General features: G+C 63.1%; 52 protein-coding genes (2 of these 52 only partly in view). 31 read left to right on the plus strand and 21 right to left on the minus strand.

Features of this window, described 5'->3' with window-relative positions; genetic code table 11:
• The 14 genes from murG to ACFWAD_RS20680 all read left to right on the plus strand — a co-directional run.
• Positions 1–409 carry the 3' portion of an undecaprenyldiphospho-muramoylpentapeptide beta-N-acetylglucosaminyltransferase gene (gene murG, locus ACFWAD_RS20615; protein WP_378547147.1) on the plus strand. The gene continues 761 nt to the left of window position 1, outside the view, so the window shows 409 of its 1170 coding nt (coding positions 762–1170); its start codon lies off the left edge, out of view; the stop codon is at positions 407–409.
• Positions 406–1914, plus strand: coding sequence for a UDP-N-acetylmuramate--L-alanine ligase (murC, locus tag ACFWAD_RS20620; protein ID WP_283304396.1), 1509 nt, complete (start codon positions 406–408; stop codon positions 1912–1914). Before murG ends, murC begins: the two co-directional genes overlap by 4 nt.
• A 164-nt stretch (positions 1915–2078) precedes the next feature.
• Positions 2079–2717, plus strand: coding sequence for a cell division protein FtsQ/DivIB (locus ACFWAD_RS20625; protein WP_378547280.1), 639 nt, complete (start codon positions 2079–2081; stop codon positions 2715–2717).
• A gap of 242 nt (positions 2718–2959) precedes the next feature.
• Positions 2960–4147 carry a cell division protein FtsZ gene (gene ftsZ / locus ACFWAD_RS20630; protein ID WP_230813510.1) on the plus strand — a complete coding sequence of 396 codons (1188 nt, stop codon included), beginning with the start codon at positions 2960–2962 and terminating at the stop codon, positions 4145–4147.
• A 108-nt stretch (positions 4148–4255) separates the two neighbouring features.
• Entirely contained in the window at positions 4256–5023 is a 768-nt protein-coding gene (pgeF, locus tag ACFWAD_RS20635; protein ID WP_378448031.1) for a peptidoglycan editing factor PgeF, read from the plus strand.
• Between the two features lie 7 nt (positions 5024–5030).
• Positions 5031–5780 (plus strand): YggS family pyridoxal phosphate-dependent enzyme, encoded by a 750-nt coding sequence (locus ACFWAD_RS20640; RefSeq protein ID WP_378547150.1) that lies wholly within the window; start codon positions 5031–5033, stop codon positions 5778–5780.
• Between the two features lie 85 nt (positions 5781–5865).
• On the plus strand, positions 5866–6516 hold the full coding sequence (locus ACFWAD_RS20645; protein WP_003941752.1) for a cell division protein SepF: 651 nt from the start codon (positions 5866–5868) through the stop codon (positions 6514–6516).
• A 189-nt stretch (positions 6517–6705) separates the two neighbouring features.
• The gene (locus tag ACFWAD_RS20650) at positions 6706–6984 is read left to right on the plus strand and encodes a YggT family protein (protein ID WP_003941780.1); all 279 of its coding nucleotides are present in this window, start codon (positions 6706–6708) and stop codon (positions 6982–6984) included.
• Between the two features lie 126 nt (positions 6985–7110).
• Positions 7111–7938 carry a DivIVA domain-containing protein gene (locus tag ACFWAD_RS20655; protein ID WP_003941722.1) on the plus strand — a complete coding sequence of 276 codons (828 nt, stop codon included), beginning with the start codon at positions 7111–7113 and terminating at the stop codon, positions 7936–7938.
• 49 nt (positions 7939–7987) lie between these two features.
• Complete coding sequence (locus tag ACFWAD_RS20660; protein ID WP_317826362.1) at positions 7988–8296, plus strand: hypothetical protein; 309 nt, start codon at positions 7988–7990, stop codon at positions 8294–8296.
• A 282-nt stretch (positions 8297–8578) separates the two neighbouring features.
• Positions 8579–11692, plus strand: a complete 3114-nt coding sequence (gene ileS / locus ACFWAD_RS20665; protein ID WP_378547153.1) for an isoleucine--tRNA ligase — start codon at positions 8579–8581, stop codon at positions 11690–11692.
• Between the two features lie 68 nt (positions 11693–11760).
• A complete protein-coding gene (locus ACFWAD_RS20670; RefSeq protein ID WP_378547156.1) occupies positions 11761–12099 on the plus strand; it encodes a TfoX/Sxy family protein in 339 nt (112 codons plus the stop codon).
• A 36-nt stretch (positions 12100–12135) separates the two neighbouring features.
• The gene (locus ACFWAD_RS20675) at positions 12136–13500 is read left to right on the plus strand and encodes a DNA polymerase IV (RefSeq protein ID WP_378547159.1); all 1365 of its coding nucleotides are present in this window, start codon (positions 12136–12138) and stop codon (positions 13498–13500) included.
• A gap of 131 nt (positions 13501–13631) precedes the next feature.
• Positions 13632–14123: a hypothetical protein gene (locus tag ACFWAD_RS20680; RefSeq protein WP_228117853.1), complete on the plus strand. Its 492-nt coding sequence runs from the start codon at positions 13632–13634 to the stop codon at positions 14121–14123.
• Positions 14124–14207: 84 nt separating this feature from the next.
• Here the strand turns inward: ACFWAD_RS20680 and ACFWAD_RS20685 are convergent, their stop codons facing one another.
• From ACFWAD_RS20685 to ACFWAD_RS20695, 3 genes are all read right to left on the minus strand, one after another.
• Entirely contained in the window at positions 14208–15599 is a 1392-nt protein-coding gene (locus tag ACFWAD_RS20685; RefSeq protein WP_378547163.1) for a glutamate decarboxylase, read from the minus strand.
• 143 nt (positions 15600–15742) lie between these two features.
• On the minus strand, positions 15743–16510 hold the full coding sequence (locus ACFWAD_RS20690; protein ID WP_378547166.1) for a sensor domain-containing protein: 768 nt from the start codon (positions 16508–16510) through the stop codon (positions 15743–15745).
• Entirely contained in the window at positions 16507–17433 is a 927-nt protein-coding gene (locus tag ACFWAD_RS20695) for a hypothetical protein (RefSeq protein WP_378538804.1), read from the minus strand. The genes ACFWAD_RS20690 and ACFWAD_RS20695 overlap by 4 nt, the downstream gene beginning before the upstream one ends.
• 68 nt (positions 17434–17501) lie before the next feature.
• Between ACFWAD_RS20695 and lspA the strand changes: the two genes are divergently transcribed.
• From lspA to dnaE, 5 genes are all read left to right on the plus strand, one after another.
• On the plus strand, positions 17502–18188 hold the full coding sequence (gene lspA / locus ACFWAD_RS20700; RefSeq protein ID WP_378547169.1) for a signal peptidase II: 687 nt from the start codon (positions 17502–17504) through the stop codon (positions 18186–18188).
• Entirely contained in the window at positions 18185–19111 is a 927-nt protein-coding gene (locus ACFWAD_RS20705; RefSeq protein ID WP_007733161.1) for an RluA family pseudouridine synthase, read from the plus strand. The genes lspA and ACFWAD_RS20705 overlap by 4 nt, the downstream gene beginning before the upstream one ends.
• Positions 19108–19779: a hypothetical protein gene (locus tag ACFWAD_RS20710; RefSeq protein WP_378547172.1), complete on the plus strand. Its 672-nt coding sequence runs from the start codon at positions 19108–19110 to the stop codon at positions 19777–19779. Before ACFWAD_RS20705 ends, ACFWAD_RS20710 begins: the two co-directional genes overlap by 4 nt.
• Positions 19776–20714: an EamA family transporter RarD gene (gene rarD / locus ACFWAD_RS20715; RefSeq protein WP_378547176.1), complete on the plus strand. Its 939-nt coding sequence runs from the start codon at positions 19776–19778 to the stop codon at positions 20712–20714. The genes ACFWAD_RS20710 and rarD overlap by 4 nt, the downstream gene beginning before the upstream one ends.
• Before the next feature lie 99 nt (positions 20715–20813).
• The gene (gene dnaE / locus ACFWAD_RS20720) at positions 20814–24350 is read left to right on the plus strand and encodes a DNA polymerase III subunit alpha (protein ID WP_378449653.1); all 3537 of its coding nucleotides are present in this window, start codon (positions 20814–20816) and stop codon (positions 24348–24350) included.
• A gap of 95 nt (positions 24351–24445) precedes the next feature.
• Here the strand turns inward: dnaE and ACFWAD_RS20725 are convergent, their stop codons facing one another.
• Entirely contained in the window at positions 24446–24679 is a 234-nt protein-coding gene (locus tag ACFWAD_RS20725) for a hypothetical protein (RefSeq protein WP_378547179.1), read from the minus strand.
• A 222-nt stretch (positions 24680–24901) separates the two neighbouring features.
• Between ACFWAD_RS20725 and ACFWAD_RS20730 the strand changes: the two genes are divergently transcribed.
• The 3 genes from ACFWAD_RS20730 (at position 24902) to ilvA (ending at position 28663) form a co-directional block, all read left to right on the plus strand.
• Positions 24902–25336, plus strand: coding sequence for a nitroreductase family deazaflavin-dependent oxidoreductase (locus ACFWAD_RS20730; protein WP_378547182.1), 435 nt, complete (start codon positions 24902–24904; stop codon positions 25334–25336).
• A 117-nt stretch (positions 25337–25453) separates the two neighbouring features.
• Complete coding sequence (locus tag ACFWAD_RS20735) at positions 25454–27229, plus strand: pyruvate dehydrogenase (RefSeq protein WP_378547185.1); 1776 nt, start codon at positions 25454–25456, stop codon at positions 27227–27229.
• A 78-nt stretch (positions 27230–27307) separates the two neighbouring features.
• The gene (gene ilvA, locus ACFWAD_RS20740) at positions 27308–28663 is read left to right on the plus strand and encodes a threonine ammonia-lyase IlvA (RefSeq protein ID WP_378547188.1); all 1356 of its coding nucleotides are present in this window, start codon (positions 27308–27310) and stop codon (positions 28661–28663) included.
• Positions 28664–28676: 13 nt separating this feature from the next.
• On the opposite strand, the gene ACFWAD_RS20745 is transcribed toward ilvA, so the two are convergent.
• Positions 28677–29198 (minus strand): TetR/AcrR family transcriptional regulator, encoded by a 522-nt coding sequence (locus ACFWAD_RS20745; RefSeq protein ID WP_003941685.1) that lies wholly within the window; start codon positions 29196–29198, stop codon positions 28677–28679.
• Positions 29199–29327: 129 nt separating this feature from the next.
• On the opposite strand from ACFWAD_RS20745, the gene ACFWAD_RS20750 reads away from it, so the two are divergent.
• Positions 29328–30872, plus strand: coding sequence for an MFS transporter (locus ACFWAD_RS20750; RefSeq protein WP_007733146.1), 1545 nt, complete (start codon positions 29328–29330; stop codon positions 30870–30872).
• 51 nt (positions 30873–30923) lie between these two features.
• Here ACFWAD_RS20750 and treZ read toward each other — a convergent pair whose 3' ends face one another.
• From treZ to ACFWAD_RS20770, 4 genes are all read right to left on the minus strand, one after another.
• Positions 30924–32645 carry a malto-oligosyltrehalose trehalohydrolase gene (gene treZ, locus ACFWAD_RS20755; RefSeq protein WP_378547191.1) on the minus strand — a complete coding sequence of 574 codons (1722 nt, stop codon included), beginning with the start codon at positions 32643–32645 and terminating at the stop codon, positions 30924–30926.
• 171 nt (positions 32646–32816) lie between these two features.
• Positions 32817–32948, minus strand: coding sequence for a hypothetical protein (locus ACFWAD_RS20760; protein WP_378538795.1), 132 nt, complete (start codon positions 32946–32948; stop codon positions 32817–32819).
• A complete protein-coding gene (locus ACFWAD_RS20765; RefSeq protein WP_378547194.1) occupies positions 32945–33535 on the minus strand; it encodes a TetR family transcriptional regulator in 591 nt (196 codons plus the stop codon). The genes ACFWAD_RS20760 and ACFWAD_RS20765 overlap by 4 nt, the downstream gene beginning before the upstream one ends.
• Before the next feature lie 59 nt (positions 33536–33594).
• On the minus strand, positions 33595–35592 hold the full coding sequence (locus ACFWAD_RS20770; RefSeq protein ID WP_378547197.1) for an MFS transporter: 1998 nt from the start codon (positions 35590–35592) through the stop codon (positions 33595–33597).
• A 196-nt stretch (positions 35593–35788) separates the two neighbouring features.
• Between ACFWAD_RS20770 and ACFWAD_RS20775 the strand changes: the two genes are divergently transcribed.
• The 3 genes from ACFWAD_RS20775 to ACFWAD_RS20785 are packed head-to-tail and all read left to right on the plus strand — an operon-like array spanning position 35789 to position 37078.
• Complete coding sequence (locus ACFWAD_RS20775) at positions 35789–35983, plus strand: DUF1918 domain-containing protein (protein ID WP_230813481.1); 195 nt, start codon at positions 35789–35791, stop codon at positions 35981–35983.
• A gap of 57 nt (positions 35984–36040) precedes the next feature.
• A complete protein-coding gene (locus ACFWAD_RS20780; protein WP_378538791.1) occupies positions 36041–36664 on the plus strand; it encodes a TetR/AcrR family transcriptional regulator in 624 nt (207 codons plus the stop codon).
• Positions 36665–36721: 57 nt separating this feature from the next.
• Positions 36722–37078 carry a PLD nuclease N-terminal domain-containing protein gene (locus tag ACFWAD_RS20785; protein WP_003941757.1) on the plus strand — a complete coding sequence of 119 codons (357 nt, stop codon included), beginning with the start codon at positions 36722–36724 and terminating at the stop codon, positions 37076–37078.
• Between the two features lies 1 nt (position 37079).
• Here ACFWAD_RS20785 and ACFWAD_RS20790 read toward each other — a convergent pair whose 3' ends face one another.
• Positions 37080–37970, minus strand: a complete 891-nt coding sequence (locus ACFWAD_RS20790) for a LysR family transcriptional regulator (protein WP_378547201.1) — start codon at positions 37968–37970, stop codon at positions 37080–37082.
• An 83-nt stretch (positions 37971–38053) separates the two neighbouring features.
• On the opposite strand from ACFWAD_RS20790, the gene ACFWAD_RS20795 reads away from it, so the two are divergent.
• Positions 38054–38971: a DMT family transporter gene (locus tag ACFWAD_RS20795; RefSeq protein WP_378547204.1), complete on the plus strand. Its 918-nt coding sequence runs from the start codon at positions 38054–38056 to the stop codon at positions 38969–38971.
• A gap of 19 nt (positions 38972–38990) precedes the next feature.
• On the opposite strand, the gene ACFWAD_RS20800 is transcribed toward ACFWAD_RS20795, so the two are convergent.
• Positions 38991–39584 carry a TetR/AcrR family transcriptional regulator gene (locus tag ACFWAD_RS20800; protein WP_378547207.1) on the minus strand — a complete coding sequence of 198 codons (594 nt, stop codon included), beginning with the start codon at positions 39582–39584 and terminating at the stop codon, positions 38991–38993.
• A gap of 55 nt (positions 39585–39639) precedes the next feature.
• Here ACFWAD_RS20800 and ACFWAD_RS20805 point away from each other — a divergent pair, with 55 nt between their 5' ends.
• The gene (locus ACFWAD_RS20805) at positions 39640–40059 is read left to right on the plus strand and encodes a PaaI family thioesterase (RefSeq protein WP_378547210.1); all 420 of its coding nucleotides are present in this window, start codon (positions 39640–39642) and stop codon (positions 40057–40059) included.
• A gap of 18 nt (positions 40060–40077) precedes the next feature.
• On the opposite strand, the gene ACFWAD_RS20810 is transcribed toward ACFWAD_RS20805, so the two are convergent.
• The 5 genes from ACFWAD_RS20810 to ACFWAD_RS20830 form a co-directional block, all read right to left on the minus strand.
• Positions 40078–41007 carry an NADP-dependent oxidoreductase gene (locus tag ACFWAD_RS20810; RefSeq protein WP_378547212.1) on the minus strand — a complete coding sequence of 310 codons (930 nt, stop codon included), beginning with the start codon at positions 41005–41007 and terminating at the stop codon, positions 40078–40080.
• Between the two features lie 66 nt (positions 41008–41073).
• Complete coding sequence (locus ACFWAD_RS20815; protein ID WP_378547215.1) at positions 41074–41886, minus strand: mycofactocin-coupled SDR family oxidoreductase; 813 nt, start codon at positions 41884–41886, stop codon at positions 41074–41076.
• 94 nt (positions 41887–41980) lie between these two features.
• Complete coding sequence (treY, locus tag ACFWAD_RS20820) at positions 41981–44356, minus strand: malto-oligosyltrehalose synthase (protein ID WP_378547218.1); 2376 nt, start codon at positions 44354–44356, stop codon at positions 41981–41983.
• Between the two features lie 13 nt (positions 44357–44369).
• A complete protein-coding gene (gene glgX / locus ACFWAD_RS20825; protein ID WP_378547221.1) occupies positions 44370–46781 on the minus strand; it encodes a glycogen debranching protein GlgX in 2412 nt (803 codons plus the stop codon).
• 57 nt (positions 46782–46838) lie between these two features.
• Positions 46839–48131, minus strand: a complete 1293-nt coding sequence (locus tag ACFWAD_RS20830) for an adenosylmethionine--8-amino-7-oxononanoate transaminase (RefSeq protein ID WP_378547224.1) — start codon at positions 48129–48131, stop codon at positions 46839–46841.
• A gap of 38 nt (positions 48132–48169) precedes the next feature.
• On the opposite strand from ACFWAD_RS20830, the gene ACFWAD_RS20835 reads away from it, so the two are divergent.
• The 3 genes from ACFWAD_RS20835 to ACFWAD_RS20845 all read left to right on the plus strand — a co-directional run bounded on the left by ACFWAD_RS20835 (position 48170) and on the right by ACFWAD_RS20845 (position 51577).
• Positions 48170–49315 (plus strand): 8-amino-7-oxononanoate synthase, encoded by a 1146-nt coding sequence (locus ACFWAD_RS20835; RefSeq protein ID WP_378547228.1) that lies wholly within the window; start codon positions 48170–48172, stop codon positions 49313–49315.
• Positions 49312–49995, plus strand: a complete 684-nt coding sequence (bioD, locus tag ACFWAD_RS20840; RefSeq protein WP_378547230.1) for a dethiobiotin synthase — start codon at positions 49312–49314, stop codon at positions 49993–49995. Before ACFWAD_RS20835 ends, bioD begins: the two co-directional genes overlap by 4 nt.
• A 166-nt stretch (positions 49996–50161) precedes the next feature.
• Positions 50162–51577: a diguanylate cyclase gene (locus tag ACFWAD_RS20845; protein WP_378547233.1), complete on the plus strand. Its 1416-nt coding sequence runs from the start codon at positions 50162–50164 to the stop codon at positions 51575–51577.
• Positions 51578–51632: 55 nt separating this feature from the next.
• Here the strand turns inward: ACFWAD_RS20845 and ACFWAD_RS20850 are convergent, their stop codons facing one another.
• The 5 genes from ACFWAD_RS20850 to ACFWAD_RS20870 form a co-directional block, all read right to left on the minus strand.
• On the minus strand, positions 51633–53015 hold the full coding sequence (locus ACFWAD_RS20850) for a tripartite tricarboxylate transporter permease (RefSeq protein ID WP_378547236.1): 1383 nt from the start codon (positions 53013–53015) through the stop codon (positions 51633–51635).
• Entirely contained in the window at positions 53012–53503 is a 492-nt protein-coding gene (locus tag ACFWAD_RS20855) for a hypothetical protein (protein ID WP_378547239.1), read from the minus strand. The genes ACFWAD_RS20850 and ACFWAD_RS20855 overlap by 4 nt, the downstream gene beginning before the upstream one ends.
• Before the next feature lie 79 nt (positions 53504–53582).
• A complete protein-coding gene (locus ACFWAD_RS20860; RefSeq protein ID WP_378547242.1) occupies positions 53583–54551 on the minus strand; it encodes a hydroxymethylglutaryl-CoA lyase in 969 nt (322 codons plus the stop codon).
• A 5-nt stretch (positions 54552–54556) separates the two neighbouring features.
• Positions 54557–55849 (minus strand): hydroxymethylglutaryl-CoA reductase, degradative, encoded by a 1293-nt coding sequence (locus tag ACFWAD_RS20865; RefSeq protein WP_378547245.1) that lies wholly within the window; start codon positions 55847–55849, stop codon positions 54557–54559.
• 106 nt (positions 55850–55955) lie between these two features.
• Positions 55956–57671 carry the 3' portion of a helix-turn-helix domain-containing protein gene (locus ACFWAD_RS20870; protein WP_378547248.1) on the minus strand. 276 nt of this gene lie beyond the right edge of the window, so 1716 of the gene's 1992 nt are visible here — the last part of the coding sequence; its start codon lies off the right edge, out of view; the stop codon is at positions 55956–55958.

Below are 57671 nucleotides of genomic sequence, written 5' to 3' on the forward strand. Positions count from 1 at the left end.
GACGGCACCGTACGTGGCTGTTCCTTATCTTTCGCGGATGGATCTCGCGTATGCGGCAGCCGACGCGACCATCTGTCGTTCTGGTGCGATGACGGTCGCCGAGGTCTCGGCGGTCGGGCTTCCGGCCGTTTACGTTCCGCTGCCGCACGGCAACGGTGAGCAGGAGCTCAACGCGAAACCCGTTGTCGCAGCAGGCGGCGCGATCATCGTCTCCGACAACGACCTCACGCCGACGTTTGTCGCCGGTACCGTCGTCCCGATGCTCAGTGACAGCGCGCGCCTCGAAAAGATGAGCAGTGGCGCTGCCAACGTCGGACACCGTACGGCGGCAACCGAGATCGCACGGATCGTGCTCGACATCGCGGCAAAGGAAAACGCCGTCCAGGAAAACGCAAGGGGAAACCGATGACCGCGCTGCCCGCCCACCTCGAGCGAGTACACATGGTCGGAATCGGCGGTGCCGGCATGTCCGGCATCGCGCGAATCCTGCTTTCCCGCGGAGGCCTCGTCTCGGGTTCGGACGCGAAGGAGAGCCGTGGAGTCCTGGCGCTTCGTGCACGCGGGGCGCAGGTCCGGATCGGTCATGACGCCGATGCTCTCGACCTGCTACCAGGCGGACCGACCGTCGTCGTCACGACTCACGCGGCCATCCCGAAGGACAACCCGGAACTCGTCGAGGCCGCTCGCCGCGGAATCCCGGTGATCCTTCGGCCGGCCGTCCTTGCATCACTGATGCAGGGCAATCGCACCTTCCTGGTTTCGGGTACACACGGCAAGACGTCGACGACCTCGATGCTCGTGGTCGCCCTGCAGCACTGTGGTTTCGACCCCTCGTTTGCCGTTGGCGGAGAGCTCAACGAAGCGGGAACGAATGCCCATCACGGCAGCGGTGACGTCTTTGTCGCCGAGGCGGACGAAAGTGACGGGTCGCTCCTGCAGTACGACCCCAACGTCATCGTCGTGACCAACATCGAGGCCGATCACCTCGATTACTTCGGCAGCGTCGAAGCGTATGTGAAGGTGTTCGACGATTTTGTCGACAAGCTACGCCCGGGCGGGCTCCTGATTGTCTGCCTCGACGATCCGGGATCGGCGGATCTCGCGAAGCGAATCGTGGCCTCGGGTCGTTCGGACATCCGGGTGCTCGGTTACGGATCCGCGGATGCGCAGGAAGTGGAGGCGGGCACTGCCTTCGAGCCTGTCGACGGTGTCGAGGTCGGAGTCCGACTGCTGGGCTTCCACGCACACGACGTCGGCGGAGTCCTGCAGTTCCACCTGGCGGGGGAGAGCGCTGCGCGAACCGTGCGGATGGCAGTGCCGGGTCGGCACATGGCGCTCAACGCGCTGGCCGCTCTGCTGGCCGCCCGTGACGCCGGCGCCGAGACGGAGGAAATCGTCGAAGGGCTCGCAGGATTCGGTGGTGTCCACCGCCGGTTCCAGTTCACCGGTCGCGAGCGTGGTGTCCGGGTGTTCGACGACTACGCCCACCATCCGACCGAAGTTCGCGCGGTCCTCGGCGCGGCCGCGGATCTGGTTCGACCGGAAGACGATTCGTCGTCGACCAATTCGGCAGCCGGGCGTGTAATCGTGGTATTCCAACCTCACCTCTATTCGCGCACAGCCGCGTTCGCCGAGGAGTTCGCGCAGGCACTGGACTTGGCCGACGAGGTAGTTGTTCTCGACGTGTACGGCGCTCGCGAAGAGCCGATGCCGGGCGTCAGCGGTGCGCTGGTCGCTCAATCGGTCACCAAACCCGTTCACTATCAACCTGATCTGTCCCAGGCGCCGAAGCAGGTCGCGGCGTTGGCTCACCCCGGCGACATCGTCATCACGATGGGTGCCGGTGATGTGACCATGCTCGGCAAACAGATCCTCGATGCTTTGCGTTCGGCGCCGCATCCCGCGCCGCGATGACACCCGACGCACGAAGTCGGCGCGGGCGTCGAGATCCTCGAGCCAGACAAGCCACCAGTACGCGTCGGCGCAGTACTCGCACCGAATCGCGATACTCGACGCGGTCGACGGAGCCGGCTCCCGAACCCACACCGACTCGTAAGTGGTTCAAGCGACCGCTGATCATGGCACCGCTGGCAATCGTGCTGGTGGTGGGAATTGCGCTGACGGCCTGGTTGTCTCCGGTGCTCTCGGTCCGGGGCACCGAAGTTCTCGGTGCGACGACCGTCAGTGAGGAACAGATCCTTTCACTCCTGGCCGTACCGACCGGTCAGCCGTTGATGCGGGTCGATACCGGCGCAGCCGCCGCACGTGTCGCGACGATTCCGAAGGTCGCCTCGGCCCGGGTGCAGCGGATGTATCCGTCGACCATCCGCGTCACGGTCACCGAGCGGGTACCGGTTGTCTTCGTCGACTCACCCGAGGGCGCACACCTGCTGGACGCGAAGGGCGTCGACATCGAGATGGGCGTCCCACCGCCTGGGGTTCCGCGTCTGGTGACACCGACACCCGGGTGGAACGACGAGCCGACGCTCGCCGCACTCGAGGTGTTGTCGGTGTTGCCGCCGGATCTGAGGTTTCAGGTGGGAGAGGTTGCCGCTCGGTCGATTTCGAGTGTCTCGCTGACCCTGCTCGACGGTCGCGTCGTAAACTGGGGTGGTGTCGAGCACTCGGATCGTAAGGCTGCCGTGACGCTTCCGCTGTTGACCCAGCCGGGGCAGACGTACGACGTGTCCAGTCCCGATCTTCCGACGGTGCGATAGCGCACGGTGCGCTCGTGCGTCAGTGCGTGGCAAATACTTCGGTGTGTCTCGGCGCGCCTAATGGCGGAACGCGACGACGGTGCATAGCGTTTCGTTTCAGATCGAATACTTGACATAACTCTAACCCTGTGGTTGAGGTTTAGAGTTTATCTCGAACAACAGCAGCAGTAAAAACACAGCAGCAGTACAAAGACAGCAGCACTGACAAGCAGCGTGAAACACGACACGGAAGGCGAGAGCCGATGACGCCCCCGCACAACTACCTCGCCGTAATCAAGGTCGTCGGCATCGGCGGCGGCGGCGTGAACGCAGTCAACCGCATGATCGAACAAGGACTCAAGGGAGTCGAGTTCATCGCGGTCAACACGGACGCGCAAGCCCTTCTGATGAGTGACGCCGACGTCAAGCTCGACGTCGGTCGTGAATTGACCCGTGGCCTCGGCGCCGGTGCTGATCCCGAAGTGGGTCGCAAGGCAGCCGAAGATCACAAGGACGAGATCGAAGAGGTCATCAAGGGCGCCGACATGGTGTTCGTGACCGCAGGCGAGGGTGGTGGCACCGGAACCGGTGGTGCCCCTGTCGTGGCAAGCATCGCCCGGAAGCTGGGCGCACTCACCGTCGGTGTCGTGACACGGCCGTTCTCCTTCGAGGGCAAGCGTCGTGGGGGACAGGCGGATACCGGAATTCAGGCGCTCCGCGAGTCCTGCGACACGCTGATCGTCATTCCCAACGATCGCCTGCTTCAGTTGGGTGATGCCGCAGTCAGCCTGATGGACGCGTTCCGCAGCGCCGACGAGGTACTCCTCAACGGGGTCCAGGGCATCACCGACCTCATCACCACCCCGGGTCTGATCAACGTCGACTTCGCGGACGTCAAGGGTGTCATGTCCGGCGCCGGCAGTGCGTTGATGGGCATCGGTTCCTCACGTGGTGAGGGGCGCGCGATCAAGGCGGCGGAATCCGCGATCAATTCGCCTCTCCTCGAAGCATCGATGGAAGGCGCCCGCGGCGTTCTGCTCTCGATCGCCGGTGGCAGCGATCTCGGCCTCTTCGAGATCAACGAGGCGGCGTCGCTGGTGCAGGAAGCTGCCCACATCGACGCCAACATCATCTTCGGAACGGTCATCGACGATTCGCTCGGTGACGAGGTTCGTGTGACGGTCATCGCTGCGGGATTCGACGGTGGAGCTCCGGCTCGTCGTCCCGTGGAGTCGACCGCGCAGGGACGTGGAGCGATCGGCGCGGGGCGTGCAGGTGAGGTCGGCCGGTCACCGGTTGCCGCCGAACCTGCTGGCGAGCAGCCGATTTCCGCAGCGCGCGAGACCATCGGTTCGGGCAGCTTGCCTCCGATCGGTGGCCCACGCCATGCGCCGGTCCAGGAAGACGAGGGCGACGACGACGTCGACGTGCCCGTCTTCATGCGTCGCTGACGTAGGGCTACAAACAGTTTCGAGAACAGGGTGCCCGGAATTTCTGGGTACCCTGTTCTTGACTGGATGTCCGGTCACGTCTGAGCCGGACGACAACTTTCGACGTTTGTGAGCACACTTATCTTGAGTACCGAGAAGTCGACCACCCGCACCCGCATTCGCCGCGTCGTGACCAGCCGAGCCGGTGGTGTTTCCGCGTCGCCGTACGAGTCGTTCAATCTCGGCGATCACGTCGGAGACGATCCGGCAGCCGTCGATGCGAATCGCCGTCGTCTGGCACGCGAAATAGGCGTCGAGCCTGACCATCTCGTGTGGATGGAACAAATCCATTCGCGCAACGTCACTGTCGTGACGGAACCGACCGACGAGGTCGTTCCGGTGACGGATGCTCTCGTCACCACCGTTCCCGGCCTGGCGCTCGCCACTCTCAGCGCAGACTGTGTTCCTGTACTTCTGTCCGACGAGGAGGCCGGTGTCATCGCGGCTGTTCATGCCGGACGGATCGGTGCCCGCATCGGTATCGTCCCGCGCGTCCTCGCGGAGATGGTGCGACAGGGCGCGGACGTCTCGCGTATCGGCGCCTTCCTCGGTCCGGCGGCGAGCGGACGCCAGTACGAGGTTCCCGCCGCGATGCGTGCCGACGTGGAAAAGCACTTGCCGGGCAGCGCAACTCGCACCGAGAAGGGCACACCGGGACTCGATCTGCGTGCGGGACTGCGTAAGCAGTTGCTCGCCGCGGGTGTGTCCGGTGTCGCCGAGGACCCGCGATGCACGATCGAGGACCGCGCGCTGTTCAGTCATCGCCGAGAATCACTGACCGGACGTCAAGCTGCAGTGATCTGGATGGAAGCGCCCGCAGCGCAGGAAACCGTCTAGGCAGAAAATGCGACAGACGGAAATGCGGCTGACAGAAATATCGACGGCACTCGACTCGGTGAGGGCGCGACTGGCCGCCGCGTGCCTTGCCGCCGGTCGCGAAGTTTCCGACGTCGCACTGCTGCCAGTTACCAAGTTCTTTCCGGCGTCCGACGCCCGGATCCTGTACGAACTTGGCTGCCGTGAATTCGGTGAGTCTCGTGAGCAGGAAGCAGTGGAGAAGGTCGCGGATTTCGACGGCGCTGCTCGCAGCGGTGCGATCGACGATCCGGTTCGCTGGCACATGATCGGGCAGTTGCAGCGCAACAAAGCTCGGTCGGTAGCGAAGTGGGCCTACGCAATTCACTCGGTCGACAGTGCGCGGTTGGCTGATGCACTCGATCGGGCGGCGCTCGGCGCTTTGGCCGACGGCGAGCGCAAGGCGCCGCTGCGGGTGCTTATCCAGGTAAGTCTCGACGGAGACCCTGCGCGTGGCGGAGTTCCGACGGGGGAGTTAACCCCTCTTGCCGAGCGGATCGAATCAGCCGAAGGTCTCGAATTCGCGGGACTGATGGCCGTCCCGCCACTTGGATCAAATCCGGACGAGCAGTTCGAAATCCTCCGCAGGGCACATCTTTTGATTCTCGAATCGCATCCACGGGCAACCGAACTCTCCGCCGGTATGACCGGCGATCTGGAGGCTGCAGTGCGCCACGGTTCCACGTGCGTGCGTGTCGGAACCGCACTGCTCGGCTCACGACCAGTAATCTCGAGGTGATCGCTCAGGTGATCGCCCAACCCGTCCACACCGCTGCGACCGGTCGCAGTCGGATTGATTCCGCCGCGCCAAGGAAGGTCGATCAATGAGCAACCTGCATAAGTTCAAGGCTTACTTCGGCATGGTTCCCCTCGATGACTACGAGGACGAATACGTGGAGGAGCCCGATCAGGCTCGCCGCGCACCCCGTCGTAGTCACGACGGCTATGCCGAGCGCGACGACCGCGAGTTCGTCGAACCTGCCTTCTCGAAGGCGAGCTACGCGCCCAGTCGTCGTGACGAAGAGGACGCGGAGTTCGATCGTTACGATTCCCGGCCCCGCGTCGACACCGTTCCCAGTCGCAGTAGCCGCCCGGCGATGGCGCCGCGTCCGGCCAGCCGCGGCAACCTTGCGGTCGACGCGCGCGCCGAGCGACCCGAAGCGCGACGTGCGCCGGTTGTCGACGACGGCGGCCCGCTCGCCAAGATCACGACACTGCGTCCGCAGAGCTACGCAGAGGCCCGCACTATCGGTGAGCGTTTCCGCGACGGCACGCCCGTCATCATGGATCTGGTCGACATGAGCAACGCCGACGCGAAGCGTCTGGTCGATTTCGCGGCCGGCTTGGCGTTCGCATTGCGTGGTTCTTTCGACAAGGTAGCCACCAAAGTGTTTCTTCTCTCACCGGCTGACATCGACGTTTCCGCTGAGGAACGTCGTCGGATCGCCGAGACGGGTTTCTACAGCCAGAAATGATGGTCTCGACCGCAGTCCGGCCCCTGAGCAGGGGTGACGTGAGCACATTCGAACGGCGGCCCGTCTCGGCGGGCGCCGCATTCGGACCCATCGCCGGCCGTTACAAGACGGACTCGATGCGGACCGGTTCCGGAATTGCTGCGGTGTGTCTGTTTTGGACACAACGCAGAAGTCAGGCAGAGTGAGGGTGTGGACGCGCTTCTCTCTGTGATCTATCTGGTGCTGGTTGTCTTCTGGCTGTTGCTGATCGGCAGAGTGATCGTCGAGTTCGTTCGTTCGTTTGCCAGAGATTGGCGACCGACCGGATTGGTCGCAGTCATTCTCGAAACCATTTTTACGATCACCGATCCTCCGGTGAAACTGCTCCGCAGATTGATCCCCCCGATCAACCTCGGTGGAGTTCGCTTGGATCTATCCATCATGGTCTTGCTTTTCATCGTCATCATCCTGATGTCGGTTGTTCGCTGAGCGCAGTCCGAGTGTGTGGTGTGCCAGAATGGAACCCATAACTCATACGGTGGTTCGCCACTACGTAGACTGTGTTGCAACTGAATGCTTGCTAGACCGCCAAATGACGCGTGAAGGGATCCTTCCATGCCGCAACTGACTCCAGCTGACGTGCACAACGTTGCGTTCAGCAAGCCGCCTATCGGCAAGCGTGGCTACAACGAGGACGAGGTCGACGCATTCCTCGACCTCGTCGAACAGGCGCTGTCGCAGCTCATCGAAGAGAATGCGGACCTGCGCCAGCGCGTAGGTGAGCTGGATCAGGAGCTCGCGGCTGCCAAGAAGTCGCCGGCACCTGCTCAGCAGGCAGCACCCGTCGCAGCGCAGCCCAAGCCTGAGCCCGCTCGGGTCGTCGAACCGCCCAAGCCTGCACCCGTTGCAGCTCCGGTTCCCGCCGCCGCTGCCGTTGCAGCGCCGCAGAGTGGCGACACCCACATGCAGGCCGCAAAGGTCCTCGGACTGGCTCAGGAGATGGCGGATCGCCTCACCAACGATGCCAAGACCGAGTCCGAGCAGCTGCTCGGCAGTGCTCGCACCAACTCCGAGCAGCTCATGAGCGAGGCTCGCAGCAAGGCCGACGGCATGATCGCGGATGCGCGCAACAAGTCGGAGGCAATGCTCACCGACGCTCAGACTCGCTCCGAGACCCAGCTTCGCCAGGCTCAGGAGAAGGCAGACGCTCTCAAGGCGGACGCCGAGAAGAAGCACACCGAAATCATGGCGACCATCAACCAGCAGCGTTCGGTCCTCGAAGGCCGTATCGAGCAGCTCAAGACGTTCGAACGTGAGTACCGGGTGCGCCTGAAGTCCTACCTGGAATCGCAGCTCGAAGAGCTCGAACAGCGTGGCTCGGCCGTTCCGGTCGACGGTGGACAGGATTCCTACAGTCCGTCCTTCGCCAAGGGAAACAGCTGACCGAGAGCGCCCCGTCGGCTCAGCTATCGGACCGGACAAAGGTTGATACGTGCTGGTCGTGACGTTGGTTCTCGCGGGAGTTGGCTTCGCGCTCCTGATCGTTGCCCTGACCACAGGGTCGCTGATCTGGGCGTGGGCATGTATCGCGATTTGTGTAGCAGGTGCCGTCCTCCTGCTGGTCAGTGCGCTGACCAGCAGGAAGGCGGTTCCTTCGTTGGATGACCCGGTATCGGGTAGCGGGATGTCGTCGCCTTACGGCCGAGCCGAGAGTTCCTCGGATTCCTCTACCGGTGATGCAGCCGCTGCCAACGATGACAATCCGGGCAATCATGGCGAATCGTCGGGCGGCAAGTCCTAGGCAGTACCGACACGTCCCAGGGCAAGTATTAGACTGTCGATCACGAATACCTGGCTTTGATCCGGCAATCACCGGGGAGCTTTCGGAAGAACGGTTCTCTACGCTTTCACGCGTGCCGAGAACCCAGTAGAACCGAACGGGTGAGCCCGTCACAGCTCGATCGAGTGGCACCTCGAGATCCAAGCGCGGATCTGTGGGGTGCAAACGGGGTGGTACCGCGGTGTCGGCGCACAAGCGCCACGTCGTCCCCGTGCCGAGTCCGACTGGCACGAGGAGATCGCCATGGCGAGTAACGGGTATCCCAAAGTCGACTACGGTGTCCCCGCCGACACCGGAGTCAAGTTCCCCGATCTGGAACAGAAGGTCCTGAAACAGTGGGACGACGACGACACCTTCCGGGCATCGGTTTCCAATCGCGACGGTAGCGAAGAGTTCGTTTTCTACGACGGACCGCCATTCGCCAATGGTTTGCCGCATTACGGCCACCTGCTGACGGGGTACGTCAAGGATCTGGTGCCGCGCTTCCAGACCATGCGTGGACGCAAGGTCGAACGACGCTTCGGCTGGGATTGCCACGGCCTTCCCGCAGAACTCGAAGCGGAGAAGCAGCTCGGTATCAAGGACAAAGCCGAGATCGAAGTCATGGGTCTGGCCAAGTTCAACGAGTACTGCAAGGCCTCGGTGCTCAAGTACACCGACGAGTGGCGCGACTACGTCACCCGCCAGGCACGTTGGGTCGACTTCGACAACGACTACAAGACCCTGGACGTCGACTTCATGGAGTCCGTCATGTGGGCCTTCAAGGAGCTGCACGACAAGGGCCTGATCTATCAGGGCTTCCGCGTGCTGCCCTACAGCTGGTACGAGCAGACTCCGCTGTCCAATCAGGAGACTCGCCTCGACGACGCGTACAAGATGCGTCAGGATCCCGCCGTCACGGTCGACATGCCGCTGTTCGCTCCCGGTTCACCACTCGACGGCGCAAACGCGATCATCTGGACCACGACTCCGTGGACGCTGCCGTCCAACTTGGCCACTGCGGTGCACCCCGAGGTCGACTACGTCCAGGTGCTCGGCGAGGACGGAAAGCGGTACGTACTCGCCGAAGCGCGGTTGGGTCATTACGCTCGCGAGCTGGGGGAGGACCCCGAGGTCGTTTCCCGTCACAAGGGCGCCGAGTTGGTCGGACTGTCGTACACACCGCCGTTCGACTTCTTCCTCGGACATCCGAACGCGCACGTCGTGCTCTCGGCCGACTACGTGACAACCGATTCCGGAACCGGAATCGTCCACCTCGCACCGGCTTTCGGTGAAGAGGATATGGACGTGGCCACAGCCAACGGTATCGAGGTCGTGCAGCCACTCGATCCGGGTGGAAAGTTCACCTCGATGGTTCCGCCGTACGAAGGCCTGATGGTGTTCGACGCCAACCCGGTCATCATCAAGGACCTCAAGGCCGCTGGAAAGCTGCTGCGGCACGAGACGATCGAGCACTCCTACCCGCACAGTTGGCGCAGTGGGCAACCGCTCATCTACATGGCGGTTCCCTCGTGGTTCGTCGCGGTCACCAAGTTCCGCGATCGCATGGTCGAGCTGAACAAGGACATCACGTGGGTGCCCGAGCACATCCGTGACGGCCAGTTCGGCAAGTGGCTCGAAGGTGCACGCGATTGGAACATCAGCCGAAACCGCTACTGGGGCAGCCCGATCCCGGTGTGGGTGTCGGACGATCCGCAGTACCCGCGCACAGACGTGTACGGTTCGCTCGACCAGTTGGAGGCAGACTTCGGTGTGCGTCCGACCGATCTGCATCGCCCGATGATCGACGACCTGGTCCGCCCGAACCCGGACGACCCGACCGGGAAGTCGATGATGCGCCGCGTTCCCGAGGTGCTCGACTGCTGGTTCGAATCCGGTTCGATGCCGTATGCGCAGGTGCATTACCCATTCGAGAACCGTGAATGGTTCGAGGGTCATTTCCCGGGCGATTTCATCGTCGAGTACAACGGGCAGACTCGCGGCTGGTTCTACACGCTGCACGTACTGGCCACCGCCCTCTTCGATCGTCCGGCGTTCAAAACCGTTGCCGCACACGGAATCGTGCTCGGTGACGACGGACTGAAGATGAGCAAGTCCAAGGGCAACTACCCGGACGTGAAGGAGGTGTTCAACCGCGACGGTAGCGACGCGATGCGATGGTTCCTGATGTCCTCGCCGATCCTGCGTGGTGGAAACCTCATCGTGACCGAGCAGGGCATCCGTGAAGGCGTACGTCAGGCTTTGCTCCCGTTGTGGAACGCCTGGAGCTTCCTGCAGTTGTACGCGCCGGAATCCGGTGTGTGGCGTACCGATTCGGAGAACATCCTCGATCAGTACATCCTGGCCAAGCTCGCCACCACCCGCGACGTGATCACCGAGGCACTCGAGGTCAACGACATCGCCGGCGCGTGCGACGAGCTTCGGTTGTTCTGTGACGCGCTCACCAACTGGTATGTGCGACGGTCTCGTTCGCGGTTCTGGGACGAGGATCGCGACGCGATCGACACCCTGCACACCGTGCTCGAAGTCGTGACGCGACTCGCTGCGCCGCTGTTGCCGCTGGTGTCCGAGGTGATCTGGCGCGGACTGACCGGGGAACGCTCGGTTCACCTGGCTGATTGGCCGGAGGAGTCGGAGCTACCCGCGAACCCCGAGTTGGTAGCGGCGATGGACGACGTACGGACCGTGTGCTCGACGGTGCTGAGCCTGCGCAAGGCGCAGAATCTGCGTGTTCGTCTTCCGTTGCCCGAGGTCACGGTTGCGGCGCCCGACGCCGAGCGTCTGCGTCCGTTCCTCGGACTGATCGCCGACGAGGTCAATGTCAAGAAGGTCGATCTGACCGATGACGTCGACGTGCACGGGCGCTTCGAAATAGCGGTGAACGCGCGTGCTGCCGGCCCGCGTCTGGGTAAGTCCGTTCAGACCGTCATCAAGGCGGTCAAGGTGGGCGACTGGACCGAGAACGCGGACGGCGTCGTGGTTGCAGCCGGCATCGAACTGCTGCCCGAGGAGTACACGCAGAAACTGGTTGCGGCCGAGCCGGATTCGACAGCTGCACTGCCGGACGGTGCGGGACTCGTCGTACTCGATTCCGTCGTGACGGAAGAACTCGAAGCCGAGGGCTGGGCGAAGGACCGTATCCGTCAACTGCAGGACGCGCGCCGCGCCGCCGGTTTGGACGTCTCGGACCGGATCAAGGTCGTGCTCGAGGTTCCGCAGGACTGCAAGGAGTGGGCCGAGCGTCATCGGGAATTGATCGCCGGTGAGGTTCTGGCCACCTCGTTCTCGGTGGGCGAAGCGGGAGATGACGCCGTCGATCTCGGCGACGGTATCCGCGCTGCGATCACGAAGGTCTAGTACCGACGCAACTACTCCGGCTCCCCGATGAATATCTACATGTCGGGGTGCCGGAGTAGTTTGCTCTCATGGGTACGAGCAAGGAAACCGTGGCGCGCATTCTCGAGCAGTTGGAACCGCTCGACGTGCGGGCAAGGGCGATGTTCGGCGAATACGGATTGTATTGCGACGAGAAGATCGTGGGCTTGATCTGCGCAGACGTACTGTTCGTCAAACCCACCGAGGTCAGCCCTGAGTTCGGATCAGCCGCTGATCTGGCTCCGCCGTATCCGGGGGCAAAGGATTATTACCGGGTTCCGGAAGAAAAGCTGCAGGACATCGATCATCTGCACGCCTTCATCCAACGGACAGCCGACGTATTACCCCTGCCGAAGAAGAAGACGCCCAAGAAAAAGGCACGGACTTAAATTCGGCGCCCACTTCTGAGAGAACCGTAACTCCCGATGAATCAAGATGACCCCACACGAAGTCGCAGGTGGGTGCTGCATCTCGACATGGACGCGTTTTTCGCTTCCGCCGAGCAGCTGACCCGTCCCACGCTGCGAGGTCGCCCCGTGCTGGTCGGCGGCTTGGGCGGGCGCGGGGTGGTGGCCGGGGCAAGTTACGAAGCGAGAGTTTTCGGTGCGCGATCGGCAATGCCGATGCATCAAGCGCGCCGCATGGTCGGCGGCGGAGCGGTGGTATTGCCGCCACGGATGTCCTTGTATTCGGTTCTGAGCAAGCGAACGTTCGAAGCGTTGCGCCTTCGCATGCCGATCCTCGAGCAACTGTCGGTGGACGAGGCTTTCGGTGAACCGGTGGAGTTGGCCGGTGTCGGCGCCGACGAGGTCCGCGCGTTTTGCGAGGATTTGCGGGCGTTGATCAAAGCCGAGACCGGGTTGGTCGCCTCGATCGGCGCTGGGTCAGGTAAGCAGGTGGCCAAGATTGCGTCGGGACTGGCCAAACCCGACGGGGTCGCAGTGATTCCTCCCGGGATGCAGCACGAGTTGCTCGATCCGCTTCCCGTGCGAAAGCTGTGGGGGATCGGCCCCGTCGCCGAGGAAAAACTCAAGCGTCTCGGCATCGAAACCATCGGTGGGTTTGCCCGCACACCCATAGCGGAGGTGGCGTCGATACTCGGAACCACTGTCGGTCCGGGGTTGCATCGGCTTGCGCAGGGGATCGACGACCGGCCGGTCGCCGAGCGTGCCGAATCAAAGCAGATCAGCGCGGAATCCACGTTCGCCGCCGACATCGTCACGATGGCGCAACTGCGCGCGGCCGTCGAAAGTAGTGGTCGTGCAGCATTTTCCAGGCTGGAGAAGGACGGAAGAGCCGCCCGTACCGTCGTACTGAAGCTCAAGAAGTCCGACATGAGCATCCTGACTCGGTCCGTGACGTTGCCGTTTGCCACCATCGACCGCCAAATCCTTGTCGCCACCGCGCAGAAGCAGGTCATCGACCCGCAGGAGTTGGGGCCGATTCGCCTGGTCGGTGTGGGATTCGCCGGTTTGTCCACGGTTCGCCAAGGATCACTTTTTCCCGAGTTGGATCAGGACGTTCCCGGCTATCCGGTCGAGACTCTCACCGGCGCTCTCGATGAGGCCGAACTCGACGCTCCAGTGGCTGCACGTGTCCCTCAGCGCTACTGGCACCCCGGTTTGGACGTCAAGCATCCAGAATACGGACACGGTTGGGTGCAAGGCGCGGGGCACGGTGTGGTGACGGTTCGCTTCGAAACCCGTTTCAGCGGAACGGGAATCGCCAAAACCTTCGCCGAATCCGATGAGGTGCTCGAGGTGGCAGATGCGGTCGACAGCCTTCTCTGAGGATGTCCTTAGACTTTTTCCGCTTACCGTTGGGTAATGTTGTCGACGATCCTCGAGCAAGCACGTTGTTCGACTGACGCTCGAATGTGAACACCCGAATGGATAGGACTGAGAAGTTGAAGCTTCAGAAGATGACCGTTGCAGCCGTGGCGATCGCAGCAGCCCTGACGATGACCGCTTGTGGCTCGGATGACAAGACCGACTCACCCACCACGACGTCCAAGAGTGCGACGGCCACCACCAGCACCACGGACGTTGCAGCTCCCGAACTTCCGACATCTGCTGAGCTCAACGGCAAGGTCGCCCAGGCGCTCGACGAGACCGTTCCGGCCGCAGACAAGGTCAACCTCGTCCAGGGCGCTGAGCAGGATCCCGAGCTGATCAACCAGGTCGCCGCTGCCGCCAAGGCTGCCGGCGCGCAGGTCGAGATCCTCGACCCGGTCACCGACACAGGCAGCGAGACGGCAGCCGCTTCGCTGAACATCGTTGTCAACGGCCAGCCGCTGCAGCAGGGCCTGCAGGCCTCGTTCGTCTACGAGGACGGCGTCTGGAAGCTCTCGAAGACCACCGCTTGCCAGATCGTCGGCGTTGCAGGTCTGACCTCGCCGGCTTGCGCTGCTTGATCTCTCGGTAGCACCTGAAACACCAGAGCGGCCGTCGACTTCCGAAAGGGAGTCGACGGCCGCTCGTTTGTGCGATGAGCGACGTCAGTGATGGAATCCCTCGGTGACGCGCGGCCGCGGCATCGGGCTGTCCAACTCGTCGAGGAACGCGGTTTCCTCCTCGATGATGCGCAGCAGATTTGCCGCCAGGTCCATGCTCAGCCCGTTACGAACCACGATGCGCTGCACTGTCAGATCCGCGAGATCATCGGGCATGGGATAGGCCGGCACCAACCAGCCCTTGCCGCGGAGTCGGTCCGACAGGTCGTACAGCGTCCAGTTGGACGTGTGCCCCTCGGCGAGGCGCCACGCGAAGACCGGGATGTCGGACCCGTCGTTCCACAGCTCGAAGGCGTCGAGTTTCCCGATCCCTTCGGCGAGGAACTTCGCCACGTCTTGCGAGGACTGCTGGATCGCGCGATAGCCGTCGTGACCGAGACGCAGGAACAAGTAGAACTGCAGGATCACCTGAGCGCCGGGGCGCGAGAAGTTCAGTGCGAAGGTCGGCATGCTGCCGCCGAGGTAGCTCACTTTGAAGACGAGGTCGTCGGGAAGTAGATCCTGCGATCGCCAGACCACCCATCCGAGGCCTGGGTAGACGAGTCCGTACTTGTGCGCCGAGGTGTTGATGGAATGCACGCGCGGTAGTCGGAAATCCCATTCGAGTTCGGGCTGCAGGAACGGTGCGATCATCGCACCGGAAGCGCCGTCGACGTGGATGGGGACGTCGAGGCCGGTTTTCTCCTGGATGGCGTCGAGCGCCTTCGAGATTTCCAGGACAGGCTCGTACATACCGGTGTAGGTGACACCCATGATCGCGACGACACCGATGGTGTTCTCGTCGACGTACTTGTCCAGATCATGACCGTCGAGGGTCCGATGTTCTTCGCTGATGGGTACGTAGCGCGCTTCGACGTCCCAGTAGTTGCAGAACTTCTCCCAACACACCTGTACGGCGGAACTCATGATCAGATTGGGTTTCTCCGTGGACTTACCCGCGGCCTTTCGCGCGTGCTGCCAGCGTCGTTTCATCGCGAGGCCACCCAGCATGCAGGCTTCGGACGAACCGATCGTCGAAGTGCCGATTGCGTCCTTGGGAGAGGGTGAGTGCCAGAGATCGGCAAGGATGCGCCAGCAATAGGTTTCGATCGCGGCGGTTTGCGGATACTCGTCCTTGTCGATCATATTCTTGTCGAACGACTCGGTATACAGCTTGGTTGCGTGGTCGTCCATCCACGTGCTGACAAACGTCGCGAGATTGAGTCGCGCGTTGCCGTCGAGCATCGTTTCGTCGTGGACGATCTGATAGGCGGTCTCGGGAAGCATGCCGTCGGGTTCGAGTGTGTATTTCGACGCAACCGAATCCTCGCCTGGCCTCGAGAAGATCGGATTGACGGCTACGTAATCGGTGTGATCTGACCTTCTGGGTTCCGGCATGAACTCTGGCTCCTCACATCAGTGTGTCGCGTTGGTCTGTTTCGTACCTACTCTCACCGTTCAGTGTGGACGGGCAGTTGTCAAAGGGTCTGTGGTCCCGAATCATTCGCGAGTCGCCCGGACCGGGCAGGGGCCGCTCGCTGCTACGGCGTTTGCGCGCGCAGTCGATCCACAGCAGCCGAGGCCATCGACTGCAGAACGTCGGGTGGGATCGGACTCGGCGCCGTCGCGGACACCTGTGTCAACGTCGTCCCCACGGCTGCGACTATCGCATCGGCCACCAAGGTGAATCCGCCACTCTCCGTGATGATTCGGTAGGCGAAAGATGCGTCACCGACATTCGGCGCCGACGATCCACCGGCGCGATAGGTGATTTTCGTTCCGTCGGCATCTGTTCCTGAATACTCTGTGCACCCGGCCAGAGTCGTCTGCAATTTCTCGAAAGCTGCTGCTGCCGCAGTGCCGTCGGCGTACGAGGCCGAGTCCTGATCGATGCTCGTGAAATCGGGGCCGGTGAACATGTCGGAGAGGTCGGCGACGGATCCGGTGGCCTGGGTGGCTATCGGCGCCAGAACCTGAGCGCACACCGCCGGATCGGTGCTCGACTTGTCCGCCTCCGAACTCTCCGACGCCGGTGCGAGGCCGAGGTCGTCGACCGGATCGGGAACTATGTCGAAGTCCGCGGGTAGTTCGGAGAGGGTGAGCGCTGCGCGTTGCAGGCCGTCACGGTCGAGGGGTGCCCCGCTCAGTGGTGCGGCCGGAGCAACCGTGAACGGCGCCAAGCCGACCTGGGGTGCGGAAACCTGCGTAGTCGTATCGCTGCTCGGGGATTCGTCCGAGCTGCAGCCGGTCACGACGAACAGTGCCGCCGTCGCCGTCAGGCCCAGTGAGAGAAGCGATCGACTGTTCACGATTCCCACCGAATGCTGTTCGAGATGGTCTGCCGGATCACCGAGGAACTGTCCGGATCGCCGTATGCCTGGTCTCCGCCGACGGTCATCTGTCCGTCGATCGGCAAGGGGAGTGCGAGGTCGACGGTGAGGTTTCCGGCGCCGGCCATGACGTACTGATCGATGTTCAGCGTTCCGGCGTCACCGGCCAGGTTCCAGACCGGGCTCTGCGGGGTCTGCGATACGTCCACGGCGAGCGAGAGCCGATTGCCCTCGCGTGCGGTGAGAGTGACGGTGGTTGTCTGGTCGAGCAGGATTTCACTGCTGACTTGCTGGCGAACCACCCAACGCGCGCCGACACCGACGGGAGCGTCGGGAAGTGCAACGGTCCGGTACACCGCTTGGCCGAGCGCCTGCTCGATCGCGGCGCGGGCGGCATTGGCCGAGTTTGCGGACGGCTTCAGCCGTAGGGCGGTGATGGCGCCCGAATCCGTGACGGACAACCCGGCCGCAGATCCGTCCGCTCCGCTCAGTGCTGCCTGCAATGTTGCATCCGGCGAAGTCATCGACGACAGCGTCAGGTCTACGACCGCGGTGGGATCGTCGGCTGTCACGTTTGCCGAGAGCGGAATCGTGATCTCCGGTGACGAGAAATCCTGCGCCGGCTGTTGATCGATCTGCTGACTCACGACGGCCTGGGTGACGAGCGTCGCCGTCTGCGTGGTGCCGACAGGCAAGTTCGTACGCAATACCTCGCGCGGCTCGCTTCCCGCATCGAGTACTTCGACCGTCGCGGCGGTCACCGGAACAGTGACTTCACTCGGCGAGGAGGTCGGAGTGTTCGGGGGTTGATCCGAGTCGCCGCAAGCGGTGAGAACGGTGGTGAGAGCGAGGGCAGCGAGGGCGAACGGAACGCGTCGGCCGGTCGTGGACAGCAGTGGCACGCGCTCCAGGCTAGCCGCAGTTGCAGAGTGCGTGACCCGGTGCGGTGAACATGAGGGATGATGGTTGCGTGAGTACAGACCACCCAGACCGAGATGTCAACGCGGAGGATCAGCCGATTACCGAAATCTCGAAGGCCGACGAGCCCGAAACCGTGAAACCGGAAGCCGCGAAATCGGAAGACGGTGACCTGGCGGTTGCGCCGGTCGCAAAGCCCCGCCGGCTGACCATGCTCATTGCCATCGCCGCTGTCATTCTGCTCTCGGACATTCTCACGAAGGTGTGGGCTGTCGCCGCGGTCAAGCCGGGGCAGCCGATCGAAATCATCGGTGACGTGGTCACATTCACGATGGTGCGCAATCCGGGGGCAGCGTTCTCGATGGCGACGTCGATGACGTGGATCCTCACCCTCGTCGCAATCGGTGTGGTCATCGGTGTGATCAAGATCGGTCGCACGCTCCGGTCACCGTGGTGGGCGCTCGGTCTCGGCCTGGTTCTCGGCGGCGCGCTGGGTAACCTCGTCGACCGATTCTTCCGCTCTCCCGGAATCATGCGCGGACATGTGGTGGACTTCGTCTCGGTCGGCTGGTGGCCGGTGTTCAACATCGCGGATTCCGCGATCGTCTGTGGCGCGATCCTGCTCGTCGTCCTGACACTGTTCGGCTTCGAACCCAACGGTGAACGTCTGCGTGATCACAAGACGGACGACAAGAAGCTCACCGATTCGAAGGCAGCAGCCGAGGGGGAAACCAAGTGAGGGAATCCCGTTCGATGCCAGTGCCCGACGGCCTCGACGCCATGCGCGTCGACGCGGGCTTGGCGCGCCTCCTCGGACTCTCGCGCACCGTGGTCGCGACACTCGCGGAGGAAGGCTCGGTACTCGTCGACGGTGTCGCTGTCGGCAAGTCCGATCGTCTGACCGCTGGGTCATGGCTCGAGGTCGTCTTGCCCGAACCACCGCGGCCCTTGACCATCGAGGCGACGCCGGTCGAGGGGATGGAGATCCTCTACGCCGACGACGACGTCGTGGCAGTCGACAAGCCCGTCGGAGTTGCTGCGCACGCCAGCGTCGGTTGGACAGGACCGACCGTCATCGGTGGACTTGCCGCGGCCGGTTTCCGCATCTCGACGTCCGGTGCCCACGAGCGCCAGGGAATCGTCCACCGTCTGGACGTCGGTACGTCGGGCGTCATGGTGGTTGCCACGTCCGAGCGCGCGTACACGCTGCTCAAGCGGGCATTCAAGCAGCGGACAATCGACAAGCGCTACCACGCTCTCGTGCAGGGACACCCCGACCCGAGCAGCGGAACCATCGACGCCCCGATCGGACGCCACCACGGTAACGACTGGCGGTTCACGGTCACAGCCGACGGCAAGCCCAGCGTCACGCACTACGACACCATCGAGGCGTTCCAGGCCGCGAGTCTGCTGGACGTGCACCTCGAGACCGGTCGTACACACCAGATTCGCGTGCACTTCTCGGCATTGCGCCATCCGTGCTGCGGCGACCTGACGTACGGCGCGGACCCTCGACTTGCCGAAAGGCTCGGCCTCGAGCGCCAGTGGCTGCACGCCGTGTCTCTAGGATTCGCACATCCGGCGGACGGTCGCTGGGTCGAGATCAAGAGCAAGTACCCGAAGGATCTCGAACACGCACTCGAAGTTCTCCGGTCCTCATGACACCGCGCGGGCTTGTTCCCGCGTTGGCCGTCGTCGCAGTGGCGGCGGTGGTCGGTGTGGGGTTCGCGAATCCCGTGCCGGCCCCGCCGATCAGGACGGACACTCTCGGTCCGGACAGCGGGGAAGCTGTGCCGGAGTACCTCGATCGAGCGCGAGATTCTGTTGCGTCGGTCGACGGGCCGGTGTGGGCCTTGGTCTCGTTCACGAAGGCACTCACCGTCGACGAGGTCATCACGACGACCAGCAGCTCTCAGGTTTCGAGTGTTCACGTGTCCGATGTTCGGGTGGCGAGGGTCATGTTTCGAGTACCGATCGAGCGCGTCCAGACGCCGCTCATGTCCGTACCCGTTCCCGACAACGACGAGGCAGTACGCAGATCGCCCGGTGTTGCAGCTACGCGATTGGTCGCGCTCGGCGGCGACACCGATCGACAGCAACAGGTGGCGCTCGCGTCGGCTAAGCAATTGTCCGCCGGATGCGCGTGCGCGGTGGGTGTGCTGGTGCGAGCTACTCCCGAAGGACTCGAAGCGATCGGACGTGAGTCGAATGTCCGTGCAGTGGAGGCGTTGCCGTCCGACGCCTCGCCGTGGTTCGCGGCTGTTCGCCCCTTGCTGCCGGAGTACGTGGACGTCGTTGCTCCCGGCCCCGACGACGGCCCGGTCCCGTGAGCGAGGACAAAAGCGGTAGATCCGGTTCGTCCTCGGGGATCTTCTACGGAGTAGCGGCTTTCCTGTTGTGGGGAACGTTCCCGGCTTTCTTCGGGCTTCTCGACTTCGCAGATCCGGTCGAGATCCTGGCGCACCGAGTGGTGTGGACCCTTCTGTTGATGCTGATCGTGTTGGCCTGCGCCGGCCGCCTCGGATCACTTCGCGGAATCAGTGCGCGCACCTGGCTGCTGGTGACCGCGGCGTCAGCGGCGATCGCGGTGAACTGGGGGACGTACATCTATGCCGTGGTGTCCGGCCGCGTCGTGGAGGCGGCCCTCGGGTACTTCATCAACCCGCTGGTCACCGTTCTGCTCGGCGTCGTGATCTTCCGCGAAAGATTGCGCCGCGCTCAGGTTGCCGCGCTCGTCCTCGCCGCCACGGCAGTAGTCGTGATCACGGTCGACTTCGGCAAACCACCGATCGTCGCATTGGTGCTCGCCGGTTCGTTTGCCACCTACGGGTTGGTCAAGAAGGTCGTTCCGCTCGATCCTCGAACCAGTTTGACCGCCGAGGGAGTTGTTGCCGCACCCTTCGCGGTCGGCTACCTCGTGTTCCTCGGCCTGACCGGGGCCGGCGCCTTCATCAGCAGCGGCGCCGGACACAGCCTGTTGCTGCTCGCGGCCGGCCCGGTCACCGCGCTGCCACTGCTCCTTTTCGGCGTCGCCGCTCAGCGAGTTCCGTTGGCGACGATGGGCATGCTGCAGTACCTCACCCCAGCGCTGCAGATGGCGTGGGGCGTGGCCGTCATGCACGAGGACATGCCGGCGTCACGGTGGATCGGCTTCGTTCTGATCTGGGCCGCGCTGGTGATCTTCACGACAGACACCTTCGTCGCAAGCCGGCGTTCTCGGCGTTCGATGAGGTCGAGCGTCGAACCTGAGGTTCCGGTCACGTGATCCGAGGCGGCACGCTGCGACTCCACGATGGCGGTCGCCGACCGTGTCGGCAGCGCGGCATACACTCGATCTCGCTCCCAGACCTTCAGAGAGGCGCACGTGGCTGACTCGTTCGTACATCTTCACAATCACACCGAGTACTCGATGCTCGACGGTGCGGCCAAGGTCGGCGCCATGTTCGAGGAGGCCGCTCGTCTCGAAATGACCGCCGTCGGCATGACCGACCACGGAAACATGTACGGCGCCAGCCAGTTCTACAACGAAGCCAAGAGCGCCGGCATCAAGCCGATCATCGGCATCGAGGCCTACATCGCGCCGGAATCCCGCTTCAACACCAAGCGAGTTCTGTGGGGAGACCGCAGCCAGAAGTCCGACGACGTCTCCGGTAGCGGCGCGTACACCCACATGACGATGGTGGCCGAGAACGCGACCGGGCTCCGGAACCTCTTCAAGCTGTCCTCGCTCGCGTCCATCGAAGGCCAGCTCGGCAAGTGGCCCCGCATGGACGAGGAGCTCATCGCATCGCACGCCGAGGGCATCATCGCCACCACCGGTTGCCCGTCGGGTGAGATCCAGACGCGTCTTCGTCTCGGTCACGATCGCGAGGCTCTCGAAGCTGCCGCGAAGTGGCAGGAGATCTGGGGACCGGACAACTTCTTCCTCGAACTGATGGACCACGGTCTCTCGATCGAGCGCCGTGTGCGCGAGGGCCTGCTCGACATCGGCAAGCAACTCGGTATCCCGCCGCTTGCCACCAACGACTGCCACTACGTCACCAAGGACGCCGCCGAGAACCACGAGGCGCTGCTCTGCATCCAGACCGGCAAGACGCTCTCGGATCCCACGCGCTTCAAGTTCGACGGCGACGGCTACTACCTCAAGTCCGCTGCCGAGATGCGCGCCATCTGGGACAACGAAGTACCGGGGGCATGCGACAACACCGTTGCCATCGGCGAGCGCGTGCAGTCGTACGAGGACGTCTGGGCGTTCCACGACCGCATGCCGATCTTCCCGGTCCCGGAGGGCCACACGCAGCAGACCTTCCTGCGCGCCGAGGTGATGCGCGGGCTGGACCGCCGGTTCCCGAGCGGACCTCCGCAGGAGTACCTCGCCCGCGCCGACTACGAGATCGGCGTCATCAACGAAATGGGCTTCCCGGCCTACTTCCTCGTGGTCGGCGACCTGATCAACCACGCCAAGGACGTCGGGATCCGCGTCGGACCCGGTCGTGGATCGGCTGCCGGTTCGTTGGTGGCCTACGCGATGGGTATCACCAACATCGACCCCATCCCGTACGGGTTGCTGTTCGAGCGATTCCTCAATCCGGAGCGCGTGTCCATGCCCGATATCGATATCGACTTCGATGATCGCCGTCGCGGCGAGATGGTTCGCTACGCGACGGACAAGTGGGGCAACGACAAGGTCGCCCAGGTCATCACCTTCGGCACCATCAAGACCAAGGCAGCCATCAAGGACTCGGCTCGCGTCCAGTTCGGCAAGCCGGGCTTTGCCATCGCCGATCAGATCACCAAGGCACTCCCGCCGCCCATCATGGCCAAGGACATCTCGGTTTCCGGTATCACCGATCCGAAGCACGAGCGGTACAAGGAGGCCGTCGAGGTTCGGGCGCTCATCGACTCCAGCCCGGACGTCGCGAAGATCTACAAGACAGCGGTGGGTCTGGAAGGGCTGATCCGTAACGCCGGTGTGCACGCCTGCGCGGTCATCATGTCGTCCGAACCGCTCACCGACGCTATCCCGGTGTGGAAGCGCGCCCAGGACGGCGCCATCATCACCGGCTGGGACTACCCCTCGTGTGAAGCCATCGGTCTGCTCAAGATGGACTTCCTCGGCCTGCGAAACCTCACGGTCATCGGTGACACCCTCGAGAACATCAAAGCCAACCGCGGCATCGACCTCGACCTCGACACGTTGCCGATGGACGATGCGGCAACCTACGAACTGCTCGCCCGCGGTGACACTCTCGGCGTGTTCCAGCTCGACGGCGGCGGTATGCGCGAGTTGCTGAAACTGATGCAGCCCACCGGATTCGGCGACATCGTGGCCGCATTGGCGCTGTATCGACCGGGACCGATGGGTGTGGACGCCCACATCTCGTACGCCAAGCGCAAGAACGCCTTGGAAGACGTCAAGCCGATTCACCCCGAGTTGGAGGAGCCGCTCGCGGAGATTCTCTCGGAGACGTACGGCCTGATCATCTACCAGGAGCAGATCATGCAACTGGCGCAGAAGGTGGCCGGTTACACCCTGGGTCAGGCCGACTTGCTGCGTCGCGCCATGGGTAAGAAGAAGCTGTCCGAGCTGGAAAAGGCGTACGCCGGGTTCCGTCAGGGAATGCTGGACAACAACTTCAGTGAGGCGGCCATCAAGGCGCTGTGGGACACGGTCCTTCCCTTCGCCGGCTACGCGTTCAACAAGTCGCACTCCGCCGGATACGGTCTCGTGTCGTACTGGACGGCGTACCTCAAGGCGAACTACCCGGCCGAGTACATGGCCGGTCTGCTCACCTCTGTCGGTGACGACAAGGACAAGTCCGCGATCTACCTCGCCGACTGCCGCAAGTTGGGCATTACCGTGCTTCCGCCGGACGTCAACGAATCGCGAGTCGACTTCGCGACCGTCGGCGACGACATTCGTTTCGGTATGGGGTCGGTGCGCAACGTCGGCGCCAACGTCGTCGCCTCGATCATCAAGGCGCGTACCGAGAAGTCGAAGTTCACCGATTTCTCCGACTACCTCGGCAAGATCGACGCGATGGCCTGCAACAAGAAGGTCACCGAATCTCTCATCAAGGCGGGTGCATTCGACTCGTTGGGTCATCCGCGCAAGGGTCTGATGTTGGTTCATGCCGACGCCATCGATTCCGTGATGAGCACCAAGAAGGCGGAGGCGATCGGCCAGTTCGACCTCTTCGGCGGGGCTGAGGCTGACGAGTCGATCACCTCGGTGTTCGACGTCAAGATTCCCGAGGAAGAGTGGGACTCCAAGCATCGCCTGGCGCTCGAACGAGAGATGTTGGGGCTGTACGTCTCCGGCCATCCGCTCAACGGTGTCGAGCACATTCTTCGGCAGCAGTCCGACACGTCCATCGCCGCGATACTCGAAGGCGGCGTTCAGGACGGCGCCCAGGTCACTCTCGGCGGCATCATCGCCTCGGTGGATCGCCGGGTCAACAAGAACGGTCTGACCTGGTGCATCGTGCAACTCGAAGATCTCGTGGGTGGAATCGAGGTGCTGTTCTTCCCGCAGGCGTACGCCGTGTACGGAATGGACATCGCCGAGGATGCCATCGTGTTGGTCAAGGCTCGCGTCTCGATCCGTGACGATCGGATGTCGTTGATCGGCAACGACCTTGCGGTGCCTGATATTTCGGCGATCGGGGTTGCGCGTCCGCTGTCGGTCTCGTTGCCGCTGCGACAATGCACCAAGGACAAGCTCAGTGCTCTCAAGCAGGTGCTGACCAGGCATCCGGGAACGTCCGACGTCCATGTCCGGCTGATCGGAGGAACCGAAATCAGCTTGTGGAAGGTCGACGACGTCCTTCGGGTCGAACCGTCCTCGGCGCTGATGGGTGACCTGAAGGCATTGCTCGGACCGAGCTGTCTGACGGTCTGACCGCCGACCGAGCGGACCTGAATCGAACGAAGGGGCCTTGCTGCTGATGCAGCAAGGCCCCTTCGTGGTCCGTCAGAGATCGGGGAGTGCGGTGATCAGGTGGTGCGTGAGTAGTGAACACGTCGCGTCCACCAGGTGATCACCGTTGCTGTTGCGGCAGTCAGTACGGCCACCTGCATCGACTGCGTGACGGCACCTGCGACGACGAACAGCACGAAACCGACTACGAGAGCTTCGATCTTGTACAGCGGCCACCGAGTACCGGCCAGATCGACGCAATGGTCGGCTGAGGGGCGTGATTCGCGAGTGGAGATATCTGCGGTGGTCATCTCGTCCCTTTCCCGGTGCAGTCTTTTTCACGATGTGGCGCGGCTAGCTGATACGGCTGTTCGAAGCTGTGGTTTCAGAGTAGCCAGAGATGAGAGTTCGGGCAAGCGAACTTTATTGATCGGCAGCTCACTTAATCGATCAACCAGGGGAGTGCGCCGACGACGGACCTGGTCGGCGTGGTTCGGTGGCCAAGGCAGTCGAGTGGGTGTTCACTGGTACACATGCCAATCACAGGTGAGTACGAACCCAGTCCAGCGTCGTGGGCCGCCGATCAGGTCGCACGCATCGAGAACTCCGGCGGCACCGAGGGAAACGACATGAACGGCATGCCCGTCGTCGTTCTCACGACCATCGGGGCAAAGTCCGGCAAGGTCAGGAAGACGCCGCTGATGCGCGTCGAGCACGACGGTTCGTATGCCGTAGTGGCTTCGCTTGGTGGTGCCCCGAAGAATCCGGTCTGGTACTACAACGTCATAGCCAATCCGCATGTCACGCTGCGTGACGCGACGCAGGTCTTCGACCTGGTTGCTCGTGAAGTCACTGGCGACGAGAAGGCGATCTGGTGGGAGCGCGCTGTCGCTGCGTACCCCGACTACGCCGATTATCAGACGAAGACCGATCGTGAGATCCCGGTGTTCGTCCTCGAACCCAAGTAACGCCGCAGTCCACAAGAAAGCACTGCAGTCCACAAGAAGCACTGCACAAACCACAAGTAAATCGTCACTCGCGGGGGTCGGCGATCCCGACTCCCGTGAGTGTGTCATGGAGGTCTGATGAGTCCGAAAACCGTTGCAGATCAATTGGTTCAGCAGCTCGTTGACGCGGGTGTCAGTCGGATCTACGGAATTGTCGGTGACAGTCTCAATCCCATCGTCGATGCGGTTCGTCGCACCGGTGGTTCCGAAAAGGGCGGAATCGACTGGATACACGTCCGTCATGAGGAAGCAGCCGCATTTGCCGCCGCAGCAGATGCCCAGATCACCGGGAAGCTCGCGGTGTGTGCAGGATCCTGCGGTCCCGGAAACCTTCATCTGATCAACGGCCTGTACGACGCTCATCGTTCGGGCGCCCCGGTCCTCGCGATCGCCTCACACATCCCCAGTGCGCAGATCGGTATGGGCTACTTCCAGGAGACGCATCCCGAGCGGATCTTCATCGAATGTTCGAGTTACACCGAACTCGTCAGCACGCCAGTGCAATCACCCCGCGTGGTGCAGTCCGCGATTCAGCATTCGGTCGCTCGAAACGGCGTCTCGGTGATCGTGCTTCCCGGTGACATTGCCGACTGCCCGGCCGAAGGAACGCCGCCGACGCTCGTCGAAACGCGAAGGCCGACAGTCGTTCCGGATGCCGGTGATGTGAAGGCGTTGGCAGATGTGATCAACGGCTCGCGCAAAGTCGCGATCTTCGCCGGCGCCGGTGTTCGAGACGCACGCGCGGAAGTATTGGCGCTGGCCGAAACCGTCGGCGCTCCCATCGGGCATTCACTGCGTGGCAAGGAATGGATCCAGTACGACAACCCGTACGACGTCGGGATGACCGGATTGCTGGGTTACGGTGCGGCGCACGACGGTATCCACGGCGCCGATCTCCTGCTCCTGATCGGTACGGACTTTCCCTACGATCAGTTCTTGCCCGACGACGTTCGCACTGCTCAGATCGACATCGCGGCGGAGCGGTTGGGGCGTCGAACCAGCCTGGACCTGGCCGTGCACGGTGACGTCGCGAGTACCTTGAGTGCACTCATTCCGCAGCTCGATCGAAAGGCCGACCGCGGATTCCTCGAGGACACGCTCGCCAAGCACAACACTCTGATGACCAAAGTGGTTGGTGCATACACGGATCCGGTCAAGCAGCGCACGCCGATTCACCCCGAGTATGCGGCCTCGATCCTCGACGATCTGGCTGCGGACGACGCAATCTTCACCGCCGACACCGGCATGTGCAATGTGTGGACGGCACGCTACCTCAATCCGAACGGATCGAGACGTTTCATCTCGTCGGCACTGCACGGATCCATGTCCAATGCACTCCCGCATGCGATGGGTGCGGCATGGTCCAGCCCGGGGCGACAGGTCATCTCGGTGTCGGGCGACGGTGGATTGTCGATGCTGCTCGGTGAGTTGGTCACCGTCGCCATGTACAAGTTGCCGGTCAAGATCGTGGTGTTCAACAACTCGACGCTCGGAATGGTCAAGCTCGAGATGCTGGTCGACGGCCTCCCGGATTTCGGGGTCGACGTGCCCGCGGTCGACTACGCGGCGGTCGCCGCTGCGCTCGGAATCTTCTCGCGGCGCATCGAGAATCCTGCCGACATCGAATCCGGTCTGCGCGCCGCGCTCGATCACGACGGCCCGGCCCTCGTGGATCTGGTGACCGATCCGCTGGCATTGTCGTTGCCGCCCACCATCACCGGCGGTCAGATGAAGGGCTTCGCCTTGGCGATGTCGAAGATGGTGATGAACGGCGGCGTCGGCGAGGCAGTACAGATGGCAAAGTCGAATCTGCGGAACGTGCCACGTCCCTCGCAGTTGGATCCGCGCGGCTGACCTGCCCCCGCCCTGCCTCGCAGACGATGCGGGGCGGGGTGGTGGGAAGGTTGATCCCCGACGTGCGAAAATGGCGGAGTGTCTAACTCGCCCGATGTCGTAGTAACGAAGTCCACCGTCCCCGCGCTCGACGCGCAGGAGATCGACGCGGCCATCGAGCGAATTCAGCACGTCATTGCGGCGACACCCTTGCAGTACAGCGACCGTCTGTCGGCGCTGACCGGCGCACACGTGTACCTCAAGCGTGAGGACCTCCAAGGCGTTCGTTCGTACAAGATTCGCGGCGCGTACAACCTGATCGCGCAGCTCAACGAGGCCGAGCGCGCGGCAGGCGTCGTGACCGCCAGTGCCGGCAACCATGCACAGGGCGTTGCCTTCGCTTGCCGAACCATGCAGATCAAGGGTCGGATCTACGTGCCGGCCAACACGCCCAAGCAGAAGCGTGATCGCATCCGCGCTCACGGCGGAGCATTTGTCGAACTGTTCATGATCGGTGAGACCTATGACGCCGCCGCCGCTGCGGCTGCGGAGGACGTAGCCGAAACCAGTGCAACCATGGTTCCGCCGTTCGACGACGTGCGCACCGCTGCGGGGCAAGGAACCATCGCAGCCGAGATCCTCACGCAACTCGACGCACCTCTCGACACGATTGTCGTGCCGGTCGGTGGGGGCGGTTGCATCGCGGGCATAGCCACCTACCTGCACGAGCGGTCGCCGAAGACGTCGATCGTCGGGATCGAGCCGTCCGGGGCCGCATCCATGACGGCCGCGCTTGTTGCCGGCGGCCCGGTGACCCTTCCCGACGTCGATCCGTTCGTCGATGGTGCCGCCGTCAAGCGCATTGGTGACGTTCCCTACGAGGTCGTCTCACGTCTGGGTGCTGCCGTCGTGTCACACGCGTCGTTGCCGCTCGTCGCTCGTCAACTTCAGACGCGGTCCGGTTCGGGATCGTTTGTCGTCAATCAGATCGACGAAGGCGCTATCTGCACGGCGATGCTCGAGCTGTACCAGAGCGAGGGCATCATTGCCGAACCTGCGGGCGCGCTTTCCGTTGCGGCACTGCAGAATCTGACGTTCGAGCCGGGCTCGACCGTCGTGTGCCTGATCTCCGGTGGCAACAACGACGTCTCCCGTTACGGCGAAATCCTCGAGCGTTCGCTCGTTCACCTCGGGCTCAAGCACTACTTCCTGGTCGACTTTCCGCAGGAACCGGGAGCGTTGCGCCGGTTTCTCTCGGACGTGCTGGGGCCGGACGACGACATCGCGCTCTTCGAGTACGTCAAGCGAAACAATCGCGAAACGGGTGCCGCGTTGGTGGGTATCGAACTCGGTTCCGCCGACGGTTTGGCGTCGTTGCTCGAGCGGATGGAGCACGCGCCGATGCAGTCCGAGAGGCTGGAGCCGGGAAGCCCGGCGTACCGCTATCTGACGTAAGGGACGCCCCCGGTCAGGGCCGCAGTCGCTCGACCACCTGTCGATGCAGTTCGGGGTCCGGCTGGGGGAGTCCGAGCATGGCTGCCAGATACAGGCCGTCACCGACGAGTCGGATGATCTCGGCCTGCACCGGGTCGGCGATCTCGGTCTGAAGGCCCTTGTCCCAGCTTCGCATCACATGGGTGACAGCCTTCTGGATTTCGTCGTGTTGTCCGTCGACTGTTCGGAGCGCGGCAATGATCGAGCGAAAGAGCGAGAGTTCTTCGCTTTCGTTCGCATCGGGGATCTGCAGGTAGAACTCGGTGACCGTGGTACCGCCGGCTACGGCGTCGTCGAGTTGCTGATCCGAGCGTTCCCCGAGTCTGCGGACCATGGCCGCGAGGAGGGCTTCCTTGCTGGGGAAGTGATAGAGAAGTCCGCCCTTGGAAACCCCGGCTTCGGCGGCAACGCCTTCGAGCGTGACTTGGGCGACGCCGCTGACCAGCAGCAGCTTCTCCAGTGCGTCGAGAATTCGATCGCGAGTGTCGGCAGCCATGTGATGTGACCCTACCCGGAAATAACTTTACCGCTCAGACGGTTCACTGTTACCGTAGAGATACTGTACCGGCTGGACGGTGCAGTGAATTTTTTTCGACGAGAACTCAGAGAAAGTCGCAGGGGAGCAATGTCAGTGTCGGCAGATCACACGTCTGCAATCAATCCCGACGAGGTTCGGGCGACAAAGCGTGACTGGGCGGGCTTGATAGTCCTTGCCTTTGCTGTGTTGCTCATCGCAGTCGACGGCACGGTGCTCGATCTTGCGCTTCCGTTCATCAGCGCCGACCTCGAACCGAGCAGCACGCAGTTGCTGTGGATCATCGACGTCTATTCGTTCGTGCTCGCCGGTCTGCTCATCACCATGGGTACGCTCGGCGACCGGATCGGTAGGCGAAAACTGCTCCTGATCGGCGCAGTCGGCTTCGGTCTCGCCTCGATCATCGCCGCTCTCGCTGTCAGTCCCGAGATGCTCATTGCCGCCCGCGTGCTGCAGGGTATTTCCGGTGCAACGCTGATGCCGGCCACCCTCGGTCTGATCCGCACGATCTTCGTCAACCCGCGTCAGCGCACCGAGGCGATCGGTGTCTGGGGCGCGATGGCAGGTGGTGGTACCGCGGCAGGCCCGTTGGTCGGTGGTTGGTTGCTCGAGCACTTCTGGTGGGGTTCGGTCTTCTTGATCAACATTCCGGTCATGATCGCGCTGGTTGTACTCGGCCCGATCCTGATCCCGGAGTCGAAGGACCCCAATCCGGGTCGATTCGACCTCATCAGCGCTGGTCTGTCGATGGCGACCATGTTGCCGCTGGTGTACGCGGTCAAGGAATCCGTGGTGCACGGCGTCAGCATCACGTTGCTGGTGATCGGCCTCGTTGGTCTCGCGGCGGGTTACGTGTTCGTGCGTCGTCAGCGGATGCTGAAGGATCCGATGTTGGATCTGAAACTGTTTGCCAACGCGTCGTTCTCCACCGCCGTCATCACCAACCTGCTCTCGATCTTCGCGCTGGCAGGTGTCCTGTTCTTCGGTTCGCAGTACCTGCAGTTGGTGCTCGGTAACTCGGCGCTCGACGCCGGCCTGCTGATGCTCCCGGGTATGTTGCTCAGCGCATTCACCGCGGTTGCGGCGGCCTGGTTGATTCGCCGGTGGTCGGTGTCTCACGTGCTCAGCGCGGGCCTCGCGGTTGCCGGTATCGGTGCTGCGATGCTGCTCGCGCTCGGCGTCGACAGCGGCCCGTTGATGTTCGTGATCGGCTTCGGTCTGGCCGGTGCTGGTGTCGGTGTCGCGTTGACGTTGACATCGGATCTCGTGGTCAGCTCGGTGGAACCCGAACGCGCCGGCGCTGCGTCCGCTGTGTCGGAGACCGCGTACGAACTTGGCATCGCGCTCGGCGTGGCGATCCTGGGCAGCGTGGTGATGGCGATCTTCCGCAAGGGAATCGACACCTCGATGCTCGAAGCAGATCAGGCGCACGCTGCGCAGGGCACCCTCGGCGGTGCGCTGCAGGAAGCAACGTACCTACCGGGTGAACTCGGTTCGGTACTTGCCGATTCCGCGAAGTCGGCGTTCGTCGACGGTATGCACGTTGCTGCCGGTGCGACTGCTCTGGTTCTGTTCGTCAGTGCCGCATTGGTTTTGCGGATGCTGCGGAGTACACCAGAGAACGCGAAGCGTTAGCGCGTGAAACAGTAGAACGCGAAGCGTTGATACCGGAATCTCGAGGGTCGCTCAGTTTTCGAGTACGACGAACGAGTGCCCAGGCACGACGGTTGCGGACGCGGTCTCGTCCTGTGTCGGCGGATCCCACCAGAGGATGGGGGTTCCGCCGGCCGGGACCGAGGCCGCGTCCGTTCCCAGATTGCACACGATCTGTAATGCGCCGCGGCGCAGGGTGATCCACTGGTCGTCCTCGTCGTAGTCGACGTGCAGGTGCCCCAGCCAAGGGTCGGTGATCTCGATTCGCTTCCTGCGCAGGGCAAGTAGATCGCGATAGCAGGCCAGGACGCGAGCGCGTGTCTCGTCGTCTCGCTCGTCCCAGTCCAGTTTCGATCGCAGAAATGTCTGCGGGTCTTGCGGATCCGGAATGTCGTCGCTGTTCCAACCGTGGGCTGCGAACTCCGCCTTGCGGCCTTTGGCGGTGGCCTCCCCGAGTTCCGGTTCCGGATGCGAGGTGAAGAACTGGAACGGGGTAGTGGCTCCCCATTCTTCGCCCATGAACAGCATCGGCGTGTACGGCGAGAGCAGGACCAGCGCCGCCTTGATCGCCAACTGTCCTGGCGTCAGATAGGCGCTGGGGCGGTCACCGGTCGCGCGATTGCCGATCTGATCGTGCGTGCAGGTGTACGCGAGCAGGGCGCTGGCCGGCTGATGCGTGATGTCGATCGGACGGCCGTGGACCCGCCCTCGAAATGACGAATACGTTCCGGCGTGGAAGAAACCGCGCCGCAATGTATTTGCAAGGGATTCCAAGGATCCGAAGTCGGCGTAATAGCCTTGGCGTTCGCCCGACACGGCCGTGTGAACGGCGTGGTGGATGTCGTCGTCCCACTGCGCGTGCAAGCCGAACCCGCCCGCCGCGCGCGGCGTGATCAGAGTGGCGTCGTTGAGATCACTTTCGGCAATCAGCGTGAGCGGTCGACCCAGATGGGCCGACAGTGTTTCCGTTCGGACCGCGAGTTCCTCGAGGATGTGCGTTCCGGTGTGGTCGACCAATGCATGGACGGCATCGAGACGTAGGCCGTCGATGTGGAAGTCGCGCATCCATCGCAAGGCATTGCCGATGATGTACTCGCGAACCTCGCCCGACGCAGGACCACCGATGTTGATCGTTCGGCCCCACGTGTTCGCGCCGTCCGCGATGTAGGGACCGAATCGTTCGAGATAGTTGCCCGACGGGCCCAGATGGTTGTAGACCACGTCCAAGATCACGCCGAGCCCGCGTTCGTGGGCCGCATTCACCAAGCGTTGCAATCCGTCCGGACCACCGTAGATCTCGTGGACCGTGTACCAGAGCACACCGTCGTAGCCCCAGTTGTGAGTTCCGTTGAAGCCGTTGACCGGCATGATCTCCACGAACCCGACGCCGAGGTCCACCAGGTGATCGAGACGTTCGATCGCGGCGTCGAAAGTTCCTTCGGTGGTGAATGTTCCGATGTGCAGTTCATAGACGGACGATCCTGGGAGCTGCCGCCCGGTCCACTGAGAGTCGGTCCAGGACGCCTCGTGCAGTTGGTGCAGTTGGGAGAGAAGGTGCACGCCTTCGGGCTGGCGTGGTGACCGCGGATCCGGAAGGATGTCGCCGTCGACGACAAATCCGTAGCGAGCCTGGTTGTCGCAGTCGACCTCCGCTCGCCACCATCCGTCGTCCGTGCGGTCCATGTCGTGAGTGATGCCGTTGACTTCGACCCGGACCGATTCCGGTGTGGGCGCCCAAACCTCGAAAGTATGCACACGATCAGCATGCCTTGTTCGGTCGGATGTGGCAGCCCAGCAGAGTCGAATCCGTCCTGCTCGTCGCCCGTCGTCGCGAAGAAGGTGGGTGCGAGGCCCTGACTTTTCATACCTGTCGAGTACTCGCCCGTCTCCGGATGACGAGAGGCAGCGCCGTATTTCCGAGCCGGATCATTCGTCGGCGGGCTCGATGTGTTCGGCGCCGATGACCGAAAGTCGGTATTCCTGTGCATCCTGCTCGGTTTCGAAATCCTTCTCTTCGAGAAGATTTCGATCAGCGTCGAGGTATCGGTAGGTCGTCATCCCTCCACCGTGCCACTGTTGTCCGATTCGTGCTCGGATACCGGGTAACTTTCGTCGACGACCGTTTGAATGAGTCTCCCGTAATGCCGGACCAGATCTTTCGACGACAACGAGTCCTCTCCGAGGAGGTCGAGAGTCCGCATACCGGTGGCAAGCCCGAGCATCAGTGAAGCAACCAGTTGGCTGCGCACCAGATCGGGCGATGTGTCACCGATGTGTCGTGCAATCCCGTGTACGTAGCGTTCTTTGATCTCGGCCCGGGCGGCGTCCGGGTCCGGGGCTTCGTGCACGAGTATGGCGAGCATCGCCCATGGATCGGTTTCGTCGGCTTCCCTGCGGCCGACGAGCTTCTCGACCAGTCGGTAGCCGACGTCACCGGAGGAATCGGCGTTCGGGGCCTCGTCCATCGGAGGTGTGGATGGAATTGCCGCCGAATACAACCGAGCTTTACTGCCGTATATCTTCATGACCAAGGCAGGGGAGTAGCCGGCCGCGGCTGCGACGTCCTTGATCTTCGTCGATGAGTATCCGTGTTCGGCGAACAGTGCTTTCGCTGCTGTGAGGATGGTGTCTTCGGCGGTACTCATGTCGGGATCTTCTCATGGCTGGATGTTCGTACGGTCGGATGTTCGTGCGGTCGGTTCCCTCATGCGGTCGTCAGTGGCTCCGCGTCGACGGGAACGTCGAAGTCGATGACGGTGGACTGTGCGATAACGGCGATCTGACGTGCCAGTGTGCCGTGTCCGCTCTCGGTCAAGGCGGTCAGTATGTATCGACCGGATGTCGGGAGCGCGATTCCATAGTGTCCGGCTCCGTCGGTGACGGTGGATGCGACGAACTCGCCGGTCGGTTTCGTGAGTGTGACGACAGTTCCCGAAGTTGTTTGCCCGTCCACGCCGACCTTGCCGGAGATGGTGAGGCGCTCACCGAGTTCGACGGTGTGCGTCGATTGTGCGCTGTCGAAAGCGATCACCTGCGACCTCGGGGACCAGCCGTCGGCACTCGTGACCACCAGGTACCGTCCTGGCTGAGGTAGAGCGAGGGAGAAGTTGCCCTCGTTGTCGGCGCGACTCCAGTCGATCGGTCGGCCCTCCATGTCCATCACGGTGACAACTGCCTGCCGGATCGGTCGACTGTCCGCTCGGACGACACGACCGGCAACCACGATCTCGGTATCGCTCACTGCCGCGTCGGGAAGCTCGAATCCCTCCGGCGTCACCGGGCGAAGAGCCGTTTCCGGTTTCGCACCGCGGCGAGGAATGAACGCGGCGGCCGCGGCAGCAGCCACGGCGGCGAGGGCAGCGAGCCAGAAGATGTTCTTGAAAGCGTCGATCGACGGAAGGCCCTCGCCGGGTCCGGACGGGATCAGCATCGAGGTGAACATGGCGGCCACCACTGCGCTGGAAATCGAGGTACCGACCGAGCGAAGGAGCGAGTTGAGGCCGTTTGCCGACGCGGTTTCGGTGATCGGGACCGAGCGCATGATCAACATCGGCATTGCAGAGTAGGCGATCGCAGTTCCGATGCTGACCACCGCCGCGCTGATGATGATCAGTGCGATCGAGCCGGTCAGGAACACTCGCGCAATGTAGGCGAGGGCGAGCACCGTGCCACCGACGATCAAGGTGGTTTTGGCGCCGAATCGTTTGGTGATGTTCGCTGACACGGGAGCGAAGAAGACCATCGCGAGTCCTGCCGGAATCATGCACAGTCCGGCTGCCATCACTCCGAGCTCGAAGCCGTACCCGGAGATTTTCGGCATCTGCAGCTGTTGGGTGGTCGAGAGGTTGTTGGCGTACATCGAGAAGCCCACGAGGATCGAGGCGACGTTGGTCAGTAGAACCGGCCGCTTCGCCGACGTTCGCAAGTCGACCATCGGTTGGGTGACGCGGAGCTCGTAAGGAAACCACAGCGCGAGCGTCACGATCCCGATGACGAACATCAGCAATGTCGGTTCACTGGTCCATCCCCACCGGGCGCCCTTGGAAATTGCCAGAAGGAGTGCGGCAAGCGAAACCGAGAGCATGACTGCGCCGAGGAAGTCGAACTTGCCACGGGTACGAACACTTGATTCCGGGACTACGACCGCTACCGCGATGATCAGCAGAACGCCCACGATTGCCGAGAGCCAGAAGATGGCCGGCCAGCCGAGGTGCTCGAAGATCAACCCCGACAACGGGAGTCCAAGTGCGGCACCGACTCCGAGAGTGGCGCTCATCAACGCCGTCGCCGACGCCACCTTCTCCTTGGGGAGTTCGTCGCGCATGATGCTGATCCCGACCGGGATCATCGAAATGGCAAAGCCTTGAAGCCCGCGCCCGATGAGCAACGCGACGAAGTTGCCGCCGATCGCTGCGACTAGTGATCCGATCACAATTGTCGTCATCGAGACCAACATCATGCGTCGTTTGCCGAACATGTCTGCCAACCGGGTCACGATCGGGGTGGCGACGGCACTGGTCAGCAGGGTGACGGTGACGAGCCAGGACGCGTCGTCAGCGCTGACGCCGAGGATCTTCGGAAACTCGGGCAACAACGGAATGACCATCGTTTGTTGGAGTGCGACCACGGTGCCGGACAGACAGAGGATTGCGGTGATGAGCCGACTCGAACGGCGAGGGGTCTGAGACGAGTGCAATGCCAACAGTCTTGTCCTTCACGAGGCGCGGGGTGAACGAGAATTCACCTCAGAGTGAACCACTGTTCACCCCTTGATGTCACGCTGGCAGCTTGTGTCTTCGGTCACGACTGTGGCGACGCAGGTGGTTTCCTTGCCGGTTTCGCGGGAACAACGGAAGTGGTGTTCTGTGCCTGCACTGGGCGGGCGGCAAGGAGGAGTGATGCGTGCCGAAGTAGGTGACCGCCTTCATGTTCAGGGGCGAGTGGTCGGTCAGTCCGAGGTGACCGCCGAGGTTCTCGAGGTCCATGGCGATGACGGTGGACCGCCATACCTGGTCAGGTACGACAACGGGCACGAGGCGCTTGTGTTTCCCGGTAGTGACGGTTGGATCGACCACCCCGGAAAAGGCTCCTGATCTGCATAGTTCTTTCCATGCATGGCTGTTGCATCGAATGCGGCTAGAGTGTGCGCAATGGAGGGCAAACGCCAATATCACTCCCGTGTGCGCGAGGCCTCGGCGCAGCGAACCCGAGAACTCATTCGTGATGCGGCACAGGCTCTGTTCGTGCGAGACGGGTACGTCAGCGCCACTGTCAAACAGATTGCCGACGCCGCCGGCGTGGCCAATCGGACCGTGTTCACAGCGTTCCCCGGTGGAAAGCTCGAGATCTTCGAAGCGGCGCTAGCCGAGGCTCTCGACGCCGATCCGGTTCCTCTCGGCGCGCCGAGTTCGGCCTCGGACCCTGACGACGTTCGGCGGATCGTCTCCCAGATCGTGGCGCAGGGCATCGGGCTGCTCGAACGCGCCGGTGCGCTCATGATGGTCACAGTGGAATCCTCCGGTGCCGATTCCGATATGCGTCGTCTGTCCGAGGAATCAGCCGAGCAATCGGCAGTCAACGCGATGTCGATAGCGGAGGGCCTGTCGGAGCACGGTTTGCTGAGGCCGGAGATTTCGCTCGACAAGGCTGCCGGAATCCTTGCCGCCTTCGTCTCGCCTCAGCTTCACCAGCAATTGCGTCGTGTCAGCGGTTGGGACGTAGACGCGTATCGAACGTGGCTCGAGTTCAACATTCGTCAGAATCTAATGTACTAATTGGTCTGTTTTAGTTAGCATGGCGAGGGTTTTTTATACTCGGGAGGAATCGCCAGCGTGCCCTATGCCTTGTTCGGCCTCATTACGATGCTGCTCTGGATCTTTTGCATCGTCGACGCCATCACGAGAGACGACGCCTACATCCAGTACCTACCCAAGGTCGTCTGGATTCTGATCATCATCTTCCTTCCCACGCTGGGTTCGGTGCTGTGGCTGGTGGTCGGTCGCGGGCAGAACGCACCGCGTGGGTACGTCGGCCCAACCGGTTACGGCGAATACGAGCGTCCGGGACGCGCGGTGGCCCAAGATCCCGCGGCGGACGAAGCCTTCCTGCGTCAGTGCCGCGAGCGGGCGGAGGAGCAGCGGCGAATCGCCAAGCAGCAGCGCCGCGACGGCGACGCCGATCGGATGTGAGTTACCGGTACGTCATGAGCTGGTCCAGTACGAGACGAAGTGGCGGCCATGATGTTCGGCCACGACGGGTCACCGCATAGGCAGTGAGGATGACAGGCGGATCGATGAGTGGTTCGACGCGCACGCCTTCGCGAGTCTTGCGTTCGAGAGGCATCAGTCCGACGCCGTAACCGCTGAGGATCAAGAGTTCGACCAAGTCGAGACTGTCGATCTGGTGAGTGATCCGAGGGGTGAATCCCGCAAGCGATGCGAGAGTTCGGACGGCTCGCTCGTCTGCAGTGTTTCGTGAGTTCACTATCCACGGCGTGTCTGCGTAGGCGCGGAGATCGATCCCGGATCCCCCGGACTCGTCGGGAGTGTTCGCGTTGTCGGGAACGCACAGTCCCCACGGCGTAGACCAGATCGGAATTGCTTCGAGTAGAGGGCTAGGCGACGCGGGGGCGAGGTTGTAGTCGTAGGTCAGTGCGAGGTCGAGGTCGTCGCGTTCGAGGAGTGCAAAGGCCTCAACTGGTTCGTATTCGGAGATCCTCACGTCCACCTGCGGATGGCTGTGTTTCAGGCTTAGCGCAACCGGGAGCATCGCCGTTCGGATGGCAGTCGCGAACCCGCCGACTCGCAAAGTTCCCACCGGTTCTGCGTCAGGATCGAGGTCCAGTCGAGCCGCGTCGAGAGCCGCCAGGATAGTGACGGCATGATCGGCGAGTCGTTGCCCGGCAGGTGTGAGGCGAACGCGTCGGCCTTCCGGCTCGATCAACGCAGTGCCGGTTTCCGTAGTCAGGGCCGCGAGCTGTTGGGACACCGTCGACGTCGTGAGGTTGTGAGCTTCGGCGACGGCGCGCATCGAACCAAGACGCGAGAGTTCGAGGAGGAGATGGAGTCGACGGGTTTCCATCCTTCGATCATTCACTAATCGTGAACATTATGTGGGTCAAAATCGCGTGGACGCGAACGGTCGCTGTCCCGTTCAATTCAGCTATGGAAACGAGAGCGCGAGCCGGCGTCGGCCTGGCTGTTCTGGCGATGTTGTGCGTGCAGCTCGGCCTCGCTGTGTCGGTGGGTCTGATCGATCAGCTCGGCGCGGATGGGGCGGCGTGGGTGCGCCTTGCCTGGGCGGGCATCATTCTTCTGATCATCGTCAGGCCCCGGCCGTCCGCGTTCACCCGCAAGGCGTTTCTGGCCTGCGTGGTCCTCGGTGTGGTCACCGCGGGGATGACGCTCCTGTTCATGGCGGCCGTGGAGCGCCTTCCGCTGGGAACGGCAAGCGCGTTGGAGTTCTTGGGTCCGCTGACAGTTGCATTGCTGCGGGGGCGTGGCCGCGTTCTGTGGCCGGTTCTGGCCGGCGCCGGAGTAGTGCTTCTGACCGAGCCGTGGGCGGGAACGGTCGACCTGGTCGGCGTGGCTTGTGCACTCGGTGCCGCACTCTGCTGGGCGATGTACATACTGCTCACCCAGCGTGTCGGCGACGAGGTTGCCGGTATCAACGGGCTGGCGGTGTCGATGGCGGTTGCCGGACTGGCAGCGACAATTGCCGTGGGGCACTCGGCTATCGGGCGACTGACCCCGCACCTGATTCTCGTGGGACTCGGGCTCGCGATTTTGCTGCCCGTCGTCCCCTTCGTCTTGGAGATGGTCTCGTTGCGCCGGCTCTCCACGGCGGCGTTCGGCACGCTGATGAGTCTCGAGCCTGCGTTTGCTCAGCTCATCGGTTTGGTTGTGCTGCACCAGGTCCCCAGCATTCTGGCGGTGGCCGGTATCGCTTGCGTCGTCGTCGCCGGTGTCGGCGCGGCCCGAGGTGGTGGTCGAGGTGGTCCTCGGGATGATGCTCGGGGTGTCCAGAAGCCGGCTGACCCACCCTCCGATTCCGAGCGAACGTACCTTTCGGCGCCTTCATGAGACCGAGAGTGCCGTTCGCTCAGCGGGAGTTCGCCGTCGCGATCGCGCCATCGAACAGGTCGGCGACTTCGCCGAGGGAATCGAGAATCGGCTGACCTGATTGTTCGACGCGAGCCCGAACCAGCGAACCCTCGAGCGCCGACACCGCCAGGACGGCAAGGCGCTCCGCCCGGGTGCGCGTGACACCGGACCCGAGCAGTGAGTCGCTGAGTAGCGATGACCACTGTCGGTAGACCGCCTGCCCGGCGGTGGTGACGCTCTCCGAATCGGGGGCGAGTTCCAGCAGCACCGTCGTGATCGGTGAGCCTTCGTGGAATTCGGATTCGCTCACCCATCCGACCAGCAACCGCGCGTACTCGCGTAGAAGCGATCCGGCGTCCGGTTGGCTCTCGGCGAGTTCTGTCAGAGTATCGGTTACCAACTTCCCGCCGACACGAACGACCTCCGCGCCGATCTGCTCTTTGCCACCGGGAAAGTAGTGGTAGAGCGAACCTTTCGGGGCCCCACTCGACTTGAGGATCTCGTTGAGTCCTGTTGCCGCATACCCCTGGCGGCGAAAAAGATCGGCCGCTGCTCGGACTAGCGCTTCGCGGTGTTTCGGGGGAGTTGCCACGAGTTGGAGCTTAAACACCCCGGTGATCCATCACAATCTATGTAGACTGGTCTACATGGGAAATTCTGAAATGCTCGAACAGTTACGCGCGGTCAACGCCTCGGCGGCCTTCAACCGGTGGGCCGGATTCGAAGTCACGGAGGCCGAACCGGGTCGCGTCTGTCTGCGTCTCGAATGGCGTGAGGATCTGGGCCAGTACTCGGGACACCTGCACGCTGCGCTCGTGGCGGGACTCGTCGACACCGCGTGCGGATTTGCTGCTTTCACCCAGGTAGGTGTCGTGGCGGCGTCGAACTGCGCGGTCAATTTCGTGAGTCCGGGCGTCGGAACCGCATTTGTCGCTACGGCGCGCTCGGTCAAGGCCGGACGAAAGCAGGTGTTCGTCACTGCCGAGGTACATGCCGAACGCGAAGGCGAATCGGTGCTTGTCGCGTTCGGCACCACCCTGTTGGTTCCACTCGCCCTTAAGGCCTAGGCAAGACAGAGCTGAAGGTCACGGAACGAGGATGAACTTGCCGGCGGGGTGCGAACTCTGCAACTCGGTGTGAGCGAGTGCCACGTCCGCGAGCGGGAAGGTCTTGGCGATCTTCACGATGAGGTGTCCGGAACCGGCTTGTTCGACCAGTTCGGATCGTGCCTTCAACCGGGCTTCGGCGCTCGCCGGATTACCGCCGCCGACGGAAGCGAAGCCGTCGGTCTGAGCTCGCCCGAACGCGACGATGGTGACGATGCGACTCCTGTCGGTGACCAAAGCCAGAGATGCATCGACGGCTTCGTCCGTTCCGGCGGTGTCGAACGCCGCATCGACGCCGTTCGGTGCGAGTTCACGAACACGCGCTTCGAGTCCCTCGCCGTAGAGCACCGGCGTCGCGCCGAGTGAACGCACGTAGTCCTGATTGGAGGCTCCCGCGGTGCCGATCACGGTGGCTCCACGAGCCACTGCAAGCTGGACGGCAATCGCGCCCACACCGCCGGACGCGCCGTGGATGAGGACAGTGTCCCCGGAGCCGACTCGAATGGTGTCGAGGGCGTCGACTGCAGTTCCGCCGACAAGAAGGAGGCCGGCCGCCTGTTCCCAGCTGATGCCGGCGGGCTTCGCGGTGACCGAGGAGACCGGCACGACTACCTGTTCGGCGTAAAGACCGTTGCCAGGGCTGACGATCACCTCGTCGCCGACGGCTACGTCGGTGACACCGTCACCGACGGCCGAGACGACACCCGCAGCCTCGCCGCCGAGGTGGATCGGAAGTTTCTCGGGGTCGGTGCCGAAAGCGCCGCTGTAGAGCTTGAAGTCGAAGGGGTTCACGCCGATCGCTTTGACATCGACCAGGACTTCTCCTGATCCAGGCGACGGTAGATCCACGTCAACGAGCTTCAGGACCTCGGGCGTTCCGTATGTCTGCGCTACAACAGTTTTGGTCATGTGTCGCGCAACCGTCCTCGGGGAAGCGATATTCCCCGAGGACGGGAAAAACTCGAGAAGATTCGATCAGCGGATCAGCGTTCCCAGATCCAGTGGCATCGCGATCCCCGTGATGTGGTGGGCTTCGTCGGAACCGAGGAACGCAACGGCGGCGGCAATGTCCTCGGGCTGGCTGACGGGATCGGGCAAGGTCTGCATGAAGATCGGGCCGAGCGTGTGGGCATTCGCGTCGATGAGAGGCCGCATGTCGGTCACCTGCATGCCGGTTTCCACGCCGTGCGGGTGAATGGTGTTGACCCGAATGTTGTACTGCCCCAATTCCGAGGCCATCGTCTTCGCCAGGCCGGTGATGCCGTGTTTGCTCGCGACGTAGTGGCCGAGGAAGGGGAGCCCGCGCAGGCCTGCCACGGAGCTGGTGAAGATGATCGAGCCGCCGGTGCCCTGTTCGATCAGGTGCGGGATTGCTGCCTTTGCGGTGTGGAAGACGCCGGTCAGGTTGACGTCGAGCGTTTCCTGCCACTGCTCGGGCGTGATTTCCCACGACATGTTGGCAGAGCAGATTCCGGCGTTCGCGACGACGACGTCGAGGCGCCCCAGTTCGTCGATGCCGGCTTCGAGAGCCGCGGACAGAGCAGCGAAGTCGCGGACGTCTGTTTTGGTGGCGACAATTCGACGGTCCAGTGCCTTGACCAGTTCTACGGTTTCGGCAAGGTCGTCTTCGGTGGCGCCGGCGTAAGAGGTGGATTCGAACTGAACGCACGCGTCGACGGCGATGATGTCTGCGCCCTCTTCTGCCAGACGGACCGCTTCAGCGCGTCCCTGACCGCGGGCTGCCCCGGTGATGAAGGCGACTTTCCCGGTGAATCGACTGGCCGTCATGCTCAAACCTCCGAGTAGTGGTGAGAATCTGCTCTTCGGAAGTTAGCGCGACGAAGTTCTTTTCGGGCGGGAATGCCCAGTCAGCGGAAATCGCTCAGTGCGCTCCGGTCAACAGCGCACAGTGCCCGGCGGCGAAAATGTCCCGCGCATCCGCGGACGTGACGGGCCGTCCGCTCAAAGCATCGACCCACTCGCCATCTGGCAGGTCGACTCGCGTATCTCGCCAACCATGCGCCGAGAGTCCGAGTGAATGCCGCGTCGCCAGAGCAATGACTCTGGCCGATTCGCCGACGGGGCCGCGCGAGAACCCGACCAGATGACCGGACGCGGAACCCGAAGCGAATATCGGCCGATACTCACCGCGGTCGAACCACGAGGGATTCGCGCGCCGCAGAGTCAGCGCCGTGCGAACGAGGTGCAACTTTGCAGCTCCCGTCGCGTCGATCGTCGCGGCGTCGGCTTCGAGGAGTGATCGCCTCGCTCCGTAGTCGACAAGGCGCCGGTTGTCCGGATCGACCAACGAGTCTTCCCACAGCTCAGTGCCCTGATAGACGTCGGGAACGCCCGGCCCGAGGAGTTGGAGCAGCTTTTGGCCCAGAGAGTCCGACCAGCCGTGACGAGCGATCCGGCCGACGAACTCGCTGACCGAATCGCCGACCGGACCGTCGATCACCTCGTCGATCCACCTGTGCACCTCCGATTCGAAGCCGGCGTCCGGATCGTTCCAGGAAGTCTTCGCGCCGGATTCGCGGACAGCCTTCTCCGCATAGGCGTGTATACGCTCGCGCAACTCGGGAACCGAGGCCGCGGAACGACCGTCGGCCGGCCACACGCCGATGATGTTCTGCCACAAGAACAATCCGGTCAGTGGATCAGGGCTGGGGCAGACGTCTTCCCAGTCGCGAAGAAGCCGGGACCACAGGGTCGGCACCTGGGACAGAACACCGATTCGCGCCCGCACGTCCTCGCCGCGTTTGGTGTCGTGAGTGGACAGACTCGTCATCGCACGCGGCCACTGCTTCGCTCGGTCTGCGTTGTGGAGATGGAATTCGGCGACGGAGACAGCAAGCGATGCCGGGTTGCCGCCGACTTCCTGACGCGAGACCAGGCGCGCCGTTCGATAGAAGAGTCGATCTTCGACGGACTTGGCCATGACAGCGCCGCACACCTGCTGGAAACGAACCGCTGCTTCACCGCCGTTGACCAGCGCTTGCGCCAACACGTTGAACGCTGCTTCATGCCCAGGGGCCAACTCGTGCATGTCGCCGACGATACGAGCGGCCAAACCGGCAAGGGGACTGTAGTCGGATCGATACACCGGCATCCGGGCGATCGCGACGACAACTGCGTCGTTCAGTTCGGTCTCACTGCAACGACTTCCGGTTTCGCGCTGGATTGCGCGCACGAGCCTGCGAACCTCGGGTGCCAGGTCACCGCGCCCGGTGTCGCGTTTGAACTGACGTTCGGTGTGATGCAACCATGCGCCGTCCCCGTCGTCGCCGGTCAAATCTGCAGAGAGTTCGGTCAATTCGAGTTCGGCGGCGGGATCGACGAAGATGCCGCCCAGTTGATTGAGGGCGTCGTATCCGGTGGTGCCGTCGATCGGGAGCAGCGGATCGAGTGGTTCCGTGTGGCCGAGGATCTTCTCGATCACAAGCCACTGCTCTGGTCCGAGCAGTGCCCGCAGACGCCCCAGATACTCTGCCGGATCTGCGAGTCCGTCCGGGTGATCGATGCGAACTCCGTCGATCAGTCCTTCGTCGACCCACGACTTCAGTTCCCGATGGCAGAGTTCGAAGACTCTGGGATCCTCCTGGCGCAGGGCAGCGAGTTCGTTGACGGCAAAGAACCGTCGGTAGTTGATGATTCCGGCGTTCCACGGTACGAGTCGGTACGACTGCCTGGCGTGGACCTCCTGTGGGGATCCGAATTCGGTACCGGCCGCGACAGGGAACCGATGCTCGTAGAACGCGAGAAGTGTTTCCTCGCCATCTTTTTCGACAGTCAGGGCTTCGAGATCGTCCTGGCTGCCCAGTACCGGGAGCGAAAGTTTTCCGTCGGCGCCGTCCGCGCCGTTGGCTCCGTTGTCCTCGGCCCAGTCGATGTCGAAGAAATCCGCGTACTCCGACCCCCGTCCATGCGTGAGAACGTCCCACCACCAGGCATTTTCGCGTGGCTTGGCAACCCCGACATGGTTGGGGACGAGATCGACGATCAGGCCCATTCCGTGTGCCCGGGCCGCGTGCGACAACTCCACCAAGGCCTCGCGGCCGCCGAGTCCAGCGGACACGGTTGTCGGATCCGTGACGTCGTAGCCGTGCGTCGACCCGGACGTTGCCGTGAGGATGGGGGAGAGATAAAGATGCGAGACCCCCAACGCCTCGAAGTAGTCCACCAGTGCGGCCGCATCACGAAGGGTGAACGCGTCCGGGCGCAACTGCAGTCGGTAGGTGCTGGTTATCGGGGCCATGTGCACGTCTCCCTCAGGCGGTTCTACGAAGTACCGTCAATGCTCGCGCTTTTACATCCAGTGTTGTGCCGGCTTTGATCACGGTGTCGCTCTCACCGGTCGGGATCGACGTGTCGAGCACGACAGTCCACTCCGACGCGTAGTCCGCGTTGGGGGTGGAGAATTCGAGATCCTCGTAGTGGGCGTTGAAACAGAGGAGGAACGAATCGCCGGTGACGCGCTCGCCGCGGTAGTTCGGTTCCGGGATCGCGTCGCCGTTGAGAAAGACAGCTAACGACTTGCCGAAACCGCTGTCCCAGTCGGCCGGAGTCATTTCCTCGCCCGACGGCGTGAGCCAGGCGATGTCGCGACTCTGATCGCCACTTCGAATGGGTCGGCCCTCGAAGAATCGACGACGCCGGAATACCGGGTTCTTGGCGCGCAAGGCAATTGCGCGCTTGGTGAACTCGACGAGGTCCGCGTTGGTTTCCGCGAGAGTCCAATCCATCCAGGACAGTTCCGAATCCTGGCAGTAGACGTTGTTGTTCCCCTGCTGAGTTCGACCCATCTCGTCGCCGTGAGCCAGCATCGGGGTGCCTTGACTGAGCATCAGCGTTGCGAGAATGTTCCGGCTCTGGCGTCCACGCAGTTCGAGAATCTCCGGGTCGTCCGTGGGGCCTTCGACGCCGCAGTTCCAGGATCGGTTGTGTGACTCGCCGTCGTTGTTGTTCTCGCCGTTGGCTTCGTTGTGCTTCTCGTTGTACGAGACGAGATCGTGCAGGGTGAAACCGTCGTGGGCGATGACAAAATTGATGCTCGCGCCGGGGCGTCGTCCGGTTGCTTCGTAGAGATCGGAGGAACCGGTGAGGCGGGAAGCGAACTCGCCCAGGGTCGCCGGTTCACCGCGCCAGTAGTCGCGGACGGTATCGCGGTACTTGCCGTTCCACTCGGTCCACAGGCCGGGGAAGTTGCCGACCTGGTAACCGCCTTCGCCGACGTCCCACGGTTCGGCGATCAGCTTCACCTGACTGACGATCGGATCCTGTTGCACCAGATCGAAGAAGGCGGAGAGTCGGTCCACGTCATGCAGTTCACGGGCGAGTGTCGAGGCGAGGTCGAAGCGGAAACCGTCGACATGCATTTCCGTGACCCAATACCGCAGCGAGTCCATGATCAGCTGCAGAGTGTGCGGATGACGGGCGTTGAGGCTGTTGCCCGTTCCGGTGTAATCCATGTAGTGCGCTTCGTCGCCGTCGACCAGGCGGTAGTAGGCGGCGTTGTCGATACCGCGGAAGCTGATGGTCGGCCCCATGTGGTTGCCCTCGGCGGTGTGGTTGTAGACCACGTCGAGGATCACTTCGATACCCGCCTGGTGGAAGCTACGCACCATGGCCTTGAATTCCGCTACGGCCGCATCGGGTTTTGCCGCCGAGGAGTAGTCGGTGTGCGGGGCGAGGAAGCCGAAGGTGTTGTAACCCCAATAGTTTCGCAGCCCCTGGTCGAGCAGCACCTGGTCGTGCATGAACTGGTGGACCGGCATCAGTTCGATCGCCGTGACACCCAGATTGGTGAGGTGCTCGATGATCACCGGATGCGCGAGTCCGGCGTAGGTGCCGCGCAACTCCTCCGGAACTCCAGGGTGCGTCGCGGTCATGCCCTTGACGTGCGCTTCGTAGATAACCGTCTCGTGGTACGGACGCTTCGGTGAGCGGTCGGATGCCCAGTCGAAGAACGGATTGATGACGACGGTCGACATCGTGTGACCGAGCGAATCATGTTGGGGGAAAGGGATGGTGGCGGGTTCGTCGACCAGCGGTTCCGGGTCGAAGGGTTCGGGGTCGGAGCCCAGGGCCTCGTCCGACTCTTGATCGCCGGTGGAGCCCTCGTCTTCGTCCTCGAGGTCCACCTCGGTCGATGTAGCTTCAGTCGACACGCCTTCAGTCGACACGCCTTCAGTCGGTTCAGCTTCGTCCGATTCGGCTTCCGAACTCGTCTCGTCGGTAACTTCTTCCGACTCCACCGCAGGAGTGTCGTCGTCCGCTGAAGGTTCGGGATCACCCGCCGACTCGACGTCGTAGGAGAACAGCGAACGGTCTCCGTCGAAGTCTCCGTCGAACGCTTTTCCGTACGGGTCCAGCAGGAGCTTGCTCGGATCGCATCGCAGACCTGCCGCCGGATCGTACGGCCCGTGCACGCGGTAGCCGTATCGCTGACCGGGGGATACCGACGGAAGGTACGCATGCCAGACGTAACCGTCGACCTCGTCCATCCTGATGCGGGTTTCGGTTCCGTCCTTGGCAATCAGGCACAGTTCGACAGCTTCGGCGACCTCGGAGAAGAGCGAGAAATTGGTTCCCGCGCCGTCGTAGGTTGCACCGAGTGGGTACGCACTGCCAGGCCATACCGGGATGGGAGTGGCTGAGGGCGCGCTCGGCGGTTGATCCATGAATCAGACCCTATCGGGTGCAGCCGATCGAATCTCGTTGACTGTCTACGCCGCTGATCACCGTTTTGCCTGGCTGCGGGCGGTTGCAAGCATTCCGGCTGTGATCTGTTCCACCTCTGCCTCCGAACAGAGGTAGGGCGGCATCGCGTAGACGAGGTTTCGGAACGGTCGTAGCCAGACGCCGGCGTCGACGGCTGCATCGGTCGCGCTCTGCATGTCGACCGGCTGCTCGAGTTCGATCACTCCGATTCCGCCTTTGACGCGGACGTCGACGACCCCGGCAATGGTGACCGCTTCGGCGAGGCCGCGAGCGAGACCATGTTCGAGGGCAGCGACGTCACGCCGCCAGTCCATCGCGAGCAGGAGTCCGGTCGACGCGACCGCGACGGCGCACGCAAGTGGATTGCCCATGAAGGTGGGGCCGTGCATCAGCCCGCCGCCCTCACCGGCGGTGATGGTCTCCGCTATCTCCGTGGTGCACAGCGTTGCCGCCAGACTCATGTATCCGCCGGTCAGTGCCTTGCCGACGCACATGACGTCGGGACTGACGCCAGCGTGATCGGCGGCGAACAGCTCTCCGGTGCGTCCGAATCCGGTGGCGATCTCGTCGAAGACCAAGAGGACTTGGTACTTGTCACAAAGGTTACGTAGGTCGATCAGGTACGCGGGGTCGTGGAAGCGCATTCCGCCGGCGCCTTGAACTACCGGTTCGACGATCACCGCGGCCAGCTCGTCGTGATGCTCGGCCAGTAGCGCTTCCAACTCCTGCACGTACTCGGGGAGATAGTCCGCCGGGGGTGTCTGGGCGAAGACCTGAGGGCGAAGGACGTCGGTCCAGAGAGAGTGCATGCCGCCGTCGGGATCGCAGACGCTCATGGGGGTGAAGGTGTCACCGTGGTATCCGCCGCGCCAGGTCATCAAACGATTTTTCGACGGCTTTCCGAGGCTCCGCCAGTACTGCAGGCACATCTTGACTGCGACTTCGACGGCCACCGAACCGGAATCGGAGAGGAACACCTTGTCGAGGTGAGGTGGTGTGATGTCGACGAGCATTCGCCCGAGGCGAGCGGCGGGTTCGTGCGTCAGTCCGCCGAACATGACATGGCTCATCTTGCCCAGCTGCCGCGCGGCGGCGGCGTCGAGCACGGGATTGCGGTAGCCGTGAATGGCGGCCCACCACGAGCTCATTCCGTCGACGAGTCGCCGGCCGTCGGAGAGCGTGAGGGTGGCCCCCTGGGCAGAGTCGACGATCAGCGGACGAGTCGACGCGGGAAACGATCCGTACGGATGCCAGAGCACATCGGCATCGATGGCGGAGACGTCATGAGGATCAAGTCCGGTTGTGAGCACGGATGCACCCTAACCATTGAGTTGAACGGTGTTCAAGTATGGTCGGAAAAGTGAACACCTCGCTGAATTGGCTCACTGCCGTCGAAGCGGACCGTAGGGCCGCTGGACTGCGCCGCGAACTCCGTCCGCGCACGGTCGACTCCCCGCTGATCGACCTGGCGTCGAACGACTACCTCGGACTCGTGCGGCACCCCGACGTGATCGAGGGTGCTACGGCGGCGCTGCGCCGCTGGGGCGCAGGCGCCACGGGTTCGCGTCTGGTCACCGGCACCACCACCGAACACGAACTGCTCGAAGTCGAACTGGCCGAGTTCGTCGGGGCGGACTCCGGTCTCGTGTTCTCCTCTGGATACGCCGCCAATCTCGGCGCGGTGACGGCCCTCTCGGGGCCCGGGTCGTTGATCGTCTCCGACGCGGGATCGCATGCCTCGCTCGTGGATGCCTGCCGACTGTCACGCGCTCGGGTAGCCGTTGCCCCACATTCGGACGTGAACTTTCTCGCCGACACGCTGCGCGCCAGATCCGAAGAGCGAGCGCTGGTCGTCACCGATTCGGTCTTCAGTGCCGACGGAGATCTCGCTCCGCTGCGGGAGATGCATCAGGTGTGCCGCGAACACGGCGCGATTCTGCTGGTCGACGAGGCGCACGGCATCGGTGTGCGCGGTGCCGGTGGACGCGGACTCGTTCACGAGTCGGGCCTGGCCGGTGAACCCGACATCGTCGTGACGGCGACGTTGTCGAAGTCGCTCGCCAGCCAGGGCGGAGTTGTACTCGGCGACAACAAGATCCGCGCGCATCTCATCGACGCGGCAAGAACGTTCATCTTCGACACCGGTCTCGCCCCGGCCGCCGTCGGCGCGGCCAGGGCTGCACTCGCCGTCCTCCAGCGCGAGCCGACGCGAGCGCTCGACGTCCTTGCCCGGGCGACCGAACTCGCCGACGTCACCGGGGCCCCATCGCCTGAATCTGCCGTCGTCTCGGTCGTTCTCGGTGATCCGCAACGGGCGTTCGATGCCGCGTCGGCGTGCCGGGACCAGGGGCTGCATGTCGGATGCTTCCGGCCACCGTCGGTACCGGAAGGAACGTCGCGCCTGCGCCTGACTGCTCGAGCAACGCTGTCCGCTGCCGAAATGGAGCAGATCTCACTCGTACTACGCGAAGTATTGGCAGGTGCCCGAGCATGAGCATTCTCTTAGTGACCGGAACGTCGACCGACGTGGGGAAAACAGTGGTGACGGCAGCACTGGCCTCGGTGGCCCTGCAGTCGGGTAAGTCGGTCGCTGTGCTCAAACCGGCGCAGACCGGCGTCGACGTCGACGGTGCGGGTGATCTGGCCGAGGTCGACCGTCTGACCGGTGGCGGTGTGACGCTGGTCGAGTTGGCGCGGTATCCCGAACCTTTGGCGCCCGATACTGCTGCGCGTAGAAGTGGTCTCCCGTTGTTGGCGCTCGACGACGTGGTCCGGGTCGCTTCCGACCTGGACGCCACTCACGACCTGACTCTGATTGAAGGCGCCGGCGGCGTGCTGGTCCAGTTGGGGACAGACGGATTCACCGCGCGTGATCTTGCCGCGGCTTTGTCAGCGCCGGTCTTGCTGGTGGTTGCCTCCGGTCTGGGCACGCTCAATCACACTGCTCTGACAGTGGAAGCGCTCGGGGCATCCGGCGTGGACTGCGCCGGGTTGGTGATCGGTTCGTGGCCGCAGGAACCGGACCTGGCCGAGAGGTGTAATCGCGAGGATCTGGTCTCGGTCAGCGGCGTCTCCCTTGTCGGAGCAATGCCGGCCGGTAGCGGCAGCGTGAGTGCCCGAGAGTTTGCTCAGACAGCTTGGGCCGCGCTCGGCAAGTCTCATTTGGCCAACTAGAGCCGTAACATCCGATTTGTCTGCATCGATAGCCAAGGCACAGCGGGGCGCCCTGAATTCGGCGTCCCTCGCGTACGATTCCGGTCGGTATATTTCGGCCGGCGTCCTGGGCCCGAGTCACCGATCGTGGTTGTCGAATTGTGAGTTGGTCAGTCGAATGTAGGTGGTGAGTACGGTCGGAAGATTGTCGTCATCGGCCGTACGCCGCGCAGTGCTCATCGGTGTTGTCGTCTTCGTCTCGTGCCTTGTCGGAATTCTGAGCCGCCAACCCGGCACGCTTGCTGTCTTCTGGCCGGCCAACGCGCTGCTGCTCGGGATTCTCTTTCGGTCACCGCGTTCCGCGACACCGCTCACCTGGATCTGCGCAGTGGCAGGTTATGTCGGAGCCGACCTGATCACCGGCGGGGCGTGGGAGTCCACGGTGTGGCTCAACGCGGCCAACATCGTCGGGGTCGCGAGCGCCTTCTACGCCTTTCGCTGGGTTGACGGTGAGGATCGTCGTCTGACCAGTATTCAGTCTGTCGGATATCTCGTGTCGATGACGGTCGTCGGCGCGTCGATGGCAGCGCTCGTCGGCGGAATCGCAAACCGCGTGCTGTTCGGCGGACAATGGTGGGACGGCTGGTTGCTCTGGTTCTCGAGTGAGTTCGTCAACTACATGACCATCGTCCCACTGGTGCTGACGTTCCCCTCGCTTCGGCGAGTTGATCGAGACCCGAAAGCCCTTGCCGCACTTGTGCGTCGATCGCTCGTTCCGACAGCGCTCCTGGCGGTCTGCATCATTTTGGAGTGGGTGATCGGCGGCGCCGGAGCGATCGCGTTCGCCATGCCCGCGCTCGTGACTGCAGCCTTGCTCACCAATGTTTTTGTCACGTCGATGCTCACAGCCGTATCAACTGCCTGGACGTTGGTGCTGACGGCCGACGGTCATCTCGGATTGTCCAGCGAAGGCCTCTCGCCCGTCAGTGCGTCGGTCCAGATCGGATTGTCGCTGCTGGCGGTAGCGCCGATCGCGGTGGCATGTGTGATCCTCGAGCGCCGCCGCGCGCTCGAAGCGCTGACACAAGCCGTGACCCACGACGATCTCACCGGTGCGTTGCGTCGGGACGAGTTCTTCCGGCGAGGCGGCGGCGTGACGGGTGCGACCGATCCGCGTCGACGCTCCGGACGTCCGGTCAGCGTCCTGATGATGGATCTGGATCACTTCAAGATGGTGAACGACAACCTCGGTCATCGTGCCGGCGATACCGCGTTGGTGAGTTTTGCCGATCAGGTGCGGCGGAACCTCGACGACAAGCATCTCTTCGCCCGCTTGGGCGGCGAGGAGTTCGTCGTTTTGATGACAGGTGTCGATCTGGAAGGTGCGACCGCAACGGCCGAGATGATTCGACGCGCGCAGGCGGAGAATTCGTCGGCAGTGTTGGGCGACCTCGGGCCGACCGTCAGCATCGGTGTCGCGTGTTCACCCCACGGCGACGCGGATCTGACGCAACTGGTCGACGGCGCCGACGAAGCCTTGTACGAAGCGAAGAAACTCGACCGGAATCGAACGGTCTCGCTGACGCTCGGAGAAGTCACGTAACCCGTGCGGACCCGCAGTGTTTGCAGGTCCGCACGGGCTGGTGGTGTCGAGCGATTCAGAAGAGGTTGATCAGTGCCGGAACGCTGAACAGGGCGACGTAGTAACCCATGAACAGGACACCGCCGTGAATCTTGAACAGACGCCCGAGAAGGCCACCGACCAAGCCGACGGTCACGGTGATCAGGAGGCCCAGGATGCCGCCCTCCCAGATGCTGATGACGACGACGAGTCCCGTGAACACCGCGATCACAGCTTCGTGACTGATGTGCTTGACCACCGCTGACGCTGCGCGGTACGCGTAGTTCATGGCAAACGGATATGCGATGACCGTTGCCGTGACCACTGCCAGCAGGCCGTAGAGCAGGAACTCCCACTGCGTCAGGTACGTGGAGAGATTGTTGATCACTCCGGTTTCCTGATTGGTCTCGAAAACCGGCGGAGCGTTGAAGAGAGGTGCCGCGGGACCTGCCGCGAGCGGGCTGAGCGGAAGGCCGAACGCGACGAGCGGGATGAGGGTTTCTGCGATGTAGGTGGATTCCGTCGTACCGTTTTTCGCCGAGACCATCGTGGTCAGTCGGTGATAGCCGTTCTTGATTCGCGCACCTACCAGCTCACCCATCAGAACGGTCATGGCGACGGGGCTGAAGACGAACGTTGCGCTCGATACCGTGGAAGCGGCTGCGGTGAAACCGATCTGCTTGCGATCGAGGACCTTCAGGGGATTGGGGAAGTATCCCTTCCACCCTTTGATGTCCGGGGCCAGTGCAACAGTTTTGGGTTCACTGCGCTCCATGTCCTTACGGGTCGACGGACCCAAGGTCAGTGCGAGGTCCGCGATCAGCGGCCCGACTGCGATGGCAAGGAAGTAGCTGATGTTGAGCGACACATCGTAATTCGACGTCAACGCGCGTGCGCCCAGGATCAAGATCACGAAGGGAACGAGAGCGACGACCCCGGCCCAGCGGCCCGGCGAGGCGTAGGCGATACCGATGGCGGCGACCAGGAACAGCCAGGGTGCTATCGATTGAACGGTATCGGCGAACGGCGCGAGGATGGTCGCGAACAGCACGGCAACCGGCACAGCGACGAACGCCGAGATCACCGCTCCCGAGATCGCCTTGCGGAGTGCGATGTGCGGGATGCCGAGTGAGCGCATCATCTGCGCCTCCGGCAAAAGCGGAATCGCCATCGTGTCACCGGGAATGCCCAGCAGCATCGTCGGCACCGCGTGCGTCATGTGTTTGGCGATCGCGCCGGAGAGGAAGAACGTGAACACCGCGGCCGGGGGAGCGCCGAGCAGGATCACGAGCAGCGTCAGTGGCGCGATGGTGGCGGTCTCGTCCGTGCCGGAAATCAATCCGATGAACGTGAATGCGACCGCGCCGATGATGCCGAAGAGAACGGCAATCAGAATTTCGTTGGTCAGGACCGAACTCATGCGCGCCCACCGTCCTTCGGTGCATTCGAGGCCGGTGCGTGCTCGGCCTCGGCGGCGGCGAAATGGTCGTACAGACCGAGTTCGCGAAGTTCCTGTTGGCTCTGTTCCGGAATGTCGGCGAGAGTGCCCAGACCCTGGCGTTGTTCACTCATCATCGTGATGACGCCGTCGATCGACTCCGCGTCGGCGGCTGCCAACGCGACTATCCTCTTCGGCTTGATGAAGATTCCGCAGACGACGCCGGCGAGCAGGCAGGCCGCGATGCCGACCAGCAGGCTGTACGCCTGGGCCAACGACGGTTCACTGACGACCCGTTCGAACAGTGCCTGGGCCGCGAGAAGGGCCGAAGCGCCGACGACACTGCCGACCAGGACGGAGATCGCGAGGTGTCGACCGTTGACGGTGTCGCCCCAGACTTCGAGGTACGTCTGCTGCTCGGTCGGTTCGGTGGTGGTGGTCGGCGTCGTTGCCGACTGCGGTGGTGACATCAGTCTTCTCCAGTGTCATGCATGGCGAGAGGCTTGCGAGGTGGGGGACTTGCGAGATGAGGGGCTTGCGCGACGAGTGTCAGGTGCGTGCTGCGCGGAGGGCGCTGACAACTCGGGACGGACTCGGGTGTCCGATCTGTTCGGCCATCCAACTGCTTGTGTCGGTAAGGGAATCCAGGTCGATGCCGGTGTCGATCCCGAGGCCGTGGAGCATCCACACCAAGTCCTCGGTGGCGAGATTTCCGGTCGCGCCCTTGGCATACGGGCACCGTCCGAGACCGCCTGCGGAACTGTCGAATTCGGAGACACCCGCAGTCAGCGACGCGTAGACGTTCGACAGTGCCTGGCCGTAGGTATCGTGAAAGTGCATCGCGATCTGCGAAGTGGGGATGCCACGTTCGCGGATCGCACCGAGTAAGGCGAGCACATGGCCAGGCGTGCCGACGCCGATGGTGTCGCCGAGAGAGAGCGAGAGGGCACCGCAGTCGATCAAGGCTTTCGCGATGTCGGCGACACGCTCGACGGGCACGGCGCCATCCCAGGGGTCGCCGAAGCACATCGAGATGTACCCGCGGACGGGAAGTCCCAGGGCTCGCGCGGCGGCAGTGACCTCGGCGGCCGCGGCGATTGCGCCGTCCACCGTAGAGTTGAGGTTGCGTCTCGCGAATTCTTCTGTGGCGCTGACGAATACGGCAACTTCGCTCGCCCCTGCGGCAACGGCCCGCTCGAGACCTTTGCGGTTCGGGACAAGGACGACCGTGCGTACCGAGTCCGGTAGGTGCAGCCGACCCATCAATTCTTCCGCGTCGGCAAGTTGCGGGATCCATCGAGGCGAGACGAAGCTCGTCAATTCGACGGTGCGGGAACCGGCCGCGACCAGGCGTTCGATGAACTGGGCCTTCGTCTCGGTCGGGATCACTGCCGTTTCGGCTTGAAGTCCGTCGCGTGGTCCGACTTCGTAGACCCGGACCGCGGTCGGTAGACCCGTCGCCGACACTCGATGAGGCGCCGGCTTCCACACTGGTGATCCTGCAACTGTTTCGGTCATCGTGGTCAGTTTCCGCCGCGGATCTCGGCGAGAACCTTCTCGGCATGCTCGACGCGAATGCTCTTGTCCGCGATCAGGCGTGCAACCACGGCGTCGATCTCGCTCTTCTGGGCTCCGGCGGTGGCAGCGATGTTGCGGGCGTGTAGTCCCATGTGCCCGCGCTGGACACCCTCACTGGCGAGAACGCGGACAGCAGCCAGGTTCTGTGCGAGGCCAACTGCCAGAATGATGCCGGCGAGTTCTTCGGCGCTCTCGACGCCGAGCATCTTGATTGCGGCCTGCGCTACCGGGTGCACCTTGGTGGCGCCGCCGACGAGGCCGACCGGCATGGGTAGCTCGAGGGTGCCGACGATGTTGCCGTCGGCATTCTTCTCGAAATGCGAGAGTGAGGAGTAGATTCCGTCGGCGTTGACTGCATGGGAATGGCACCCGGCTTCGACTGCGCGCGTGTCGTTTCCGGTCGCCAACACCACGGCGCTGATGCCGTTCATGATGCCCTTGTTGTGTGTCGCGGCGCGGTAGGGATCCAGCTCTGCCAAGCGTGCGGCATGGATCAAGTTGTCCACTACCTCTGCACCGCCGATCAATTCGGCGTCGAACACGGCACGAACGCGCGTCAGCCGCAGATCTGCCTTGTTGGTGAGAATGCGAAGAACGACGTGCCCGCCGCCGATCTCGGCTACTCGATCCGCGATTGCCTCTGCCATCGTGTTGACTGCGTTGGCGCCCATCGCATCTCGTACGTCGACGTGAAGGTGGAGGACGACGTAGGCGGCCTTGTCCGAGGACACGATGCGAACCGAAATGTCCTTCACGCCACCGCCGACGCTGACCAGCTTCGGGTCCTGCTCGTTGGCGAGTGCAATGATTTCTTCACGTGCCTCGAGGAGTCGGATGCGGGCAGCTGCCGGATCCGCTACGTCGACGAGTTGAATCTGGGCTTGCATGATCGGCTGGGTGCTCGAGACGTGAAAGCCCCCGAGTCCGCGTGCGATGCGAGCAGCGTTACTCGCGGCGGCGACCACCGACGGCTCCTCGGTGGCGAGGGGGATCAGGTAGTCCTTGCCGTTGATCGTGAAGTTGGTGGCCACGCCGACCGGGATGCCGATGACGCCGAGGACGTTCTCGACCATGCGATCGGCCTGATCGAGAGTGAGGCCGTCGGCAGCGTCGTAGACCGCGATGTCTGCTTCGGTCAGGTCGGTCTGGCGAACGATCTCGGCGCGCCGTGCGGCGACGTCGTAGGACCGGAAATCGGCGATGCGGCTGTTGGTTGATCGGCTGTTGGTTGATGACACGGGGGGTCGTCCTCCTGAAGTGGTTCTGTGCTCCGCTTCACAGTAGGGAGGTTGATGCCTGCCAGGCCACGTGCTCACAACACATCGATCGGTCGAAATTGTAGTGTCATGCACCATCGCCGCTGTCGTTGATGTCGGTTCCACCCTCTTCGGCTCCCACTTCTCGAAGTTCGTCGAGCCTCGTCGCCATGGACACGCGAAAGAAGTTCTCGTCTTCACGCCAGGAGTGACCGAGGAGGGTGCGGATGCGGTCGAGTCGCTGAACGACGGTGTTCGGGTGGTAGTTGAGTGCGCGAGCAGCCTTGGTCGGGCTCCCGTCGTTGCGGACCAGAGCCCGAAGGGTCGCCGTGAGATCGGTGTCCTTGTCTCGGTCGTAGGCGAGTACCGGGCCGATTACTTCGTCGACGAATTGATGGAGTGATTCCGGATTCTCGCCGAACAGAACGGTGTAAGGCAGGTACGACGCAGTCGTGACCGCTCCGTCGGTCTTGCCCAACGCCGACAGCAGGCGGGCGGTGCGCAGCGCAGAGGTGAAGCGCGCCGGGAGCTCTTCGGGGCGCTCCGCCGTTGCCGGCGCGATCACTACAGCGTGGGGTCCTACCGAACCGGTGATCTGGCGGTGAACGACGGTCGCCGCGGCTGCAGGGTTCCCCGAGCGCGAGACCACCGCGATCAATCCGGCGTGTTGCGACGCCAGAGCTCCGACCGGCAGACTCTGCCCGATTGCACGGAGCGCGGCGGTGCGGAGTTCCGGAGCGACCGACACCACGAGGACGGTGTCGAGTTCGCCGAGGGAGATACCGAGGTTGCGGGTCCGACGTTCGAGATCGCGCCTCCGCTCGGGCGCAGTGCTCAACAGGTCGGCGACCAGTTCGTCACGTGCGCGCCGATCCGCTGCTGCCGCCGCCGAGTGTTGCAACACGAGAATCGCTGTAACTTGAGCTGCCCGTTCCACGGTCCTGAGTTCGACCGGTCCGATCGCCGCGTCCGATCGATTCAGCAAGATCGCCCCGAGGAATGATTCTCCGGCGGTGACGGCGCTGACGAGTTGGATCACGGTCTCGCTGTTATCGGCGACAAACGTGCATCGGCCACTGCGGCGACTCTGGTCGATGGCATCGGACACGGCGCGAGGTAGCGACAACGGCACCGTCGTGATCTGCTCACCCGACGATGTGACGAGAGGGCGTAGCTCGTTGTCGACGACGACGGTGCTGCGCTCGAGTGCGCTGCTGAGAGTTCGTGCTACCTGGGCGTAGCCACCACCGCGGAGAACGGCATGGATCAGATCCTGGTGGACGATGTTCGATTTGTCCCGTGCGGACACGTGCTCGCGCAGCTCGTCGAGTGCTCGCCCGGTCTCGGCGGCGGATTCCTCGGCGCGGTCCAGCGCCCGTGCGGTTTGCAGGACTACCGAGGCGTGATCGGCGAGAGCAGAGAGCAGGGCGATCTGATCTGCGGTAAATCGTCGTTCCCGGCGATCGGCGGCAAACAGGACACCGAGGATCTGGCCGTCCGAGAGCATCGGCACACCGAGAATCGCCACCAGACCCTCGGCGACTATCGCGGCATCGACAACCTCGTCGTGCCGCGACTGCGTGTATTCGCTGTAGTTCTGGACCCACTGGGCCGCACGAGATTCGGCAATCGCGCTGACCAAGCCGGCGCCCGCAGGAACCTGCAGATGCTGGAGCTCCGGCGAGACCGCGCCGGCTGTCTTTCGAACGTTCAGATCTCTGGTGACCACATCGAACTCGGACAGGTACGTGACGTCGGTGCCCATGATGTCGTGTGCGCGGTTGACCAGTCTCTGCAGCAGTGT

Origin of the sequence: Rhodococcus sp. NPDC059969, from assembly GCF_042738325.1 — a bacterium.
Lineage (GTDB): Bacteria > Actinomycetota > Actinomycetes > Mycobacteriales > Mycobacteriaceae > Rhodococcus_F.

What these genes read in the sequence shown, in the direction of transcription:
- murC (WP_283304396.1), top strand. Translation starts at nt 406, where the DNA reads ATGACCGCGCTGCCCGCCCACCTCGAGCGAGTACACATGGTCGGAATC.
- ACFWAD_RS20625 (WP_378547280.1), top strand. Translation starts at nt 2,079, where the DNA reads ATGGCACCGCTGGCAATCGTGCTGGTGGTGGGAATTGCGCTGACGGCC.
- ftsZ (WP_230813510.1), top strand. Translation starts at nt 2,960, where the DNA reads ATGACGCCCCCGCACAACTACCTCGCCGTAATCAAGGTCGTCGGCATC.
- ACFWAD_RS20640 (WP_378547150.1), top strand. Translation starts at nt 5,031, where the DNA reads ATGCGACAGACGGAAATGCGGCTGACAGAAATATCGACGGCACTCGAC.
- ACFWAD_RS20645 (WP_003941752.1), top strand. Translation starts at nt 5,866, where the DNA reads ATGAGCAACCTGCATAAGTTCAAGGCTTACTTCGGCATGGTTCCCCTC.
- ACFWAD_RS20655 (WP_003941722.1), top strand. Translation starts at nt 7,111, where the DNA reads ATGCCGCAACTGACTCCAGCTGACGTGCACAACGTTGCGTTCAGCAAG.
- ileS (WP_378547153.1), top strand. Translation starts at nt 8,579, where the DNA reads ATGGCGAGTAACGGGTATCCCAAAGTCGACTACGGTGTCCCCGCCGAC.
- ACFWAD_RS20670 (WP_378547156.1), top strand. Translation starts at nt 11,761, where the DNA reads ATGGGTACGAGCAAGGAAACCGTGGCGCGCATTCTCGAGCAGTTGGAA.
- ACFWAD_RS20675 (WP_378547159.1), top strand. Translation starts at nt 12,136, where the DNA reads ATGAATCAAGATGACCCCACACGAAGTCGCAGGTGGGTGCTGCATCTC.
- ACFWAD_RS20680 (WP_228117853.1), top strand. Translation starts at nt 13,632, where the DNA reads ATGACCGTTGCAGCCGTGGCGATCGCAGCAGCCCTGACGATGACCGCT.
- ACFWAD_RS20685 (WP_378547163.1), bottom strand. Translation starts at nt 15,599, where the DNA reads ATGCCGGAACCCAGAAGGTCAGATCACACCGATTACGTAGCCGTCAAT.
- ACFWAD_RS20710 (WP_378547172.1), top strand. Translation starts at nt 19,108, where the DNA reads ATGACACCGCGCGGGCTTGTTCCCGCGTTGGCCGTCGTCGCAGTGGCG.
- ACFWAD_RS20725 (WP_378547179.1), bottom strand. Translation starts at nt 24,679, where the DNA reads ATGACCACCGCAGATATCTCCACTCGCGAATCACGCCCCTCAGCCGAC.
- ACFWAD_RS20730 (WP_378547182.1), top strand. Translation starts at nt 24,902, where the DNA reads ATGCCAATCACAGGTGAGTACGAACCCAGTCCAGCGTCGTGGGCCGCC.
- ACFWAD_RS20735 (WP_378547185.1), top strand. Translation starts at nt 25,454, where the DNA reads ATGAGTCCGAAAACCGTTGCAGATCAATTGGTTCAGCAGCTCGTTGAC.
- ACFWAD_RS20745 (WP_003941685.1), bottom strand. Translation starts at nt 29,198, where the DNA reads ATGGCTGCCGACACTCGCGATCGAATTCTCGACGCACTGGAGAAGCTG.
- ACFWAD_RS20750 (WP_007733146.1), top strand. Translation starts at nt 29,328, where the DNA reads ATGTCAGTGTCGGCAGATCACACGTCTGCAATCAATCCCGACGAGGTT.
- ACFWAD_RS20760 (WP_378538795.1), bottom strand. Translation starts at nt 32,948, where the DNA reads ATGACGACCTACCGATACCTCGACGCTGATCGAAATCTTCTCGAAGAG.
- ACFWAD_RS20765 (WP_378547194.1), bottom strand. Translation starts at nt 33,535, where the DNA reads ATGAGTACCGCCGAAGACACCATCCTCACAGCAGCGAAAGCACTGTTC.
- ACFWAD_RS20775 (WP_230813481.1), top strand. Translation starts at nt 35,789, where the DNA reads ATGCGTGCCGAAGTAGGTGACCGCCTTCATGTTCAGGGGCGAGTGGTC.
- ACFWAD_RS20780 (WP_378538791.1), top strand. Translation starts at nt 36,041, where the DNA reads ATGGAGGGCAAACGCCAATATCACTCCCGTGTGCGCGAGGCCTCGGCG.
- ACFWAD_RS20790 (WP_378547201.1), bottom strand. Translation starts at nt 37,970, where the DNA reads ATGGAAACCCGTCGACTCCATCTCCTCCTCGAACTCTCGCGTCTTGGT.
- ACFWAD_RS20795 (WP_378547204.1), top strand. Translation starts at nt 38,054, where the DNA reads ATGGAAACGAGAGCGCGAGCCGGCGTCGGCCTGGCTGTTCTGGCGATG.
- ACFWAD_RS20805 (WP_378547210.1), top strand. Translation starts at nt 39,640, where the DNA reads ATGGGAAATTCTGAAATGCTCGAACAGTTACGCGCGGTCAACGCCTCG.
- ACFWAD_RS20810 (WP_378547212.1), bottom strand. Translation starts at nt 41,007, where the DNA reads ATGACCAAAACTGTTGTAGCGCAGACATACGGAACGCCCGAGGTCCTG.
- ACFWAD_RS20815 (WP_378547215.1), bottom strand. Translation starts at nt 41,886, where the DNA reads ATGACGGCCAGTCGATTCACCGGGAAAGTCGCCTTCATCACCGGGGCA.
- treY (WP_378547218.1), bottom strand. Translation starts at nt 44,356, where the DNA reads ATGGCCCCGATAACCAGCACCTACCGACTGCAGTTGCGCCCGGACGCG.
- glgX (WP_378547221.1), bottom strand. Translation starts at nt 46,781, where the DNA reads ATGGATCAACCGCCGAGCGCGCCCTCAGCCACTCCCATCCCGGTATGG.
- ACFWAD_RS20835 (WP_378547228.1), top strand. Translation starts at nt 48,170, where the DNA reads ATGGTCGGAAAAGTGAACACCTCGCTGAATTGGCTCACTGCCGTCGAA.
- bioD (WP_378547230.1), top strand. Translation starts at nt 49,312, where the DNA reads ATGAGCATTCTCTTAGTGACCGGAACGTCGACCGACGTGGGGAAAACA.
- ACFWAD_RS20850 (WP_378547236.1), bottom strand. Translation starts at nt 53,015, where the DNA reads ATGAGTTCGGTCCTGACCAACGAAATTCTGATTGCCGTTCTCTTCGGC.
- ACFWAD_RS20855 (WP_378547239.1), bottom strand. Translation starts at nt 53,503, where the DNA reads ATGTCACCACCGCAGTCGGCAACGACGCCGACCACCACCACCGAACCG.
- ACFWAD_RS20860 (WP_378547242.1), bottom strand. Translation starts at nt 54,551, where the DNA reads ATGACCGAAACAGTTGCAGGATCACCAGTGTGGAAGCCGGCGCCTCAT.